The organism is Microvirga sp. RSM25 (assembly GCF_044784385.1).
Lineage (GTDB): Bacteria > Pseudomonadota > Alphaproteobacteria > Rhizobiales > Beijerinckiaceae > Microvirga > Microvirga tunisiensis.
Genome location: NZ_CP173039.1, coordinates 1,830,757 through 1,887,305 on the forward strand (window position 1 = coordinate 1,830,757; position 56,549 = coordinate 1,887,305).

A 56,549-nucleotide genomic window follows, 5' to 3' on the forward strand; every position below is an offset into this window, starting at 1 on the left:
CGGCGAGCTAAAGACCAAGCCGACCCAGCACTCGGTCGCGGAGCTACGCTCCATCGGCATTCAGCCCGACATCCTTCTCTGCCGCACCGATCGGGAGATCCCGAAGGATGAGCGTCGTAAGCTTGCCCTGTTCTGCAACGTGCGCGAGACGGCGGTGATTGAGGCGCGCGATGCGCGCTCGATCTATGACGTCCCACTCGCCTATCACGAGGCGGGACTCGACAGCGAGGTTCTGGCGGCCTTCGGCCTAGACAGCGCGAAGGCTCCCAATCTCAACCGCTGGACCAACATCTCCGGGCGCGTCCACAATCCGGAAGGCGAAGTCACCATTGCCGTGGTCGGCAAGTATACCGGCCTCAAGGATGCCTATAAGTCGCTCATCGAAGCCCTCCATCATGGCGGCATCGCCAATCAGGTGAAGGTGAACCTGGAGTGGATCGAGAGCGAGATCTTCGAGAACGAGGATCCGGCCCCGTTCCTCGAGGGCATTCACGGCATCATGGTTCCCGGCGGCTTCGGCCAGCGTGGCGCCGAAGGCAAGATCCGGGCGGCCCGCTTCGCCCGTGAGCGCAAGGTGCCGTATTTCGGCATCTGCTTCGGCATGCAGATGGCGGTCATCGAGGCGGCCCGGTCCCTCGCAGGCATCAAGGATGCCAGCTCGACCGAGTTCGGCCCGACCTCGGAGCCGGTTGTCGGCCTCATGACCGAGTGGCTGCGCGGGAACGAACTCGAGAAGCGCTCATTGAGCGGCGATCTCGGCGGCACCATGCGCCTTGGCGCCTATCAGGCGTCGCTCAAGCCCGGCAGCAAGGTGGCTGAAATCTATGGCGGCACGGAAATCTCAGAGCGGCACCGGCACCGCTACGAGGTCAACATGACCTACCGCGACCGGCTGGAGGGGAAGGGCCTGCGTTTCTCGGGGGTCTCGCCCGACGGGGTTCTGCCCGAGATCGTGGAATACGAGGACCATCCCTGGTTCATCGGGGTTCAGTATCACCCGGAGTTGAAATCGCGTCCGTTCGAGCCGCATCCGCTCTTCAAGAGCTTCATTCATGCGGCCGTGGAGCAAAGCCGGCTGGTTTGAGCGCCCATACTGCCACGTCATCACCGGCCTTGTGCCGGTGATCTCGATGTACTGAAGCGCGGCGCTCTTCCAATCGAGATGGCCGGGACAGGCCCGGCTATGACGGCAGGCAATGTGCTTTTCGGTTGATGCCCCGGATCGGGCTCACGAGCCAGTCGTTCGCCAAATCCATTCTGGCGCACTAAGTCTATGCTCTCGCTACAGGAAAGAGCCCGATGACCCGCCGGATCGACCATCTCGTTGTTGCCGTCCACGACCTCGATCAGGCCGGAAGCTTCTATCAGCGCCTCGGCTTTCAGGTCGGCGCCCGCAACCGCCACCCCTGGGGCACCGAGAATCGGATCGTCCAGCTTCCCAGTTCCTTCATCGAGCTGATCACCGTGGGCGAGGGGGCTGCGATTGCCCCGCATCGGGCGAGCGCCTTCAGCTTCGGCGCATTCGTCCAGGATTACCTCAGGGATCGCGAAGGCCTCGCGATGCTGGTTCTCGACAGCCAGGACGCCAACGCGGACGCGGCTCTGTTTTCGGAGAGCGGCATTGGCTCGTTCGAACCGTTTCACTTCGAGCGCAGCGGACGCCGTCCGGACGGCAGCGAGACCAAGGTCGCCTTCACCTTGGCCTTCACGTCAGCCGAGAACTCTCCGAAGGCAGGCTTCTTCGTTTGCCAGCAGCACTTTCCGGAAAACTTCTGGAATCCCGAGTTCCAGCGTCATGACAACAAGGCGACGCAAATCTCATCGGTGACCCTGGCTGCGCCCTCTCCAGAGCGGCTTCGCTCTTTCCTGAGAGCCTTCTCGGGCGTGCAGCCGGCCAGTCCGGACGGGGACGATCTGTCTTTCCGCTTAGGCGAGAGCCATATCGATGTCCTCACGCCCGACGATGCCGCCGAGATCTATGGCTCTGTGGAAGCCGAGCTCGATCAGCCATCCTTCGTGGCCTTTGCGGTTCGGGTTGAGGATATCCATCGCCAGGCGCAGTGGTTGGATTCGGCCGGTATTCCTTATCAGCACATCGGCAGCAGGCTCATCGTGCCGGCCAGCGCCGCCTTCGGCGTCGCGATCGCTTTCGAGCCAACGTAATATTAACCATACCCCTGTATCGATTAGCGTATCGTGCGGAAAAGCGCGTGCGGTTTTCCGTACCAAACAACGTGCGAATTAAGGGCTTGAGCATCGAAGGGATTTCAAAAGTGGTGTCCACTTTTAGGTCCGATGGTCAAGAAAAATCAAACGTATGGGGGACTAACCGTGGCTTCATCTCTGGCGGGCTTGCCCGATTTCCTGATCTTCTTCGTGCTCGCGGTCGCCTTGGTCGGCCTTTACCTCGCGATCTACACGCTCGCGACCATGCACAACGAGCTCGCCCTGATCCGTGAGAACGTGATCTCGGCGGCCACCGCTCTCGGTTTCAGCCTCGTCGGCTTCGCCCTTCCTCTTGCCAGCGCCATCGTCCATGCCCAGACAATCGTCGATTGCCTCGTTTGGGGCTTGGTGGCCTTGGCAGTCCAGATCATTGTGTATTGGCTGGTCCGGATCGTGATGCCCAACCTGTCGCAGCGCATCGCCGGTGGTGAAATGGCGGCCGCCTTGTTCCTCGGCGCAGCTTCGCTGGCTGCGGGAATTATCAACGCTGCGGCAATGACGTTCTGAGAACGCGTCCGAGCCTGGGGAAACCGTCCGCGGCTTTGGACTAGACGCTCGCTTCCACCATCCGGGCGAACTGAACGGCCTCTGCGCGCAAGGCCGGGGGCACCAGCATCGGGTTCTTGTGTCGAACGGCGTAGAGCATGGCGATCCGCTCGATCGCCCTGAGATAGAGATCTGGAATCTCGTTCTCGCCCCATTCGAAGGATTGGTAGTCGCGCAGGTTCAATTCGATCTCACGGGCCATTCTGCTTTGCGTGAAGCCGAGCGCCGTTCTGAGAGCCACAAGCTCGTGCATCTTGCTATTGTCGGACATTGGAGCGCCCCCCATGCGCTACTCGGTGAATCGTCGGTCCGATTCAGCAGTGTCTGCAGGTAAAATTTCTTATTTCTTCCATGCAGATAGCATACTGTTTTGGAATTGACCTAAAGTAAATCAGCATTTTGTTGGAGAGGAATGCTCTTCATGCCCCTTGGTTAAAGGGCATTTATCCGTCTCCAGCACTATTCCTGCGACCCGAAGGATTCGGCGGGACACTTGGCCATCACATTCGACGAACAGGCGGCATACACAGAGGCGCTTTGCTTGCTGCCTCAGAAAGGATAGAGACGGCGCATGACTGATATCAAACAGCATCCTGCCGTCGTCGAGGCCGGCTCCGTCCGTTTCGGCAATCATCTGCCGCTCAGCATCATCGCCGGGCCCTGCGCCATGGAAAGCCGTGATCACGCGCTCGAGATGGCTGCCGCGCTCAAGGAGATTGCCGGAAAGGTGGGTCTTGGGCTCGTCTACAAGTCGTCGTTCGACAAGGCGAACCGGACCTCCATCTCCAGCGCGCGCGGCATCGGGCTGGACAAAGCCCTCTCCATTTTCGCCGAGGTGAAGGAGAAATACGGGCTGCCGGTGATCACCGACGTGCACGAGAATGATCAATGCGCCCCTGTCGGAGAGATAGTCGACATCCTCCAGATTCCGGCCTTCCTCTGCCGCCAGACCGACCTTCTGCTTGCCGCTGCCAGGACCGGCCGCGTGGTCAACGTGAAGAAGGGCCAGTTCCTGGCTCCCTGGGACATGGCCAACGTGGCTGCCAAGATCACGGACGCCGGCAATCCCAATGTGATGCTCACTGAGCGCGGCGCCTCCTTCGGCTACAACACGCTCGTCTCCGACATGCGCTCCCTGCCGATCATGGCCGAGACCGGCGCTCCAGTCATCTTCGACGCCACCCATTCCGTGCAGCAGCCAGGCGGCAAGGGCACGACCTCGGGCGGCCAGCGGGAATACGTGCCGGTGCTCGCCCGGGCCGCCGTAGCGGTCGGCGTGGCCGGCGTCTTCATCGAGACGCACCAGGACCCGGACAAGGCACCCTCCGACGGTCCCAACATGGTTCCTTTGAAGGAATTGGAGGGATTGCTCGCGCGGCTGAAGGCTTTTGATGCCTTGGCCAAGGGCGGAGCGGCCTAGGCTGCTTCCATGTCTTTTGAGGAGGGCAGGTCTGCATTCCTGTTCCTCGTGTTGCAATGAGGCCGTGATAAGGAGCGAATGCTCACTTCACGGCCTCAATCGTTAGGATGCCATGTCTTCCCGCAACCTGATCCTGATCCTCGCCACCAGCGGCTTTGCGAGCACTTTCTCCGGCCGCGCGGTCGAACCGATGGTCGGAATCATCGCCCGGGACCTGGGCTCCACCCCGCAGACCATTGCGCTTCTGTCGGCCGCCTTCGCGCTGCCCTATGCCTTCATTCAGCCGGTGCTGGGTCCGATCGGCGATGCGCTCGGCAAGGAGCGCGTCATGAAGGTGGCGCTGGCGCTGCTCTTCCTTGCCTTGGCTTGCTCCATCTTCGCTCCCAATGCCGAAACCCTGTTCACCCTTCGCATCATTGCCGGTGCCGCCGCCGGCGGAGCGGTGCCGCTCTCCATCGCGCTGATCGGCGATCGGGTCGAGATGGCCCGGCGCCAGATCGCCTTGAGCCGCTATCTGGTCGCTGTGATCATCGGACAGCTGGCTGGATCGTCCTTTGCCGGGCTCCTGGCGGAGTTGATCGGCTGGCGGGGCGTGTTCACCCTCTCCACCGTCATGGTGGCCCTTGCTCTGGCAGCCACCGTCATTGGCTTCCGGGGTGCATTGCCGGGTGGCAAGTTCGACCTGCAGAGCGCGCTCCTGCGCTACCGGGATATCCTTTCCAATCCGCGTGCACTGACGCTCTTCAGTCTCGTCTTCGTCGAGGCCATCGCGATCTTCGGCATCTTTCCCTATATCGCCCCGCTGCTCGAGGAGCGCGGTGGGGGCGGAGCGGCTGAGGCCGGTTTCGCCATCGGGGGGTTGCCATTGGCGGCCTGATCTATTCCGCCCTCGTGACCTGGATGCTGAGGCGGCTCGGCATCGGCAAGATCCTCTTGGGTGGAGGCTTCTTTGCCGGAGCCGCACTTGTTGTCCTGGGACTCGGCGGCGACTGGAAGCTCGACGCCGTTGCCCTTCTGCTCATGGGCCTCGGCTTCTACATGCTCCACAACACCTTCCAGGCCCAGGTAACGGAAGTGGCCCCGGGCGCACGCGCCTCGGCGGTCGCTCTTCACGCCTTCTCGTTCTTCTGTGGCCAGGCGCTCGGCGTCGTCCTGATGGGCTTCGGCCTGCGCACTATCGGGCTGACCGGGGCGACGGGCATCGCCGCCCTCATCATCGTTGGTGTCGGCCTGACGGCTTCGTTCGTCCTGACGAAGCCCATCGGTCAGCGGGCGCGGTAGGGCGCCACGCCCTGGTCGGGCAGCCACAGGTTCTTCGGCAACTCGCCCGTCTGCCAGAACACGTCGATGGGGATGCCCCCACGCGGGTACCAATAGCCGCCGATCCGCAGGTAACGGGGCTCCAGCAAGTCGGCGAGGCGCTTGCCGATGGCCACCGTGCAGTCCTCATGGAACGCGCCGTGGTTGCGGAAGCTGTGCATGTAGAGCTTGAGCGACTTGGATTCGACGAGCCATGGACCCGGCACGTAGTCGATCACCAGAATGGCGAAATCCGGCTGGCCCGTGACCGGGCAGAGTGACGTGAATTCCGGCACGGTGAAACGGGCCAGGTAATCGGTATCCTGATGCGGGTTCGGCACCCGATCGAGCTGCGCTTCCTCGGGGGATTGGGGCTGGGCGCTGGCGTGGCCGAGCTGAAGGGTGGTTTCCGTCATGGGGCAGTGACCTTGGATTGGGTGGGGGAAAGCTCTTGCCGTCCTTGCTCACATGGTCATTTCGGTCAATAAGCCAATTCATGACTTGAGGCCGCACCCGTCGCATGGGCGGCATCGGCCGCACTTCAGCCAGCAGGAGCCTGCTCAATGACAGCGATTATCGACGTTTTCGCCCGCCAGATCCTCGACAGCCGGGGCAATCCCACGGTCGAGGTGGATGTGACCCTTGAAGACGGCTCGATGGGCCGCGCCGCCGTGCCCTCCGGCGCCTCCACGGGCGCGCACGAGGCTGTCGAACTGCGCGACGGCGACAAATCGGTCTATCTGGGCAAGGGCGTGCTCAAGGCCGTCGATGCGGTCAATAACGAGATCCTGGATGCCATCGGCGGCATGGATGCGGAAGAGCAGGTCGCCATCGACGAGACCATGATCGAGCTCGACGGCACCCCGAACAAAGCCCGCCTCGGCGCCAACGCCATCCTGGGCGTTTCGCTCGCGGTAGCCAAAGCCGCGGCCGATGCGGCGGCTCTGCCTCTCTACCGCTATGTGGGCGGCACCCAGGCCCGCGTTCTGCCAGTTCCGATGATGAACATCATCAACGGCGGCGCGCATGCGGACAACCCAATCGACTTCCAGGAATTCATGATCCTGCCGGTTGGCGCGCCGACGCTGTCCGAAGCCGTGCGCATGGGCGCCGAGGTGTTCCACACCCTGAAGAAGGCCCTGAAGGACGCCGGCCACAATACCAATGTGGGCGACGAGGGCGGCTTCGCCCCGAACCTGCCCTCCGCGGAGACCGCCCTCGACTTCATCATGAAGTCCATCGAGCAAGCCGGCTACAAGCCAGGCCAGGACATGGTGATCGGCCTCGATTGCGCGGCCACCGAGTTCTTCAAGGACGGCGTCTACCACTACGAAGGAACCGGCCAGAAGCTGAACCCGCAGCAGCAGGCCGAGTATCTGGCAAAACTGGTCTCCGCCTATCCCATCGCGACCATCGAGGACGGCATGTCGGAGGACGATTGGGAGGGCTGGAAGGCCGTGACCGACCTCATCGGCAACAAGTGCCAGCTCGTGGGCGACGACCTCTTCGTCACCAACGTGGAGCGGCTCTCGCAGGGCATTAAGAAGGGCGTCGCCAACTCGCTGCTGGTCAAGGTAAACCAGATCGGCTCGCTCACCGAGACGCTCGCGGCCGTCGACATGGCCCACCGCGCCGGCTACACCGCCGTCATGTCCCACCGCTCGGGCGAGACGGAGGATTCCACCATCGCGGATCTCGCGGTCGCGACGAACTGCGGACAGATCAAGACCGGCTCGCTCGCCCGTTCGGACAGACTGGCCAAATACAACCAGCTCATCCGCATCGAGGAAGAGCTCGGCCCGCAGGCGAGATATGCCGGGCGTGCGGCGCTGAAGGCGCTGGCCTGATCACGATACAGCGCACGCATATATCCTATATCCATCCTCTCGTTATGGCCGGCCCTGTGCCGGCCATCTCGATTCAGAAGCGCGCTGCGCTTCATCCAACTGGGTTTACCGGCACAAGGCCGGTCATGACGTGTGCGTTCTGGTGAACCCAATACTCAATCTCTAACCCCTCCTTAACCATGTCGATGTAAGACTCGACCCTATGGTTATCCGCAGACGCGCACGACGATTTCTGATTCCGCTGGTGCTCTACGGCATCTCGGCGGCTGTCGCCGCTTACTTCGTGCATCACGCCCATAGCGGCGCGCGAGGCATCGAGGCTCAACAAAAGTATGAAGCGCAGGTTGCTGAACTTTCCGCCGAGTTCGAGGGTTTAAGGACCCAGCGCTCCGATTGGGAGCGTCGCATCGCGCTGCTTCGGAGCGATCAGATCGACCGCGATCTGCTCGAGGAGAGAGCGCGCGTAATGTTAGGACGTGTACACAAGAACGACCTTGTGATCATCACGGGACCATAATTAACAATAACTTAAAAGTTCTGCTTAACTCAATTCCAGTTAATTTGAAATAATCTATTTGCTTCAATGATTTGCACATTTCATTGTGCACTGCAAAACGCCTTTTGACCTACTCGATTTCCGATTCCGACTGCGCTACAACTTTCGTCGAGGAAACCCTTCGGAGGACCCGATGGCTGTTGCTGCCCGCAAGGCGGGCCGTGCCGGTACAGGCACGGCTAACAAGACTACTTCCAGCAAAGGCTCCAACCGCGGAGCTGCCCCCAACACCCCACAATTCGACAAGAACCAGGATCTGTCGGCCTATAACGATATGCTTCTGATCCGGCGCTTCGAAGAGAAGTCCGGTCAGATGTACGGCATGGGCCTGATCGGCGGTTTCTGCCACCTTTACATCGGCCAGGAGGCTGTCGTCATCGGCATGCAGCTGGCGACGAAAGAGGGCGACCAAGTGATCACCGGCTATCGCGATCACGGTCACATGCTTGCCTGCGGCATGGACGCAAAGGGGGTCATGGCCGAGTTGACGGGACGCCGCGGCGGCCTGTCGAAGGGCAAGGGCGGCTCCATGCACATGTTCTCCAAGGAGAAACATTTCTATGGGGGCCACGGCATTGTCGGCGCGCAGGTGTCGCTCGGCACCGGCATCGCCTTCGCAAACCATTATCGCGAGAACGGCAACGTCTGCCTGACCTATTTCGGCGACGGCGCCGCCAACCAGGGTCAGGTCTACGAGAGCTTCAACATGGCGGCGCTCTGGAAGCTGCCCGTTGTCTACGTGATCGAGAACAACCGCTATGCCATGGGCACGGCCGTGACGCGCGCGTCGGCGCAGACGGACTTTTCGAAGCGCGGCCTGTCCTTCGGCATTCCGGGCGAGCAGGTGGACGGCATGGACGTCCGAGCGGTCTACGCCGCCGGTCAGCGCGCCATCGAACATGCCCGCTCCGGCAAGGGCCCGTACATCCTCGAAATGCAGACCTACCGCTATCGCGGCCACTCCATGTCCGACCCGGCGAAGTACCGCACGAAGGACGAAGTGACCCGGATGCGCGAGGAGTACGATCCGATCGAGCAGGTGCGTCGTCGTCTGCTGGAGAGCTGGAAGCTGTCGGAAGACGAGCTCAAGGCCATCGACAGCAAGGTGCGCGAGATCGTCAACGAGGCGGCCGAGTTCGCCACGCACGATCCGGAGCCCGATCCGTCCGAGCTCTACACGGATATCCTCCTGTAAGCGGCGCGTTGGCGCCGCCTTTCCCCGAATCTCGCCGCTGCGACAATCGAAACGAGTCTTTTAATGGCGATCGATATTCTCATGCCTGCCCTCTCGCCGACCATGGAGCAGGGCAAACTGGCCAAGTGGCTGAAAAAAGAAGGAGATCAGGTCAAGCCCGGTGACGTGCTGGCCGAGATCGAGACCGACAAGGCGACCATGGAGGTCGAGGCGATCGACGAAGGCGTTCTCGCCAAGATCCTCGTCTCCGACGGTACCGACAATGTCGCTGTGAACACCCCCATCGCGATTCTCGCCGGTGAGGGCGAGGACGTGTCCGCCGCCGCTTCTTCGGCCAAGGCGCCGGCCGCTCCGAAGCCGGAAGCTCAGCCTGCCCCAACGCCCGACATGGAGCGGGAAGGTTTGGCGGATCGGCCTTCGCCCGACTCGATTCCCGGCACGGACGCCGCCCCGGTCGCAGAACCGGCTTCCCCGTACGTGATCCAAACGCGCACCGCACACGATGCCATGGCCGAGATCCCGGAAGGGACCGAGATGGTCTCCATGACCGTTCGCGAGGCGCTTCGCGACGCCATGGCCGAGGAGATGCGCAAGGACGGCAACGTCTTCGTCATGGGTGAGGAAGTCGCCGAGTACCAGGGGGCCTACAAGGTCACTCAAGGACTTCTGCAGGAGTTCGGCGCCAAGCGCGTGATCGACACGCCCATCACCGAGCACGGCTTTGCCGGTGTCGGCGTCGGCGCAGCGTTCACGGGACTGCGCCCCGTCGTCGAGTTCATGACCTTCAACTTCGCCATGCAGGCGATCGACCAGATCATCAACTCGGCGGCGAAGACCCTCTACATGTCCGGTGGACAGCTCGGCGCGCCCATCGTGTTCCGCGGCCCGAACGGCGCTGCGGCCCGCGTGGGCGCGCAGCACAGCCAGGATTTCGCGGCCTGGTACTCGCAGATCCCGGGCCTGAAGGTGGTCTCTCCCTATACGGCATCCGACGCGAAGGGCCTCCTCAAGAGCGCCATCCGCGATCCGAATCCGGTCGTCTTCCTGGAAAACGAGATTCTCTACGGCCAGTCCTTCCCGGTGCCGAAGCTCGATGACTTCGCGGTTCCGATCGGCAAGGCGCGCATTCATCGCCAGGGCAAGGACGTCACCATCGTGTCCTTCTCGATCGGCATGACCTATGCGCTAAAGGCCGCCGAGGAACTTGCGAAGGAAGGCATCGAGGCAGAGGTCATCGATCTGCGCACGATCCGCCCGATGGACACCGACACCATCGTCGCCTCGGTCATGAAGACGGGCCGTTGCGTCACAGTGGAGGAGGGCTACCCGCAATCGGGCGTCGGCGCCGAGATCGCTATGCGCATTATGGAGAACGCGTTCGACTATCTCGACGCACCCGTGGCCCGCGTGACCGGCAAGGATGTGCCCATGCCTTATGCGGCCAACCTCGAGAAGCTCGCGCTCCCGTCCGTGGCCGAAGTCGTGCAGGCGGCGAAGGCCGTTTGCTACAGGTGACGTCATGACTGAACGGAAATTCGAAGCCCTCAACGTTCCGCCGGACGTCCTCGAAAAGGGCGGCGTCGAGATCCTGAGGGCTTCGGTGGTCGACGGGGCGGTGAGCATCGCGCTGCGCCGCGCCTTCGACGATCCGTTCACCTGGGGCGTGCTCCTGGTGGATCTCGCCCGTCACGCCGCGCGCGTCTACGCCATGGAAACCGAGTTCTCCGAGGAGGAGGCTCTCGCCGAGATCACTGCCGGCATTCAGGCCGAGCTGGACGATCCGAGCGATCCCGGCTCGACGCAGGCTCTCAACTAACAATTCAGTCAGGATCGTAAAACGCCATGCCCATCAATATCCTGATGCCCGCCCTGTCTCCCACCATGGAAAAGGGCAACCTTGCCAAGTGGCTGAAGAAGGAAGGCGACACGGTGAAGTCCGGCGACGTCATCGCCGAGATCGAGACCGATAAGGCCACCATGGAAGTGGAAGCCGTCGACGAAGGCATTCTCGCCAAGATCGTCGTTCCCGAGGGAACCGCCGACGTGCCCGTCAACCAGCTCATCGCGCTGATCGCAGGCGAGGGCGAGGACCCGAAGAGCGTGACCGCACCGGCCGCAGGCGGTGCGGCTCCGCCGCCCGCGCCAAAGGCGGAAGCTGCGCCAGCTGCTCCCGCCGCAGCGCCTCAGCCGCAGGCCAACGCCATCCCGGGCGATGCTTCGGCCCATATGGGTTATGCGCGCGTCGATCAGGCTCCCGCTGGTCCCGCGCAAGGAGCAAAGCCCGATGGGGCAGGGCAGGCCGCCGGCAACCGCGTCTTCGCTTCGCCGCTCGCCAAGCGCATCGCAAAGGAAGCCGGCATCGACATCGCGTCGGTCCGGGGCTCCGGCCCGCATGGCCGCGTCGTCGAGAAGGATGTGCGCGCCGCTCTCCAGGGCGGCGGCGCAAAGCCTGCGGCCGCTCCGGCTCCGGCAGCGGCTCCCGCGCCGGCTGGCAAGCCAGCAGCGCCGCAGCTTGCTCAGAGCGCTTCGGCCGATCAGGTCAAGGCCATGTTCGAAGCCGGTTCTTACGAGGAAGTGCCCCTCGACGGCATGCGCAAGACCATCGCCAAGCGCTTGGTCGAGTCGAAGCAGACGGTGCCGCATTTCTACCTGTCGCTGGATTGCGAGCTCGACGCGCTCATGGCATTGCGTGAGCAGATCAACGCGGCCGCCGGCAAGGACAAGGACGGCAAGCCTGCCTACAAGCTCTCGGTCAACGACTTCGTCATCAAGGCGCTCGCCATCGCGCTCCAGCGCGTGCCCGCCGCCAACGCGGTGTGGGCCGAGGACCGCATCCTGAAGATGAAGCATTCGGATGTGGGTGTGGCAGTTGCGATCGAGGGTGGCCTGTTCACGCCGGTCGTGCGCAAGGCCGAGCAGAAGACGCTCACCGCCATCTCGGCAGAGGTGAAGGACATGGCGGGCCGCGCCCGCACACGCCGCCTGAAGCCCGAAGAATACCAGGGCGGTTCCACGGCGGTCTCGAATCTCGGCATGTTCGGCATCAAGAACTTCCAGGCCGTCATCAACCCGCCGCAGGGCACCATCCTCGCGGTCGGCGCCGGCGAGAACCGAGTCGTGGTGAAGAACGGCGCACCCGCCGTCGTGCAGGCCATGACCGTGACGCTCTCCTGCGATCACCGTGTGGTCGACGGCGCGCTCGGCGCGGAACTTCTGGCTGCCTTCAAGCAGCTCATCGAAAACCCGATGGGAATGCTGGTTTGATCGACATCATGGCCGGGCTCGTCCCGGTCATTCACTGTTGGCCGATAGGGAGGCTCCATGCCGCTCATCCGCATCTCGCTCAGACAGGGGAAGTCCTCCGCCTATCGCAAGGCGCTGGCCGACGGGATCTATCTTGCGCTCCGTGAGACCTTCAACGTTCCTGAGGACGACCTCTTCGTCACCATCGGCGAGCACGAGGAGGGCAACTTCTTCTATGGTGCGAATTATCTCGGCATCGAGCGAAGCGACGATCTCGTCATCATCCAGATCACAGTCAGCAACACACGGACCGTCGATCAGAAGAAGGCACTCTTCAAACGGATCGCCGAGAAGCTGGGGGTGGAGCCCGGCCTTCGCCCTGAGGACATGTTCATCAACCTGATCGAAGTCGAAAAGGAAAACTGGTCCTTCGGTCACGGAATCGCGCAGTACGCGCAGGGGAATTAGCACCATGGCAAACCAATACGACATCATCGTCATCGGCGGCGGGCCGGGGGGCTATGTGGCCGCGATCCGCGCGGCGCAGCTCGGGTTCAAGACCGCGGTCGTGGAGCGCGAACACCTCGGCGGTATCTGTCTCAACTGGGGCTGCATCCCCACCAAGGCGCTGCTGCGTTCGGCCGAGATCTACCACTACATGGAGCATGCCAAGGATTACGGCCTGTCGGCGCAGGGCATCGGCTTCGACGCAGCCGCCATCGTCAACCGCTCGCGCGGCGTCTCGGGTCGTCTCAACGGCGGCGTCGGCATGTTGCTCAAGAAGAACAAGGTCGACGTGATCTGGGGCGAGGCCAGCATCGCAAAGCCAGGCGAGGTCGTGGTCACAGCACCGAAAAAGCCCGCCATGCAGCCGCAGAACCCAGTGCCGAAGGGCGTGCTGGAGCCCGGCACCTATCAGGCCAAGAACATTATCGTCGCCACCGGCGCACGCCCACGTGCGCTGCCCGGCATCGAGCCGGACGGCAAGCTGATCTGGACCTATTTCGAGGCCATGGTGCCGCCCAGCATGCCGAAGTCGCTCATCGTCATGGGCTCCGGCGCCATCGGGATCGAGTTCGCCTCGTTCTACCGCACCATGGGCGCGGACGTGACCGTGGTCGAGGTCATGCCGCAGATCCTGCCGGTCGAGGATGCGGAGATTGCGGCTTTAGCCCGCAAGCGCTTCGAGAAACTGGGCATGAAGATCCTTTCGGGCGCCAAGGTCACGAAGGTCGAGAAGGGCGCGAACTCCATCACCGCGACCATCGACGACGGCAAAGGCGGCACGCAGACGATCACCGCCGAGCGGATGATCTCGGCCGTCGGCGTCGTCGGCAACATCGAGAATCTGGGTCTCGAGAAGCTCGGGGTGAAGATCGAGCGCGGTGTTGTCGTCACGGACGGTCTCGGCCGCACCAACGTGCCCGGCATCTTAGCCATCGGCGACGTCGCGGGCCCGCCCATGCTGGCGCACAAGGCGGAGCACGAAGGCGTGATCTGCGTCGAAACCATCAAGGGCCTGCACGTGCATGCCATGGACAAGGCCAAGATCCCGGGCTGCACCTATTGCAATCCTCAGATCGCCTCCGTCGGCCTCACGGAGGCCAAGGCGAAGGAGCAGGGTTACGACGTCCGCGTCGGCCGCTTCCCCTTCATCGGCAACGGCAAGGCGATTGCGCTCGGCGAGCCGGACGGCCTCGTGAAAACGATCTTCGACAAGAAGACCGGACAGCTTCTCGGCGCGCATATGGTCGGCGCGGAAGTGACCGAGCTGATCCAGGGCTTTGTGATCGCCATGAACCTGGAGACCACGGAAGAGGATCTGATCCACGCCGTCTTCCCGCATCCGACGCTGTCCGAGACCATGCACGAGAGCGTCCTGGATGCCTATGACCGCGTGATCCACATCTGAACAGGCGACCTACGAACAAGCTCGTCCAATCAGGCGGTTGCGGACTGACCTTACGCCGGCTGGCCAGCTCACTTCAGGAGCGGCCAGCCGTTCTGTTCAGGCCCCGGCGGAATAAGTTGCCCCGGAGTGCGCCGGCACAAGCCTCCAGGACATGCAGGATGCCATTGGTGGCCAGGTGCGCCAGGAATGTGGGCATCGACCCCATTTAGGGGTGACAGTCCAGACCCAACCCATGAGGCACCTGGACAAGATTATCTCGTAGGACCTGTGAACTACAGCAGATGTGAGGCCTTACTCCGACTGTGGAGCCTCTCCTGGCTGCGAAGGCTGGTCCATTTACCCGCCGTGTAGGCAGCTCGTTTATCACGGAATATTGCGAATTTGCGGTTCGCTACTCTTACGGGTAGGGTGCTTTATCTTGCTCTGCCTGAAATATCTGATGAGTCCTTTTGTTTCAAAGCTTGATGATGAGACCCTCCGGTGCTTGGTGGAAGCGCTCAACGAGAGCGGCCAAGCGGTCTCCATCTATGATGCAGAAGACAACCTTCGATATGCCAACAAGACCTATCAGAGCATTTTCCTGAAGGGGTATGAGGGGCCGTTCACGTTCACGGAAATCCTTCGCTACGGTGCTAAGCACGGGGTCGGGGTGAGGATCGATGACGGTGACGTCGAGGCTCTGATTGCAAGAACCCTGCCCCGTCGCCGAAGCGTGCCACGCAAGTCCTTCGAAACCGATTTCCTGGACGGACGGTGGTTCTGGATGGATCACACGATCCTTCCAAACGGCTGGGTTCTAACAGTTGGTGCTGACATCACAGCCCTCAAGCACAATGAGAAAGCACTGCATCAGGCACACAATGCAGCCATCCGTGCATCGCTGACCGATCTACTCACGGGGCTGCCGAATCGCCGCCATATATTGGAGCTGCTGGAGGACGCCTTGGCTGCAAATGCGGCGTCCGGCTCGAGTCTATGCGTTGCCATGATCGATATCGACCGGTTCAAGGCCATCAACGACACGCATGGCCACGATGCAGGCGATACGGTTCTCCGGCATTTTGCCTCTGCTTCCAGTGAGAAGCTAGGCAGGCAGGACGCTATCGGGCGTATGGGGGGCGAAGAATTCTTGCTCATTCTGCCGAACACAAGCCTCATCGATGCTGCCCGCATCATTGAACAAATCAGGCAGGAATGCGCGGAGGGAAAGCTTCAGAACGGTGAGGTCACTCGATCACATTCCTTCAGTGCTGGCCTTGTCGAAGCCCAACCGCGAGATGACCGGAACTCCATCCTCAGTCGAGCAGACCGCGCCTTGTACACCGCCAAGCGGCAGGGCCGGAACCGCACCAAGCTTGGTTTGCATGCGGGGAACTCCGAGGATCCGACCGTCTGATACCTGAGCGCTGTTCATTTCCCCCAAAGAAGGAGCGAGCCAAGGACGACCCGAAGAGGATGCTCCTGTTCCGCAACTTCGCGTGGACCCAAGGCGAGATCAAGGAATTAACCAGCCAGAACCTGTGATGAGGTCCTGGCCGTGTCGTTTCAGGACGAAGACGGCCGCCCACGCCTTTGGCAAGTAAGGAGGCGGCGATGACAAGCGTCGCAATGAGGGACGAACTCGAAGCTTCGCGGTCTCGCAAGAAACCCTGGTATAAAGTTCTCTATATCCAGGTTCTGATCGCCATCTTCCTCGGCATTCTGGTGGGGTGGCTGTTCCCGGACTTGGCCAAGAACGACTGGATCAAGGCCCTCGGCGACGGTTTCATCAAGCTGATCAAGATGGTCATCGCCCCGATCATCTTCTGCACTGTGGTCTCCGGCATCGCCCATATTCAGGACGCCAAGAAGGTAGGGCGTGTTGGCATCAAGGCCTTGGTCTATTTTGAGGTCGTCTCGACCTTCGCCCTTATCATCGGCCTTCTCGTCGGCAACCTCGTGAAGCCGGGCGCGGGCTTCGCCGGCAACCCGGATCCTGCGGCCGTCGCCGGTTATGCCAAGCAGGCTGCCGAGCAGAAGCCGGTGGACTTCGTGCTGCACATCGTCCCCGACAGCGTCGTCGGGGCTTTCGCACAGGGCGATATCCTTCAGGTGCTGCTGTTCGCGATCCTCTTCGGCTTCGCGCTTCTGGTGCTCGGCGACCGCGGCACAACCGTTCGCAATCTCATCGATGATGTGGCTCATGCCATGTTCGGGGTCATCGCCATCGTCATGAAGGCGGCGCCCATCGGCGCCTTCGGGGCCATGGCCTTTACCATCGGCCGCTATGGCCCCTCGGCCCTGGGCAATCTCTTCGGCCTCATCGCGACCTTCTATGCCACGGCGGCTCTCTTCGTGTTCGTCGTGCTCGGCACCATTGCCCGGATTGCCGGCTTCAGCATCTTCAAGTTCCTCGGCTACATCAAGGACGAGCTTCTGATCGTGCTCGGCACCAGTTCGTCCGAGAGCGCCTTGCCGCAGCTCATGGAAAAGCTCGAACGCCTCGGCTGCTCCAAGTCGGTGGTAGGTCTCGTGGTACCCACCGGCTATTCCTTCAATCTCGACGGCACCAACATCTACATGACGCTCGCGACCCTGTTCATCGCGCAGGCCCTGGGCTACGACCTCACTCTCAGTCAGCAGGTCACAATCCTGCTCGTGGCGCTGCTCACCTCGAAAGGTGCCAGCGGAGTCACAGGCGCCGGCTTCATCACGCTTGCAGCGACCCTGGCCGTGGTGAACCCGGCCCTTGTGCCAGGAATGGCCATCATCCTCGGCATCGACAAGTTCATGAGCGAGGTGCGCGCGCTCACCAATATCATCGGCAACGGTGTTGCTACGGTCGTTGTGGCCTGGTGGGAGGGCGAACTTGATCGCGAGAAGCTCAATGCCGGCCTCAACCGGGAGATCGACCCGTCCGACATCGAGACGGCCGTGACGACGGATTGAGTCGGACGTTCAGGATCGAGGGCTCGCTTCGGCTTTGGCAATGAGCGCGACGCCTTTTCCATCCGATTTGGCGAAATGCTTGGCGCCCGCCACGCAGAGGATTACGCCGACGGTGACGGCGATCATCGGCCAGGCGACGGCTTCCTGCAGAAGCACGGCGGACAAGGTCAGGCCGAAGAAAGGCTGCAACAGCTGCAACTGTCCCACACCCGCGATACCGCCGAGGGCGAGACCGCGATACCAGAACACGAAGCCGATCAGCATTGAGAACAGGGAGACGTAGGCCAGCCCCAGCCATGCAGGCAAGGCGACCACGCTCAATGACGCCGGCCATGTGAGAAGGGGCAGCGGTGCCGTGACCGGCAGGGAGAGGACAAGGGCCCAAGAAATCACCTGCCAGCCGCCGAGCCGTCGCGAAAGCTTTGCGCCTTCCGCATAGCCGAGACCGCACAGAAGGATCGCCCCCAGCATGAGGAGATCTCCGGTCGGGGATGCCGAGTAGCCGTGGCGCAGGGAGAACCCTGCCACCAGGCACCCTCCCAGGCCCGAGAAGATCCAGAAGGCGGGGTGCGGCCGCTCACCGCCACGCATCACGCCGAAGATCGCGGTGGTGAGGGGCAGAAGGCCGATGAAGACGATCGACTGGGCAGATGTGATGTGACGAAGCGCCAGGGCCGTCAGGAGCGGAAAGCCGATGACGACGCCCAGAGAGACGATCCCAAGTGAAGGGAGGTCGGCGCGGTCGGGGCGCTTCTGGCGAAGGATCAGGAGCAAGATCGCTCCCAGCACCCCGGCGATGCAAGCCCGGGCCAGGGTCAGGAACAGCGGATCGAAATCCGCGACAGCTACACGCGTTGCCGGCAGCGATCCGCTAAAGATCAGGACACCCACAAAGCCACTGATCCAGCCTTCCTTCGTCCGGTCCATGTCCGAGCCCCCCGATGGAGTTGTTCTCGACCGGACGGCATGGCTTTTCCAGGTACGGTGCGATACGGTTTGATCGAACTGTCATGGCGAAAGGTACCGTACAGTGGATGATCTTGGACCGCATCACTCGAGCGGAACGCGGGTGGAGCACGTCATGCAGATGATCCGCGCGCAGATCACCAATCGGTCGCTGACGCCGGGCGCGAAGCTGCCTTCGATCCGCTCCGTCGCTGCGAACATGCGGGTGTCGAAATCCACTGTGGTCGAAGCGTACGATCGGCTGGCGGCGGAAGGTGTCATCCGTTCCCGACCGGGTTCCGGCTTCTACAGCGCCGCGCCGCTGGCTCCCCTGTCGCTTGCAGAGCTTGCACCGCGGCTCGACCGTGCCATCGATCCCTTCTGGGTCTCCCGGCAATCTCTGGAGGCGGGGCAGGGGATGTTGAAGCCCGGCTGCGGCTGGCTTCCGGGCGACTGGATGCCCGAGGAGGACATCCGCCGCGCTCTTCGCAATCTTGCGCGAACCACGGAACATCCGAAACTCACGGATTACGGAACGCCGCTCGGGCTCGCGCCGCTGCGCCAATTCCTATCGCGGCGCATGGCCGAGCAGGGATTTCATGTCGGTCCCGATCAGGTCCTGCTGACGGAATCGGGCACGCAGGCGATCGATCTCGTGTGCCGGCTCCTGCTCCAGCCGGGCGATGCGGTGCTGGTCGACGACCCCTGCTACTTCAATTTCCTGGCCCTGCTACGCGCGCATCAGGCGAAGATCGTCGGCATTCCCTATACCCTGGAGGGGCCCGACATCGAGCGCTTTGAACTGGCCCTTACCGAGCACCGACCGCGCCTCTACATCACCAACTCCGGTCTCCACAATCCGACAGGTGCCTCGCTCAAGGCGACGACGGCTCACAAAATCCTGAAGCTTGTCGAAGCCCATGGGGTGATCGTCGTCGAGGATGATATCTTTGCCGATTTCGAGATCGAACCGGCACCGCGCCTGGCGGCTCTCGATGGCCTCGAGCACGTCGTGCGCATCGGGAGCTTCTCCAAAACGCTCTCGGCTTCGTTCCGCTGCGGCTACATCGCCGCAAGACCGGACTGGATCGACAAGCTGACGGATCTGAGGATCGCCACCGGCTTTGCGAGCAGCCCGCTGTCACAGGACCTCGTTGTCAATGTTCTCGGCAGCAGCACCTATCGCAAATACTTGGAAACGCTGCGCGTTCGCCTCGCCAAGGCAAGGGCAGATACCATCCGGCGCTTGCGGGCGCTCGGCATCCAGCCTTGGCTGGAGCCCAACGCGGGAATGTTCGTCTGGTGCCGGCTGCCGGGTCGCCTGGATGCCGCCGACGTGGCTCGCCGCGCCCTGAACGAGGGTGTCGTGCTCGCGCCCGGCAACGTCTTCAGCCCCTCGCAAACGGCCATGGACGCCATGCGTTTCAACGTGGCCCAGTGCACGAATGAGCGCGTGTTCACGGTCCTTGAAAGAGCGATGGCGAATGTGGCCTGAACGTCCCTCGTTTAAGGCCAAGAAGGAAGAGCATCCTCGTTCCGGGAGGCTCGTCCGACCTTCCCGGGAACATTGACGGGAGACGTTTCTTTTTCACGCCAGCGGACGTGGAGGACGATATGAAGCGCCTTTCTTTCATCCTCGCCTATTTTCTGATCTCAACCTTGGCCTATGCCCAGAACGATCCGGTCGCGCCGGCACCGCCGTCGCCATCGACCTCGGGCACCGAAGGCGACAGCTGGCTTTTCCTGCTCGTGATCCCCTTCATCGTGGTAGCTGCCGCAGTCTACTTCTACATCAAACGAAACCGCCCGACGTCCCGGTTCTGATCACGACACCGACCGAGCGCAACCCTCGTCTCCGGCACATTGACGAGCGTCCCCGGTCCGCAGCAGACTTGCCGCGCTGCAGGATAGGGGAGGACATCATGGTGGACCGGGATGGCGCGCATGAGGGGCAGTGCCGGTGCGGGCAGGTGCGGTTTCGCGTCAGAGGAGCACCTATCATCACCATGGCTTGTCACTGTATGGGCTGCCAAAGAATGACTGCGAGCGCTTTCTCGTTAAGCGTTCTGTATCCGAGCCATGACTTCGAGGTGTTGGAGGGCGAACCTACGATTGGCGGCCTTCATGGGGCGACGCGCCATTTCTTCTGTCCGCATTGCATGAGCTGGCTCTTCACCCGGCCCGAAGGCATGGACGAGTTCGTCAATGTACGCACGACCATGCTTGAGGACCCGAGCCGGTTCGTGCCCTTCGTCGAAACCTGGACTGCCGAGGCGCTGCCCTGGGCAAAGACGCCAGCGGTCCACAGCTTCGAAAGACTGCCGCCAATGGAGCGCTATCCGGAATTGGCGGCAGAGTTTGCTCAGAGATTCCTATAGAAGTCTTCGGACTGAAAAAGCCTATACGATGAAGAAATCCTTCTCCGTGATCGAGAGATGCTTCGAGAGCTTTGCGATCGCTTTCTGAGAGGCCGAACCGGTGCCATCGGGATCGTAGTAGAGATACCCGGTGTCCTCGTTGTAAATGACTCGATCGCTCCGGTCGTGCGCAGAATCTCCGGTCCAGAAAGCATCCGATTTCAGGCGCCCTTTGGCGCCAGCCTTGGTGAAGACGTCCTTCTCCAAGTAGATGCTGTCGTACTTCACCGAGAAATCGGTGACCGTGTCCACATTCGACTTGCTTGGAGCAGTCTCAAAAACGAACTTGTCGTTGCCGCGGCCTCCTGAAAGGGTGTCCTTGCCTTGGTCGCCCGAGAGGTAATCATTGCCGGACGAACCGGCGAGCTTGTCGTTTCCACGCCCGCCATACAGCCGATCATTGTCGCTCCCGCCATCGATGCGATCGTTGCCGCCATAGCCCTTGATCCAATCCCGTCCGGACTGACCGAAAATGCGATCGTTGGCTATATTTCCCAGAAGCCAATCATTCCCGGTGCCGCCGTCGATCGTTACCGCAGCGTAGTAAAAACGGGGGGATGTCAGATCGACTACGTCGTTTCCGGATCCGCTGTTGATCTGCGTTACATTGATCAGGCGTGGAGTGTCGACGTTCGATGTATCCAGATAGATCAGATCTCCGTCCGCCGTGCCGTTTACCGTATGAACATCGCTGGCATCACCCCAGGTGTCCACGCTTGCAATGCCTTGCACCTGGAATTCAGTCCCAGGTGTCGCATCGCCAGGAGTCCCGGTATCTACGAATGAATCGACCTTGAACGCTCCGGTCCAACTTAGATGAATCATGACACTAGCCTCAACAGATGAGCTTACCCCCGGCTGCCTTTTCATAGTTATCGTTGTAGACGACGTGGTACTTAATGACCATTTTGTTTGTAGAAGGTGTCACGGAAATAATATTGTCGTATATAAATCAAATGGTCCTACCTCTTAAAGGTTCGGAGTATCCTGCCTATTAGGATGATACCGCTAAACCTAAAAAGTATTTTTGCAAGCAGTTGGGATTAACATAAGTTTATTATTGCGCCGCAATAATACAGCGACGGTCTACGGAGCGCGGGGGCGGCTGCGCAGCATGATTATTACGGTTTTCTACATCACTATTCCTGGTTAGTCCGAACGCGCCACTACAGTCTCACTTTTCTCATTTAGGCTTATTGTCAGCAGAGCGCATGTTGATGGCGACTATCTACGTGGTCGCTCCAACTTTGGCGCAAGGCATGAAGCTGGACAGAGCGAATCTCGAACGAGCGAATAGCGAGACCACCCGTGGTTTCTCCAGCGCTCCTCTCGAGGATGTACAAACGATGACCGTCCGCGATCTTGACGGCTTGCAGCCGCACAGAGAAGCCTGGGACCGTCTGGCTTGGGAGTCACCTCAGGGCTTGGCCACCATGCTGCCGGCCTGGGTCGAGGCCACCTTTCGATACGGCCTATGGCCGCACTGGCGCTGGATGTGCTGCTTTGCCTATGCCGGTGAGCGGCTGATCGGCGTGATGCCGGTCGTGATCACCCCTCATCCGATCCTCGGCCATCGCCGCCCTTTGCTGCGCACCTACGGCAAGCTGACGACCTCGGGCGACATCGCCCTGGCACCCGATTGTGCGGCCGAGGCGCTCAAGGCCCTGCTCAAGGAAGTGGCGCGTCAGGAGCCGCGCCATGTCGGACTGGATCTGCAGGCGGTGCGGCAGAACTCGCCGATCTGGTCGGCGCTGCGGGATGGGGCTGCACAGCATCTCGTGCGCTCCAGTGCGTGCCAAGGCTTCTCCATTCTCGACGTCAGTGGAAGCTTCGAATCTTTTATCGGCAACCTCAAAAGGATGTCGAGTGATCTGGGGCGGTATCATCGCAAGATCGAAAAGCGCGGAAAGGTTCGGATTGAGACCGTAAACGGCCCTCATGCCCGGGCCGATTTTCTGCCTCGGTTCCTGGCACTGGAGGCAGCGGGCTGGAAGGGACGCTGTGGTGGCGCCATTCTCAACAACCCGGACTCGCTCGCTTTCCACACGGCTCTCGTCGAGAACTTTGCCGCCGAGGGGCGGCTGGCGTGGCATCTGATCTGGGTCGACGATACCCTCGTGGGCGCGCAACTGGCATTGAGATGCAATAGATCGCTCATGCTGCCGAAGTACACATTCAACGAGGATTTTGCCGAGTGCCGCGTCGGCACACTCCTGACCGAGGCCGCCTTCCGGGATGGATTTGCCCAGCCTGAACTGCACGAGCTCAACCCGATGAGCAAGGCTCAGGCCCATACCTACTGGCACTTGCCCGAGGAGAAGTATATCGACGTGCACCTTGTGCGCCGGGCGGCCGTGCCGATGCTGTTCCACCTACCGCGCGTTTGGTTGCGCAAGGCCTATTGGACCCATATTCGGCCTCGGGTGCCCGAGGCCGCCAGGAAACTCTATCGTCAATTCAAGCGCCGCGGCGGCCGCAAGCCCAAACGGGCCGCAGAGGTTCAACCCACCGCGAAGGTCAATCGAAAGCATACGGGGCAGGCGGTTGTTCTTGCCCTATTTCTTGCACCGTTCACAGCAGGGGCATGGTCTCTCATGGAATGTGGCGCATCCGAAATGGAGTGTCGGGCACAATCCCATAGCCGGCCCATTGCCAGGGGCATGATCCGTGCCTGACATCCTGGGGAAGTCTCATTCCAGATGAGAGGCTCGGTTAGAAGTCGCCGGCGCCTGCTTCGATCGGGTTCCCTGCCTCAGGTTGAGCTTAGCCATAAGGTCTTTGCCTCGTTTCCATGCCCATTGCAGGTGGCAGGCAAGAGCCGGGGCCTGAAATGAAACGCAGCCCCGCTATCTGAGCATTTGCGAATGTGTGCCGAAGGTTTTAAATCAGCGGCACATCAGGAGGGCAGGGTCCCTTCGCCCCAGGGGTTTTAGCTTCATGGCCGTCGTTCTCGACCTACTGAACAAGGATCAACGCCCTCGCCATCCGGAAAAGGCGCATCGGCCGGATCAGCCCGTTCAGCAGCGCAAGCCCGAATGGATCCGCGTGAAGGCTCCGGGTTCGCCGAAATGGGCCGAGACCAACCGGATCGTGCGCGAGAACAAGCTCGTGACGGTCTGCGAGGAGGCGGGTTGCCCCAATATCGGCGAGTGCTGGGAGAAGAAGCACGCGACCTTCATGATCATGGGCGACACCTGTACCCGGGCCTGCGCCTTCTGCAACGTGAAGACCGGCCTGCCGCAGGCGCTCGATCCGAACGAACCGGAGAGTGTGGCAAAGGCCGTGGAGAAGCTCGGCCTGGAGCACGTGGTCATCACCTCCGTGGACCGTGACGACCTCGCCGATGGCGGCGCACGGCATTTCGCCGACGTGATCCACGCGATCCGCGCCCGGTCGCCGAAAACCACCGTCGAGATCCTGACGCCCGACTTCCTGAGGAAGCCCGGCGCGCTCGAGGTCGTGGTCGCGGCCAAGCCCGACGTGTTCAACCACAATCTCGAAACGGTGCCGTCCAAGTACCTGAAGGTCCGCCCCGGCGCGCGTTATTTCCACTCCATCCGCCTGCTGCAGCAGGTGAAGGAGCTCGACCCGACCATCTTCACCAAGTCCGGCATCATGGTCGGCCTCGGCGAGGAGCGGAACGAGGTGCTCCAGCTCATGGACGATTTGCGCTCTGCGGATGTGGATTTCATGACCATCGGTCAGTACCTCCAGCCGACGAAGAAGCACCATCAGGTGATCCGATTCGTGACGCCGGACGAATTCAAAGCCTATGAAACCACCGCCTATGCCAAGGGTTTCCTCCTGGTCTCCTCGACTCCGCTGACGCGCTCCTCGCATCACGCGGGAGAGGATTTTGCCAAGCTGAAGGCGGCTCGTCTGACGAAGCTCGGCTAGAAACTGACGAGCATTATTCGGACGCGGCATGCAGCGCATTCTGGTCATCGGCACCCCGGGCGCGGGCAAGAGCACCCTGGCAAGTCGCCTCGCCGGGCGCCTGAACCTGCCGCTGATCCATCTCGACAGGGAGTATTTCGGCCCCGGCTGGACCATGCCCTCCAAGGAGCAATGGCGCGAGCGGGTAAAGGCTCTCGCGGCCCGGCCGGCCTGGGTGATGGACGGCAATTACGCCAGCACCTTCGACCTCCGCGTGCCTCGCGCCACCGCCGTCATCTGGCTCGACCTGCCGCGCTGGCAGTGCAGCCTGAGCGTACTCTGGCGCGTAGCGAGGAACTATGGCCAACCGCGGCCCGATCTCGGCACCGCCGGTCCCGAGCGCTTCGACTGGTCCTTCATGCGCTGGATCTGGTCCTATCCCCAAAAGATGCGGCCAAAGACCATTCGCATGCTGGAGCGCCTGCGGCCCGATCAGGGCGTTTACGTGCTGCGTTCCCGCTCCGACATTCCGGCCGTGGAGGCCGCGCTTTCAACCCTTAAAGAGGCCGCCTGAGCATGCCGACCTTTCGCACCACGCGTTCCGTCAAGCATACGCCGGCTCAGATGTTCGCCCTCGTCGCCGATGTGGAGCGCTATCCGGAGTTCTTGCCCCTGTGCGAGGATTTGCGGGTCATGCGCCGCGTTCAGAGCGGGGAAGGGATCGAATCTCTGGTCGCAACCATGTCGGTGGGCTACAAGGCCATCAAGGAAACCTTCACCACCCGGGTGACCCTGGACGATCCGCGACTGAAGATCACGGTCGAATACGTGGACGGCCCTTTCAAATTTCTCGAAAATCGATGGACCTTCCGCGAGGTGCCCGGCGGCTGCGACGTGGAATTCTACATCAACTATGAATTCAGGAGCTTCGCGCTCGGCCTCCTCATGGGCAGCGTCTTCGACAGGGCCTTCCGCAAGTTCACCGAAGCCTTCGAGGAGCGGGCGGACGAGATTTATGGGGCGCCGTCGAAGACTCAAGTCGGGGCGAGAACGGCCTGATCAGCGCACTGCCTGTTCCAGCAGGGCCAACGCATCCTCCACCGCCCGGCGGCGGACAATCTCCCGCCCCAGATCGCCGTAGCGCCGCTCCAGATGGATTGTTCCGGCTCCTTTCTGGGCCAGTCCGAAATGGACGAGGCCCACCGGCTTCGTGGCCGTTCCGCCGGTCGGACCGGCCACGCCGGTGATGCCGACAGCCACATCCGCCCGGGAATGGGCCAGTGCTCCCTCGGCCATGGCCCGGGCAACCGGTTCGCTCACCGCCCCATGGGCTGCGATCAACTCGGCCGGAACCCCGATCAGCTCGATCTTCGCCTCGTTGGAATAGGTCACGAACCCGCGCTCCATCACGGACGAAGAGCCGGAGATCTCCGTCAGCAGGGCAGCGACCAGACCGCCGGTACAGGATTCGGCGGTGGCGATCTTGAGGCCCTTGTCGCGATAGGCGTCCAGGAGCGTCGCAGCGCGGTCCGTCATCTCGGGCCTCATGCACTCACCTCCGGCAGGCGGATCGTCGCGGCCGCCTGAGCGGCGATGCCCTCGCCGCGGCCGGTAAATCCGAGCTTCTCGGTCGTTGTCGCCTTGAGCGACACTTGGTCCAGGCGGAGCCCGGCAATCTCGGCAATCCGCTGCCGCATCGCTTCCCGGTACGGTCCCAACCGCGGCTTCTCACAGAGGAGAGTGGTGTCGAGATGGTCGACGATGCCGCTGCGCCTGCGGACAAGCTCCACCGCATGAGCCAGAAAGCGATCGGAGGAGGCGCCGCGCCATTGCGGATCGCTCGGCGGGAAATGGTTGCCGATGTCTCCATCGGCGAGAGCGCCAAGGATTGCGTCCGTCAGTGCATGCAGGATCACGTCACCATCCGAGTGGGCAATGACGCCTCGGTCATGGGGCACCTTGATCCCCCCGAGCCAGACATGATCACCATTACCGAAGGCATGAACGTCGAAACCGGTGCCGAGACGGGTTACGAAAGTCATCTGTCCGCCTTTCAAACGTCGCTCTGCCTCCTGGAAGTCCGCCGGGTGGGTGAGCTTGATGTTGCCGGGTTCTCCCTCGAAGACATTGACCGGCAGACCGGCCCATTCGGCCAAGGCGCCATCGTCCGTGAAATTGTGCAGGTCCGAAGCGGCCGCTTTGCGGTGCGCGTCGAGAAGGGCAGGGAAACGGAAAGCCTGCGGCGTCTGAATAGCCCTGAGTGTTGCGCGATCCGGCGTGGAGAGTACCTCGGACCGGTCCCCGATCACCTTGATCGTGTCCGTGACGGGTGTTCCCGGGACGGCTGCGCTCCATCGCTCGGCCGCTTCGATGGCCCGGTCGATAAGATCGGAGCCAGCAAAAGGGCGCGCCGCATCGTGAACGAGTACGAGCTCAGGATTCAGTCCTGCTAAGGCTTCGAGTCCATTTCGCACCGAATCCTGTCTCGTCTCGCCACCATGGACGCATGGCAGAATTGACGATGAGGGGGATGGTAAGGTCCGAAGCGCTTCTTCATAAAGGTCACAGTCGTCTGGATGGACCACCACGACGGTTCGACCGATCCCAGGGTGCGAAAGAAACGCCGAAAGCGTTCTTGCCAGAACAGGCTTTCCCTGGAGCCACCGGTACTGCTTCGGGATCCCTTCACCCGCTCTTGATCCACGTCCTGCGGCAACGATGAGGGCGGCAACTGACATTCGGGCGAGCTCTCTCTATCGAACGCTCTCCTAAGCGTGACGTGGGAAGAAGGCAAATCCTGTGGGAGGGGCTTGAACCGAGCGCTGAAATGGCTATTGATTAGGCACAATGAGTTTTGATCAAAAATTAGGCGCAGGCAGCTTCAGCATCGGTCCAGTACGGGTAGAAGCCGCCGCTATTCTCGCACCTTTGTCCGGAGTAACGGATGTCGCCTTCCGACGCATTGCCAAGCGTCTTGGAGCTGGCCTCGTCGTGTCCGAAATGGTGGCGTCGGACGAGCTGGTCGAAGGCTCGGAGGAAGCGCAGCTGAGGTCTGAAGGAGCCGGGATCGAGCCCCACGTCGTTCAGCTGGCCGGATGCGAGCCATACTGGATGTCGGAAGCCGCGCGAGTGGCGGAAGGGGCAGGGGCCGGAATCATCGACATCAATATGGGCTGCCCGGCCAAGCGGGTGATCGGCGGCTATGCCGGGTCGGCCCTCATGCGCGATCTCGATCATGCGGCTCGGCTCATCGAAGCGACCGTACAGGCGGCCAGCATTCCCGTGACCGTCAAGATGCGGCTCGGATGGGATCATGACACGATCAACGCACCTGAACTCGCACGCAGAGCGGAGAGCCTTGGGGTGCAAGCCGTAACGGTCCACGGCCGGACGCGCCAGCAGTTCTACAAAGGTCAGGCTGACTGGAAGGCGATCGCGGCCGTTGTCCGAAACGTCAGCATCCCTGTTATCGCCAATGGCGATATCGGCTCGCTCGAAGATGCGAAACGCTGCCTGTCGGCTTCGGGTGCCGCTGCCGTGATGGTCGGCCGCTCCGCGGTCGGAAGGCCCTGGCTCGTCGGTCAGATCGGTGCCGCGCTGCAAGGCGTGACGCTTACCGATCCGTCACCGGAGGCGAGGACCGAGATCGCCGTCGAGCATTACCAGGGACTCCTTTCCCTCTATGGTGAGAAGGTCGGCATCCGCCATGCCCGCAAGCACCTTGCCGCCTATGCCGATGTGGCCGTGGCTTCAGGCTTCCACATCGCACCGAGCATTCGGACCGCTCTCGTGACCTCCGAGGAACCTCATACGGTGATCGCCTTGCTGCGCTCCCTCTACAGCCGTCAGGATCGGGAGGCGGCATGACGATGGTGGCCATCAACGACCTCATCATGAATGCGCTGCCGATCCCGGTTCTGACCGTCGGACCGGAACACCGGATCGTGCATGCCAATGCGGCAGCCGAATCCTTCTTCGAAATGAGTCTGCGCATGATGCTGCGCCAAAAGCTCAGCGACTTCCTGCCCTTCGGCTCGCCGGTGTTGGCGCTCGTGGAGGATGTTCGCCAACGGGGCTCCAGCGTCAGTGAGCATCGCGTCGATATCGGCAGCCCGCGCCTCGGAGCGGAGCGCATCGTCGACGTCTCGGCAAGTCTCTTGGGTGATGACAGCGACAGCGTGATCGTCATGCTCCAGGAGCGGACGATTGCCGACAAGATGAACCGCCAGCTGACCCATCGCGGGGCGGCCCGGTCCATCACGGCGCTGGGTGCACTATTGGCGCACGAGATCAAGAATCCTTTGTCCGGCATCCGCGGGGCGGCGCAGCTCCTTGAGCAATCCGCGAGCGAGGACGACCGGCTGCTCACTCGGCTCATCTGCGATGAGACGGATCGCATCGTAAAACTCGTGGAACGCATGGAGCTGTTCGGCGAGGAGAGGCCGGTCGAACGCGGGGCGGTGAACATCCACGGCGTGCTCGACCACGTGAAACGCCTCGCGCAATCCGGCTTTGCCCGCCACATCCGTTTCGTCGAGAACTACGATCCCTCGCTTCCGCCGGTTCTCGGCAACCGCGATCAGCTGATCCAGGTCACTCTGAACCTGGTCAAGAATGCGGCTGAAGCGGTCGGCATCGATGCCCCGGACGGCGAAATCGTCCTATCGACGGCCTTCCGGACCGGCGTCCGGCTTCAGGTCCCCGGTTCCCAGGAACGGGTCAGCCTTCCGATCGAGCTGAGCGTCACCGACAACGGCCCCGGCATTCCTCCCGAGCTGATGAGCGATCTTTTCGATCCTTTCGTGACGACCAAGGTCCAAGGCAGCGGCCTGGGGCTTGCTCTCGTTGCAAAGATCGTCGGCGATCATGGCGGCATCGTCGAATGCGAACCGGCACCCAGACGGACCACTTTCCGAATTCTTTTGCCTATGCACCGCGCCGATGACGGCCGCGGCGCCGATTTGTGAGATTAAACGATGCCTAGCGGACAGATTCTTCTCGCTGATGACGATGCGGCCATCCGGACCGTCCTCAACCAGGCCCTGTCTCGGGCCGGATACGAGGTTCGCTCCACCAGCAACGCCGCCACCCTCTGGCGGTGGGTGGCTCAGGGGGAGGGCGATCTGGTCATCACGGATGTGATGATGCCGGACGAGAACGCCTTCGATCTCCTGCCCCGCATCAAGAAGATACGCCCGGAGCTGCCGATCATCGTCATGAGCGCGCAGAACACGTTCATGACGGCCATCAAGGCTTCCGAGCGCGGAGCCTACGAATATTTGCCGAAGCCCTTCGATCTGAAGGAGCTCGTCGCCGTCGTCGGCCGGGCCCTGTCTCGGCCCCGGAACGTTCCCACCGGAGCCAACCCGTCGCCGGAGAACGAGGAGATCCCGCTCGTCGGCCGCTCCCACGCCATGCAGGAGATCTATCGGGCTCTCGCCCGTCTGATGCCCACCGACCTGACCGTGATGATCACAGGCGAGTCCGGAACCGGCAAGGAACTCGTGGCAAAGGCACTGCACGATTACGGCAAGCGCCGGCAGGGTCCGTTCGTGGCCGTGAACATGGCGGCGATCCCGCGAGAACTGATCGAATCCGAACTCTTCGGGCACGAGAAGGGCGCCTTCACCGGCGCGACCGCTCGCAGCACGGGGCGTTTCGAACAGGCGGAAGGCGGCACGCTCTTCCTCGATGAGATCGGCGACATGCCCATGGAGGCCCAGACCCGCCTCCTGCGCGTCCTACAGCAGGGCGAATACACGACCGTCGGCGGCCGCGTGCCGATCAAGACCAACGTGCGCATCGTGGCGGCGACGAACAAGGACCTGCGCGTGCTGATCCAGCAGGGCCTCTTCCGCGAAGACCTCTATTTTCGGCTCAACGTCGTGCCCTTGCGCCTTCCGCCGTTGCGCGAGCGTGTCGAAGATATCCCGGATCTGGCCCGCCACTTCTTCGTGCTGGTAGAAAAGGAGGGCCTTGCGCGCAAGCAGCTCGACGTGGACGCCATGGACCGGTTGAAGCGGTACCGCTGGCCGGGCAATGTCCGTGAGCTGGAAAACCTAGTGCGGCGTTTGGCAGCCCTTTATCCCCAGGACACCATCACAGGGGCCATCATCGATGCTGAACTCGATTCCCAGCCTCTGCTTCCACCTCAGCCAGCAGGAAGGGCCTCTCAGCCGTCTCAGCAGAACTCGGAGGGACTGTCCGATGCCGTCGAGCGGCATCTGAACGAGTATTTCTCCGGCTTCAGGGACACGCTCCCGCCTCCCGGCCTCTATCACCGCGTGCTGCGCGAGATCGAGGGCCCCCTGATCGGCGCGGCCCTTGCAGCCACCCGCGGCAACCAGATTCGGGCGGCCGAGCTCCTCGGGGTCAACCGCAACACCCTTCGCAAGAAGGTGCGGGATCTCGAGCTCATGGTGGTCCGATCCAATCGCACCTGAAGTTTGGCCGCTGTAATAATTTGACCACAGTGTTGTGTTGGTGCATCACCCACTGACAGGGTGCTGAACCGAGGGCACCCGATTGGCGGGGCTTCAGTCTTGATCGAGCAGGACACCATTGCACAACGGCAGACGGCGGAACCGTCCCAGAGCGGCCTCGGCTGGCTGGGCTACGGCGCCGTGCTGTCGGCTCTGGCCTCGGCCCTTGCCACATTCCTGATTCTCGCCGGCGCGACCCCGCTGCTGCCGACTCACAATGTCGTGGTGTGGGTTTTCCTGCTGAACGGCTTGCTGATCGCCCTGCTTCTTGGGATCGTCGCCTGGCAGGCCCGGAAACTCGTGCGTGAGCGCAAGGCAGGGGCGGCGGCTGCCGGTCTCCATGTGAGGATCGTCGGGCTGTTCAGCCTAGTGGCGGTCCTGCCCGCCATCCTGGTCGCGGCCGTCGCGACGGTCACCCTTGAGCGCGGCCTCGACCCCTGGTTTACAGGCGCGCTGAAAGACCTGATGACCAACACGGTCTCCATCGCCCGATCCTATCGCGAAATGCAGTGCCGGACGCTCGCCCGAGAAACCCAGCTGATGGCTGCCGACCTCAACCGTGCCAAGGTTCTCTACGACGCAGACCGCAACCTCTTCCGGGAGTTCATGAATTCCCGTTCCGTCTTCCTCGGCTTTCCGCTCGCCATGATCGTGGACCCGGATGGCTCGGTAGTCGAGCGGATCGAGGTCAAGAAGCTTGAAAACGTTCCGCAGCCGACGCAGATCGATCTGCAGGAGGCCAGCAATCGGGAGGCTCTCTGCCTCTTCCCGAAATCCGGCAACATCTTTCGCTCCGCCTTGAAGCTGGAAGCCCATGGCGGACGCATCCTTTACGTCGCCAGGGAGGTCGATCCGCGGGCGCTGGAGTTCCCTCAGGTTGCCGAAGCAGGTGTGGCCTTCTATGAGGCCCTCGACCAGAAAAAGGCGGGCATTCAGATCGCCTTCGCTTCCATGTTCACGCTGATTGCGCTGATCGTGCTGCTCTCGGCCGTCTGGTTCGGGTTGAACTTCGCCAACCGTCTTGTCGCCCCCATCCGGCGCCTCATCCATGCAACGGACCAGGTTGCGACCGGCAATTTCTATGTCCAGGTGCCTGTGCGCCGGGGTGAGGGCGATCTCGGACATCTGGGCGAAACCTTCAACAAGATGACCTCGGAGCTGCGTCGCCAGCACGATGGGTTGACCACCGCCAGCGACCTCATGGATCGGCGGCGGCGGTTCACCGAAGCGGTTCTGGCGGGCGTTTCGGCTGGCGTCATCGGTGTCAATGCGCGAGGGCTGATCACCATCGTCAATCCGTCGACGGAGGCCCTGCTCGGCACCTCCCACAAAGAGTTGCTCGGTCAACCGATTACCATGATTTTGCCGGAGGTCGCGCCCCTCGTTGAGGAGATGAGCCAGGGACGTCAGCGCCTGATGCAGCAGCAGATCCATATTTCCCGGAAGGGCAAGGAGCGCACCATCAATGTTCGTGTGACCAGCGAGCAGGCGCGCGGGGGCCAGAGAGATCTCGTCATCACCCTCGACGACATCACGGATCTCGTGCTGGCGCAGCGGACTTCCGCCTGGGCGGATGTGGCACGGCGCATCGCGCACGAGATCAAGAATCCCCTGACACCGATCCAGTTGTCGGCCGAACGCATCCGCCGGAAATACGGCAAGGTGATCACCACGGACCGGGAAGTGTTCGATCAATGCACGGATACCATCGTGCGGCAGGTCGATGACATCAAGCGGATGGTCGACGAGTTCTCGTCCTTCGCCCGCATGCCGAAACCGACCATCGGCAACGAGGATCTCGCTGAGACGATCCGCCAAGTGATGTTCATGATGAAGATCGCTCATCCCGAGATCGAATTCGTCGATCGAGTTCCGGCAGGCTCCCTCATTGCACCTTTCGACCGCCGGCTCGTCTCTCAGGCCGTGACGAACATCGTCAAGAATGCAACCGAAGCGATTGCGGCTGTGCCGGAGGATGAGAGAGGTCAGGCGCAGATTTCGGTGCAGCTCGACGATACCCATCCGGATTATCTGATCCTGGCCGTGAGCGACAACGGCAAGGGGTTTCCAGTCGAAGGGCGGCAGCGTCTTCTGGAGCCCTACATGACAACGCGCGAGGGTGGAACCGGACTGGGTCTGCCGATCGTTGCAAAGATCTTGGAAGATCATGGAGGTGGCATGGAACTGGCCGACAATCCAACTGGCAGGGGTGGGCAGGTTCGCATGTGGATTCCGAAGACAAAGCATGTTGCATCGGAAGAGACATCGGCCGCTTCCAGCCGAAATGACTCTCGCAGGGCAAGCCTATGAGCGCTGATATTCTCGTCGTCGACGATGAAGTCGATATTCGTGAGCTGGTGGCCGGCATTCTTGAGGATGAAGGGCACCGCACCCGCACAGCCGGCACATCCGATGAAGCTTTGGCCACCATCGAAACGCGGCGTCCTCACCTCGTGTTCCTCGACATCTGGCTGCAGGGAAGCCGGCTTGACGGGCTTCAGGTTTTGGAGATCATCAAGGCCCAGCATCCTGATCTGCCGGTTGTGATGATCTCCGGCCACGGCAACATCGAGACGGCAGTCTCGGCCATCAAGACGGGCGCCTACGACTTCATCGAGAAGCCCTTCAAAGCGGACCGGCTCGTCCTTGTCGCCGAGCGTGCCCTCGAGGCATCGCGCCTGAAGCGCGAGGTCCGCGACCTGCGCTCTCGTTCCGTTCAGGCCAGCCGCATTGCGGGCAGGTCGATCGTCATCAACCAGCTGCGGCAGGCGGTGGAACGTGCGGCGCCGACCAATGCCCGGATCCTGATCACGGGTGCGCCCGGTTCGGGCAAGGAGCTGACAGCCCGGACCGTTCACAGCCTCTCCACGCGCGCCAACGGCCCGTTCGTCGTCCTCTCGGCCGCAACGATCACGCCCGACACCATGGAGGCGGAGCTCTTCGGCACCGAAGCCAGCGAAGGCGGGGGGCGTCGTGTCGGCGCTCTCGAGGAGGCCCATGGCGGCACCCTCTATATCGACGAAATCGCCGATATGCCGCGGGAGACACAGAACCGAATCCTGCGCGTGCTGGTCGATCAGAACTTTCAGCGCGTCGGCGGAACGACACGGGTCCATGTGGACGTACGCATTGTTTCATCCTCCGGCCGCGACCTGCCCGCTGCCATTGCGGCAGGGCAGCTCCGGGAAGACCTGTTCCATCGGCTCGGCGTGATTCCGATCCGAGTGCCGTCTCTCGCCGAACGGCGCGAGGATGTACCGGAGCTGATCGAGTTCTTCATGGAGCAGATTTCGTCCACGACAGGCCTCCCGAAGCGACGCATTGCGGAAGACGCCATGGCGGTCCTGCAATCGCACGACTGGCCAGGCAATGTGCGGCAGCTTCGCAACAACGTCGAACGGCTGATGATTCTCACCTCCGGCGATGCCGATGCGGAGATCACCGCCGACATGTTGCCTTCCGAAATCGGCGCGCTCGTTCCGAGCACTCCAGGCGGGGCAGGGGGTGAGAAGCTCATGAGCCTCCCTCTTCGTGAGGCCCGTGAGATCTTTGAGCGTGAGTACCTCCTGGCGCAGATCGCACGCTTCAGCGGCAACATCTCCAGAACGGCTGAGTTCATCGGCATGGAGCGCTCGGCGCTGCACCGGAAGCTGAAATCTCTCGGGATAGGCGGGTAAAGACGCTTCACCGTTACAGGACACCGTCAGTTCTTTTCGGGCTGAAAGAACGAAAACCTACAATCCACGGGAAAATATGCTCCGAGGGGGTAGAACCGTTGCGCCCCCCTTGCCGAACGGCGCTGTTCGCACTGTAATAGACATGCCGGTCACCGACCGCACGAAAGCGGACAACCATATTCAGGCGGCCCCATAGCCAAGACCGGCGGCGATGGGCTGGCGAGGCAACTTCAATGGCGGGCGATCGCGCGCAGAATCTTCAGGACACCTTTCTGAACTACGTCCGGAAGCAAAAAATCCCCCTGACGATCTTTCTCGTGAACGGGGTGAAGCTTCAGGGCGTCGTCACCTGGTTCGACAACTTCTGCGTCCTTCTGCGCAGGGATGGTCATTCCCAGCTGGTTTACAAACACGCCATTTCCACCATCATGCCTGGACAGCCCGTCCAATTGTTCGACCAGATCGACGAGGCTGGCGAGAAGGCTTGAGGTGACGGAACCACGCAGTCCGGGGGAAGAACGTCTCGCTCAGCTTGCCGAACCTGAGAAAGAGGTTGCGGCCGGAACGAGGACGCTTGTTATCGGTCCGTATCTTACCCGCAGGCGGCGTGGTTCAGGTGAAACAGACGGGGAGGGCGCCAATCCGCGCCCTTCGGAAGCACGCCTCGATGAAATCACCGGCCTCGCGCTCGCGATCGATCTGACCATTACGCAATCCCTGATAGCGCCCCTATCCTCGCCTCGACCTGCCACTTTCATCGGCAGCGGCAAAGTCGACGAGCTGGCCGGACTGATCCGGGCTGAGGAGATCGGCCTCGTGGTCATGGATTGCGCGCTCAGCCCTGTGCAGCAACGCAATCTTGAGAAGGCCTGGGGGCAAAGGTCATCGACCGCACCGGCCTGATTCTTGAAATCTTCGGGCGGCGGGCGCGGACGAAGGAAGGCACCCTCCAGGTCGAACTGGCCCATTTATCCTACCAGAAGGGCCGGCTGGTCCGCTCCTGGACGCACCTCGAGCGCCAGCGCGGCGGCTTCGGCTTCCTCGGCGGCCCCGGCGAGACGCAGATCGAAGCCGACCGGCGCCTGATCCAGGAGCGCATGAACCGGATCGAGCGGGACCTGGAGAGCGTCGTGAAGACACGCTCCCTGCACCGCACGAGCCGCAGGCGGGTGCCTTACCCCATCATCGCCCTTGTCGGCTACACCAATGCCGGCAAGTCGACCCTGTTCAATCGCATGACCCAGGCCGACGTTCTGGCCGAGAACATGCTGTTTGCGACCCTCGATCCGACATCCCGAGCCATCGATCTGCCGCACGGCGAGAAGGCCATTTTGTCGGACACGGTCGGCTTCATCTCCGATCTTCCGACCATGCTGGTAGCGGCCTTCCGCGCAACCCTGGAGGACGTGGTCGAAGCCGATGTCCTGCTGCACGTTCGCGATGTTTCCCATGGAGAAACCGACGCTCAGGCCGGCGATGTCGCCATCGTCCTGCGCGAACTCGGCATCGATCCGGACGATACGAGACGCATCATCGAGGTCTGGAACAAGGCGGATTTGCTTTCGCCCCAGGATCGTGAGCGGCTTGCCACCGCGTCGCACCGAACGGGCGAGGAGAGGCGGCCCATCCTCATCTCGGCACTGACCGGAGACGGCATTCCCGAACTTCTTGCCACCATTGAGCAGCACCTGGCCATGGGACGGCTGACCTATGAGGTCGATGTTGCGCCGGAAGACGGGCAGGGGCTCGCTTGGCTGCATGAGAACACGGAAATCCTGGCCCGCGAGACGAAGGAGAATGGGCATACGATCCTCCAGATTCGTCTCGTGTCCGGCAAGGAACCCCGCTTCCTCAACCGGTTTCCCGAAGCCCGCGTTCTATGAGGAAGGGCCGGGCTCGCGCTCGGTCAGCTTCGCCGCGACCCATAGCTCTTCCATCTCCTCGAGCGATGCTTCATCGAGGCTCCTGTCCTGCTCTCCGAGAGCCAGCTCGATCGCCTTGAACCGCCGCTCGAACTTGGCGTTCGTTCGCCGCAAGGCTCGCTCGGAATCGATGCCGAAATGCCGCGCGAGATTGGTGACGGAGAACAGAAGGTCCCCGATCTCGTCCTCGATCCTGTCTCGCGCGCCGGATGAAGAGGCTTCCTTAACCTCCTCCAGCTCTTCATGAATTTTGTCGATGACTTGAGCGGCCTCCGGCCAGTCGAAGCCGACCTTGGCAGCTTTCGCCGTCAGCTTCTGGGCACGTGTCAAAGCGGGCAGGGCCGCTGGAATTCCGCCAAGGAATCCGGCCTCGTGAGCCTCGGGCAATTGTCCCAACTTCTCGCGGGCCGCACGCCGCTCGGCCTTCTCTTCGCTCTTGATCGAGTCCCAAAGGTTCTTCACCTCCTCGGGCGATAGATCTTCGGTGTTCCCGAAGACGTGGGGATGGCGCCTGATGAGCTTTCGCGTGATGGCTTCGACCACATCGGGGAAGGCGAACGCACCCTGCTCTTCCGCCATACGGGCGTGAAAAACCACCTGAAGCAGCAAATCCCCGAGTTCGTCCCGCAAATCCGCCAGATCGCCGCGCTCGATGGCGTCGACGACCTCATAGGCTTCCTCGAGCGTGTAGGGCGCAATTGACGCGAAATCCTGCTCCAGATCCCAGGGGCAGCCGGTTCCGGGCGTGCGCAGGGCCGCCATGATCTCGATGAGCCGCGTGATGTCCGTGGAAGGCTTCATGATCAATTTCCTGGTCGCTTCGCCGATGTCATAGCCTGAGGACAAAACGCGGGGCTAGCTGGATTTGCGCTATGTCCCTGCTTTAGCGGTATAAGGATGAGTGAGATGCTTCGGGCGTATTGAGGGCAGAACCATATGAGAGCGCGGGTCAAACTGGTCGATGGCATGATGTTCGTGGGCGAATCCGGCAGCGGCCACGCCATCGTCATGGACGGAGCTCCGGAATATGGTGGCCGCAATATCGGCATCCGTCCCATGGAGATGCTCCTCATCGGTTTGGGCGGATGCACGGCCTTCGATGTGGTTCAGATCCTCAGAAAAGGCCGTGAGAAGGTCACGGACTGCGATGTCGAGGTCACGGCCGAGCGGGCCGAAACCGATCCCAAGGTCTTCACCGCGATCCATATCGATTATCGCGTCAAGGGCAGGGGTCTAGCACCCGCCAAGGTGGAGAGGGCAATCGAGCTTTCCAAGGAAAAATACTGCTCCGCCTCCATCATGCTGGGCGCCATGGCCAAGATCACCCATTCCTGGACCGCGATCGACGAGGCCGAGGAGGCGGAGGTCGCCTCCTCCTGATCTGTCAACATCCGGGACCGCGATCATGAAGATGTTCTTCTCGGAAGCTCAACTGGCCCACCAGCCCAAGCAATATATGGTGCATGGGCGGATTGTGGATCCTTTTGAAAAGCCGGACAGGGCCACGACGCTGGTCGACGCCTTGGAAACGCAAGGATTGGTCAAGACGGATCCGGGCGATTTCGGCCGGGATGCCATCTTGGCGGTCCATGCCGAGCATTACGTGGATTTTCTTGAAGACGCCTACGATCGGTTTCTAAAACTCCCCAATCACGGCCCCGAGGTGCTGCCGAACGTCCATCCGTATCGGGGGGCCGGGATTGATCTGGAAGAGCGCGGCAGGCCGCGTACGACAGGGATTCTCGGCCAAGCGGGCTGGTATATGGGTGATATGTCCTGCGCGGTCATGGCGGGCACCTTCCAGGCCGCATACGCCTCGGCGCAGACGGCGATTGCGGGTGCGGAGGCGGTGCTGGCGGGAGAGCGAGCCTCTTTCGCCCTTTGCCGGCCACCCGGCCACCACGCCTATGCCGACCGGGCCTCGGGCTTCTGCTTCTTCAACAATGCTGCCATCGCGGCCGCGGTACTGCGCAGCCATTTTCCTAAGGTGGCCATTGTCGATTTCGATACGCATCACGGGGACGGCACCCAGGCGATCTTCTATACGCGCCAGGACGTCTTCTACGGCTCGGTGCACACCGATCCGTCGTCCTATTATCCGCATTACGCCGGATACGCGGATGAAACCGGGGCAGGGCCGGGTGAGGGAGCCAACCATAATCTGCCGCTGTCTCCCGGTGCGGACGACGAAGCCTTCATCGACGCCAACCAGCGCCTCGCGCTGGCGGTCCAGGCCCATGGAGCCGAGGCGCTAGTGCTGTCCGCCGGTTGGGACGCGCATCGGAACGATCCGCTGTCGAAGCTCAATGTCACGTCGGAGGCCTTCGCCCGCATCGGAGAAATCTGGGGCAAGATCGACCTGCCGACCCTGATCGTCCAGGAAGGCGGATATTCGCTAGCGGCCGTCGCCGAAGCCGCTCCGGCTTTCATCACCGCATTCCGGGCGAACGCGGCGGAATAAGCCTTGTGACTGAACCGACGCGAGCTCCGTTTCGAGACAGATCGGTGAGCCTTTGAACCGCACGATCCCGGAGGTGGGCTCGGAAGGGCGTCGCAATACTCCTTTAATGATGCGGCAGGATTAAGCGACGCTACAAAGAAATTGGCTCCCAGAGAGGGCCTCGAACCCCCATGCCTTTCGGCGGCGCGTCAACAGCACGCTGCGTCTTCCAGTTTCGCCATCTGGGAATATACTCGTGACATTTTAGTGATAAACCGACGCAGACTGAAACATTTACTGTGTATTGTCAGTTTCGTTGTCGAACATCTTGAAAACAATCTATTGTCTATTGCCTGTTAACCACAAGCTTCGGGCTTTAACTATTGTGAACTACCCCAAGGCATGTTCGCCAGGATAAGTACTTGCTGGAGCTTACTCTCTTGAATTAACGCCTAAGAGGCAACATGGCGGGGCAGCCGTTGTCCGGCAGAACCTGCAGGCGTCCAGCGATCTGTTCGGGCGACGAGCGCCTTCAGGCAATTGACCACATAGGATGCCAATGGTTCGCTGCGCATGAGCTTGGGATACCGGCTCCGGTGCGTACCAGCCAGATTGTTCGCAGCCAGATGGAAAATATGCGCGGTAAAGCGGCTCCTCGTCGTCAGCCAGTTCCGTTTGATCTCATGGTAGCGGGGTAGCGGTGCAGATATGGGTACCGGGCAATGGCCCGCATGGGTCTTAGCGGAGCGCAACCGAAACAGTCTGCCGCGCTCTCCAGACTCGGGTAAGTGTAGGGCGGCTTCATCCAAACTCGTCGCGCAGATCCTTGCCTTGCAGGGCAGGTCGCACGCCAGCTTGGAATCCACCTTTCTACAAACCATGTCAGAACTCATTAGACAAGTCACTGATTGTCCTTATTTGAGATGTCACCTCTGGGAGTGACTGCTGAGAGCTCAGCCCACCTTGAACAGGCTCTTGGCCTGCCCTCGCCGGCGAGGTGCTTTGCGGCTGCGGCTCATGTCGAGCTCCTTCTGCCGCTCGGCGATATAGGCTAGAACCGGCCCCAGCCGCTTGTTCTCGACAACTGCCGCCTGCTCCACCTGCTGGCGGCGGTCAAAGGTTCTGTACGGCAGCTCCAGGCCCTTGTGCTTGATGGCAAAGCGCCCATCCAGATAGTCGTAGACGGTCACTCGCTGGCGGGCGAGGGACAGCGTGATCGCGCTCGGCTCGAGAATGAACAGCACCTGGTCGTACTGCAGGGTCAGACTGCGCGAGACCGTCCGCTCCTCCCGCCAGGCGAACACGTCATCCAGCTCATCGTCTTCGCTGAGCGGGCGATGCAGGTCCTTGTCGCTGTAGGGCGCTTTGGCAAAGCGGCGGTTGAAGTCCGCCATGAACGCCGGCAGGAAGGCATTGCCCGCCTCAAGGGTTGAGATCCCAGCCAGACGCAGCTCCTTGACCAGCCGGTCCTGCAAGGTGCCATTCGCGCGCTCCACGCGGCCTTTGGCCTGCGGAGCATTGGCGCAGATGATGTCGATGTTGAGCTGATGCAGCGCCCGGCCGAACTGGGTCATGCCGTCACCTCCCACGGCTCCTCTGCCGTTGACCCGGAAGACGGCGTGCTTGTCGGAGTAGAACGCCACCGGCTTGCCGTAGGCCTCCAGGTACTCCCGGGTCGATCGGAAATAGTCGAAGGTCGACTCGGTCTCGACGAACTTCAGATGCATCAGCCGGCTGGTGGCATCGTCAATGTAGACCAGCAGCGTGCAGGGCGGACCACGATCCTCAAACCAGTAATGCTCGGAGCCATCGATCTGGACGAGTTCGCCGACGCAATCACGCCGGTAGCGCGGCTGGTGCACGCGCTTGAGCCGCTGTTTGCGGTCCTGCCACAGGCCCGCCGCGAGCATCCAGCGCCGGATCGTCTCGACGCCCAGATCGATGCCGTGCCGCTCGGCGAGCTTCTCGCAGGCAAGGGTTGGACCGAAATCGGCATAGTTGGCCGTGATGAGCGCCAGCACCTCGGCGCGCAGCGCCGCCGGGTAGGAGCGGTTGCTGAGCCTGCCGCGCCGGCGCGACACCAAGGCCGCGGGACCGCCGGTCTGATAGGCCTTGAGCAATCGGAACACCTGACGCCGTGTGATCCGCAGCAACTGGGCAGCTTCATTGACCGTGATGTGCTCTGCCATCACGTCGCGCAGAACATGCATCCGGTCGATCTCGGGACGGCTCATGGCAAGGACCACCATAGAAACGAAGCTCTCTGCTGCAAATGACACCGGGAGGAGGTGACATTTGTAACGAGGAGAGCGGTGACATCTCTATCGAGGACCTACAAACCAAATTCGCATAAGATATATTATGGAACTTAAATTGATCTGTCTTCGGGGAGAGCGATACGCTTGTGGCCGTTTCGACCGCGCTTTTCCGGTTCCCTCATGACGTTCAGCGTCAGCGCGTTTCGAACTGTAACCCATCATAAGCCGGTTCGATATGCTGCGGCAGCTCTCGCCGCAATGTCTCGTAATCCAGGTCCGTGTGCAGGTTCGTCAGGATGGCGCGTTTCGGCCTGACCTTCTCGATCAGCTCCAAAGCTTCCGACAGCGAGAAATGCGACGGATGCGGTGTGTAGCGCAAGGCATCCAGGATCAGGATCTCCAAGCCTTCCAGGGTCGGCAGGCTCTCCTCGGGTATGTGGCTCACGTCCGGTGCGTAAGCGATACTGCCGAAACGAAAGCCAAACGCATCGATATCCCCGTGGACCATCCGGAACGGCAAGGCCTCGATGGCGCCGCCTGGTCCGGGAACCGCGGTCGTCACGCCAGACTGTAGATGGCGCATCTTCAGGATCGGCGGATAGCTGCTGCCGGCCGGTGTATCGAAGCAGTAGCCGAACCGCATCTGGAGCAGCTCGCTCGTCATTCGGTCGGCATAGATCGGGATCCGCTGATGCTGGACGATGGCGAGCGGACGCAGATCGTCGATCCCATGGATATGGTCCGCATGCTCATGGGTGATGAGAACGGCGTCGAGGCGCCGGACATCGGCTCCAAGAAGCTGCTCCCGCAGATCGGGAGTGGTATCGACAAGAACGGCCGTGGTCAAACCGCCAGGCCCCGTTTTCTCGACCAGAATCGAGCAGCGCCGGCGGCGGTTCCTGGGGTTGGACGGATCGCAGGCGCCCCAACCCACGCCGACGCGCGGGACGCCGGCTGAGGATCCGCAACCGAGGATCGTCACTCTCAAGGTCATGATGCGAGCGCCTGTCCCGATGCGGCATCGGCAGCGGCTGCCTTGGAAAACAGACGATAGAAATTCGCCGTCGTTAAAGTGGCAACGTCCTGGTCTGACATTCCGATGACGTCCGCGAGTACATGGGCGGTGTGAGCCACGAAGGCCGGCTCATTGGTCTTTCCGCGATTCGGGACAGGGGCCAGATAGGGCGCGTCCGTCTCGACGAGCAGACGCTCATGGGGAACTGACGCCGCGATCCGGCGGATCTCCTCCGAGTTCCTGAAGGTTAGGATACCGGAGAAGGAGACGTAGAGGCCGAGCTCAACGCCGACCCGAGCCAGCTTTTCGCCGGACGAGAAGCAGTGGAGAACTGCATCGAAACGCCCTCGCCTCATCTCCTCGGACAAGATTCGGATCATGTCCTCGTCGGCGTTGCGGGCATGAATGACCAAGGGCAATCCGGTTTCCCGCGCCGCCTCGATATGCGTACGGAAGACCCGCTGCTGCACGTCGTGCGGGCTCTTGTCGTAGTGATAATCGAGGCCAGCTTCGCCAATGGCGACGCAGCGCGGATGCACAGAGAGCTCAATCAGCCGCCCGGTCGGCACATCCGGTTCAACGGCCGCATTGTGAGGGTGCGTTCCGACAGTGCAGAAGATGCTGTCATACGCCTCGGCCAAGGCATGGTAGGTCTCGAAGCGCGACACATGGGTTGAGATCGTTACCATGCGCCCCACGCCGGCAGCAGAGGCCGCGGCCAGAACCTCGGGGAGGCGACTTTGAAAGTCCGGGAAATCCAGGTGGCAATGGCTGTCAACCAACATGGGTGAAGGCGCCCTCCTCTGCGGCGGCTAGCTGCATAAATCGGATCAGCTCATCCGTCTACCGACGTACGCCGTGCGCCGTTGCCACCGGCTCGTCGTCTTCCTTGGACTCCTTACGCAGCATCTTGCGCAGTCGCTCCTGATGCCTGCGGACCGGAGCCTCGTCCTGGTCCTGAGGCCGGACGACGGGCACAGCCAGGCACACGCTCTGGGCCGGAAGCACATCGCACCAGTCATGGATCAGGTGCTTGTAGCAGCGTCCCACCGGACGGATGTTGCGATCGAGATCATAGAGACCCACGGGCGTGACCCGGTTGTTCTCCTCCCGAAGCGCGGTATCCCAATCCATTTGATCGGTGAGCGAGTACCAAGTGAACCCGACGATCGGCACGCCAGTATTGCGCACCCTCAGCACATTCGCCCATTGCTTCCAGAGCCAATTGACCGCCTCGTCGCCGTTTGGGCCTTCGACGAGGTTCGTCTCGGTATGCATCACCGGCAGCCGGTAGCGTTCATAATATTGCCGGGTGATCTCGTCGTACCCGAACACATCGCCGGCCGCCCTTGTGTTGCCATCCGCCTGAACCCTGTGCTCGTTGGTGACGTAGTAGTCGTTCCCCATGATGCAGTGATGGCGCAGGGACGAGCGGCTGAGGAAGAAATGGTACTCGTCCCGCGTCATGCCGCTGTCCATCAGGAACTCATACATTTCGGAGTCGAGTCGCCGGCCGTAATTCAGGTCGAGTGACAGGAAACGCCGGGCATTCATGATCTCGGCCGGCTTAATGGCCGCCGGATTATCCGCGTGGAAATACTCGGACGACTCGCTCTGGATGAACAACGCATCCGGGCGAACCTTCAGGATCCGCTCCATGGCCAGCACATTCGCCATCACGATGTGCTTGAGAGCCATCACGAAAGCTTGGTCGCTGCTCAACTGTTCGTTCCACCAACCATAGGCAGCCGAGAACTGGGCGCAGATGAACATCTCGTTGATGGGCGTGTAGAGCTGAACCCAGGGAAAGCGCCGCGCGAAGTCTTCGGCGTAAGTGGCGAAAAGATTAGGGAAATCTGGATTTTGAAAGTTGCCGATCCAATCTGGAACGCCGAAGTGGCAGAGATCGACGATGGGGATGATATTGCGGCGCAGGATCTCGGCGAAGGTCATGTCCGCGAAGGACCAGTCGTAACGGCCCGGACCGATGAAGGTCTTGTGGAGCGGTGGACCGTAGCGCAGGACCTGGATGTCGAGCTCTTCCAGAAGCTCGAAATCCGTCCGCCAATGGGTGTAGTGGCCGCATTTCTCCATCTGATCGATGCGCGTGCGGCCATTATTGATGGTCGGGATGCTGTTCTCGATCCCGGTCGCAAACATGAAGGTGGTGAACATCGTGCGCTTCCGCTGAGGGCCCCTTAAAGGCCAATCAAAGCGGACGCGTCAGGACGCCTCCGCCTCGATATAACGCGGGAAAATCGGTGCAGGTTGCGGAAGGGCCGTCCCAGCCACCAGGCGATGCTCCGGCCCGACGGCCACAAGCACCCTGCCCTCCGGCGGAATCGCCAGCAGGTCGAGAAGCTTGGCAGCTGCCGTCGGCACGAACGGCTGGGCCAGAATGCCGACTGCCCGCAACACCTCGGCCGTCACATAAAGGACCGTGTTCATCCGCGCCGGGTCACTCTTGCGCAGCACCCAGGGCTCCTGGGAGGCGAAATAGCGATTGGCCTCCGCCACCACGGCCCAGATCTCGGCAAGCGTGGAGTGGACGGCAAAATCCTTCATGGCCGCCCTCGTCTTCCCCGGCAAGGCATCCGCCAGCCAGAGAATGTCCTGATCGGCCTGGGTGAACTCGCCGGGCTGCGGCACGGCGGAATCGCAGTTCTTTGCGATCATGGACAGGGAGCGCTGGGCGAGGTTGCCGAGATCGTTCGCCAGATCCGCATTGATGCGGTTGACGATGGCCTCGTGTGAGTAGTTTCCGTCCTGGCCGAAGGGCACCTCACGCATAAAGAAGTAGCGGATCTGGTCGACGCCATAGATGTCGGCGAGGTCGAACGGATCGACCACATTCCCGACCGACTTCGACATCTTCTCGCCCTTGTTGAGCAGGAACCCGTGCCCGAAAACGCGCTTCGGCAGCGGCAACTCGGCCGACATGAGGAAGGCCGGCCAATAGACCGTGTGGAAGCGCACGATATCCTTGCCGATGATATGCACGTCAGCTGGCCAATAGTGCCAGCGCGGGTCGCTTTCGTTCGGGAAGCCGCAGCCGGTCACGTAGTTGTTGAGGGCGTCGATCCACACATACATCACGTGCTTCGGATCACCCGGCACCGGCAAGCCCCAATTGAAGGTCGTGCGGCTGATCGAGAGATCCTGCAGGCCGGAGCGGACGAAACTCGTGATCTCGTTGCGGCGGGTCTCCGGACTGATGAAGTCCGGATTGGCCTCATAATGGGCGAGGAGCCGGTCCTGATAGGCGGACAGGCGGAAGAAATAGCTCTCCTCTTCGATCCACTCGACCGGCGTACCCGTCGGCGCGCGCCAGCTGCCGTCAGGCTGCTTCGTCAGCTCACTCTCGTCGAAATAGGCCTCGTCCCGGACCGAGTACCAGCCGGAATACTTCGAGAGATAGATATCGCCCTTCTCCTGCATCCGGCGCCAGAGTTCCTGGGTCGAGGGCAGGTGATCGGCATCCGTGGTGCGGATGAACCGGTCATAGGAGCAGTCGAGCCGGTCGGCCATAGCCTTGAACTTGGCGGCCATCTCATCGACGAAGGCCTTGGGCGTCGTGCCGCTCTTATCGGCCGTCTGCTGAATTTTCAGGCCGTGCTCGTCCGTGCCTGTCATGAAGAACACATCGTAGCCGTCGATGCGCTTGAAGCGCGCGATCGCATCGGATGCGACGACCTCGTAGGCATGACCGATATGGGGGGCCCCATTCGGGTACGAGATAGCCGTGGTGATGTAGAACTTCTGCTTGTCGGCCATGTCGAATCCTAAGTCCTGAAATCAAAAACCCTTCGGACGGGGCTTCAAGCCGCTCGCCGAACCGCGTCGGCGAGATCGTCGAACATCGTCAGGATGAAGGGCCGACGGTCGAGGTTGAACACGTCGATCTCGCGCGCCGAACGGTCGATCTTCTCACATACCTCTACCAAAGGCGCAAGGCGGGACGCGCCGAGCCCTGCCCTCTCGTGAAGCCTCTCCGATACCCAGCGCTGCACCGTTTCCAGGGTCAGCTCATAGCTGTCGTCCGCATCCCGCCTGGCGAGAGCTTCCGCAAGTGCGAGGACCTGCTTGGTGTCGGTTTTCGGCAAACCGTTCAGAAGCCGGGTGACCTGATCGATGAAGGCAACCTTGTCGGCGTCGAGCAGTTCCAGGGTGCGCCGAACAGAACCTTCCCCATAGCGCAACGCCTGATCCACCACATCCTGCGGGATATCGGTCCAGGGGGAGCCGAGGGAAGCGATGGCCCCTCTGATGTCCCTTTCCTCGAGGGGGCGGAGCAGAAGGCGCCGACAGCGCGAACGGATAGTGGGGAGAATCCTTTGGGGAGCATGGCTGACGATCAGAAATAGCGAGCGCGGCGGCGGCTCCTCGATCACCTTGAGCAGCGCATTGGCGCTTGAGATCGTCAGGTCCTCGGCGCTGTCGACGACACAGACCCGGTAGCCGCCATCGGCCGCCGTGGAGCCGAACATGCCAAGCGCCCGGCGGACCGCATCGACGGGAATGGTCGCCGACGGCCCCTTCTTGTCCGTAGCCGGAGCCCTCCGCAGAACCGAAAGGTTAGGATGCGAGAGAGCCACCACCTGGCGCGCCACATGCGAGTCGGCAGGCACATCCAGGCTTGAAATGGCTCGATCATTGCTCTTTCGGGGATCAAGAACCGTTCGCGCGACGCGATAAGCCAGGGTTGCCTTGCCGATTCCCTGCGCGCCGCCAATCAACCAGGCATGGTGAAGACGACCGCTGCGAAGGCCTTCCAGGAAGGCTTCCTCACCCTCCCGATGGCCGAAGAGGGCGAATTGCTCCCGGGGATGCGGCGCACCCTCGAACTGATCCGGTTCGGCCACGTCCTGATCGTCACGCGGCATCGGGGGACCTCACCGCCTGTTCGGTCATTTGAGGAAGGCGCTCTTGCAAGGCCGCCCAGATCGCGGTTTCGACCTCATTGGGATCCTGGTCCGCATTGATCACCACGCACCGTTTCGGTTCGGATCGGGCAATGGACAGATAGGCCTGACGAAGGGATTGGTGGAAGGAGATATCCTCTTCCTCAAACCGATCCGCCCCCTCGCCTTTCCCTGCCTGCCGCGCTCCGGCCCGAGCAAGTCCGGTTTCGGCAGGAAGATCGAGGATGAAGGTCAGGTTGGGCTTCACACCCTGCAGGGTCACCTTCTCGAGCTGGTCGATCAAACCCTTGTCGATATTGCCCAAGGAGCCCTGATAGGCTCGGGTCGAATCCGCGAAACGGTCGCACAGAACGTGGATCCCGCCCTTCAGCGCCGGCCCAATGGTCTTGTCGAGGTGGTCGATCCGGGCTGCGGCAAACAGCAGGGCCTCTGCGAAGGGTCCGAGTTGCTTGGCATGTCCCCCTAAGATGAAAGCGCGCAGTTCCTCGGCATACGGAGAGCCGCCGGGCTCGCGAGTCACGAGAACAGGCTGGGCGAGGTGTTGCAGCCGGCTTTTAAGCCTCTCGATCTGGGTTGACTTGCCCGCGCCCTCCCCGCCCTCGAACGTGATGAAGCAGCCTGCCATCAAATGCCTTCGATCACGCTCGTGAAAGCGCGGCGGACCCAGCCCGTGCTGAATTCCAGCAGGCCGTCCAGGGCCCGCTGACTCAGCGTCCCTTCCTGGATGTCCTCATTGGCGTAAAGCGGCATCTCGAGAGCCTGCATGTCACCGCGATTGACCTGGAGCCGGGCCACTTCGGTTCCCTTCTGGACAGGGGCCTTCAGAGGACCGGTATAGACGATGCGAGCGGTGACCCGTTCGCCTTCTCCACGAGGCACAAGTACACGAATTGGCTTCTTGGACACAAGCGGGAGCGATCGCCTGTTCCCACCGAAAACCTGAGCTTCGCCGACAACCTGCCCCTCGGCGAAGAGCTGCTGGGTTTCGAAGGCCCTGAAACCCCAATCCAGGAGTTTTCGGGATTCAGCCGCACGATCCTTCGCCGTCTTGAGACCATTCACGACCACGATCAGGCGCTGATCGTTCTGGACGGCTGATCCGATCAGGCCGTAGCCCGATTCATCGATATTGCCGGTCTTCAGCCCGTCTGCCCCAATATCGAGGAACACCAACGGATTGCGGTTCTGCTGGCGGATCTTGTTCCAGGTAAACTCACGCTCGCCGAAGATCTTGTAGAGGTCCGGATATGTCTCGATGATGTGAAGGGCGAGCTTCGACAGGTCCCGTACGGTGGTCTTCTGCTCCGGATGCCCGTAGCCGGTCGCGTTGCGGAAAGTCGACTTCGTGAGACCGATCTGCTTGGCCCGCTCGTTCATCATGCGGGCAAAATTGTCTTCCGTACCGGCAACACCCTCGGCAATGGCGATGGCCGCGTCGTTGCCCGATTGAATGATGAGGCCGCGCAGCAGATCCTCGAGCCGGATGGGTGTATTGACCTTGGCGAACATGGACGAGCCGCCCGAGCCCCCTCCGCCTTTCCGCCAAGCGTTCTCCGAGATCGTGAACTCGCTGTCGAAACTCAGGCGACCGTTCTTGATCTCGTTGAAAACCACCTCGGCCGTCATGGTCTTGGCCATGCTGGCAGGTGCGGTCAGTTCATCGGCATTCTTCTCGAAAAGGACCGCGTGGCTTCCTGCGTCCATAAGGATGGCGGTGGGCGCGCTGGTCTGAAAATTCTGCGCCTGCGCCTGCGCCACTTGCGGCCAAGCGGACACAAGGGAGATGGCACTCCACACAAAACCAAACACCGCCAGGCATCGGGCGACCTTAACGTGACGCATCGTCAAATTCTCCAGGATATTCCCCTAGGAGACCCCGAATCTGTAGCGCGTCAACAACAAATCAACGCCCGGCCACGCTAGCCTGTGCGAGATGTTACATAGATCGGGTCGAGTTGAATTCTACGAGCTACCGAAGCACGAACTTCGAAGGATTGGCAGCCGAATATGCGCCGCTTCTCTGGAAGCCGGACGGCGCGTTGCTGGCGGGTGCCTCGTAGAGACTGGCGACCATCGGGCGCGACGCGGGAGCTGTCCCGGGAGCCGCTGAGCTGATCCGCGCGATCGGGCTTGCCGCACCCGGGATCGTTCCAAGGTCGAACGGACGCTCAGGCGGAAGCGGCACATTGCTGGCAACGGCGCCGGATCCGGCGGACTGGGGAGTACGAGCCGGTACCGAATAGGCCTCATCGTCAGGCTCGTAGGTACGAAGGGCGATGGCCTGGCGAGGAGCGTTCGGCCGTGGCGTCGCCTGGGCCACCATCGTCGGAGCCGAGCCGGTCAGGGTTGCCGGTTGCCCATCCGTCCGGAGGCTCGCCAAGAGAATTCGGTCATCGCTGCCGTTGGTGGAGGCGCGACCGACATACTCGACCCGCACTCGCGCAGTCCCCGACTGCCGGAAGCCAAGTGCCGCGGCAGCCCGTTCGGATACGTCAATCACGCGGTTGCCATGAAACGGACCGCGATCATTCACGCGGACGATCATGGAATTGCCGTTCTGGAGATTCGTCACGCGGGCATAGCTTGGCAGCGGCATGGTCGTGTGGGCGGCCGCTATCGAATCGCGATCGAAGACCTCGCCATTGGCTGTCATGCGGCCGTGGAAATTAGATCCATACCAGGAGGCTAGACCCTCGCTGGCCCGCGGCGTTTCATTCGGAACGTAGGTGCGGCCGGCAACCGTATATGGCTTGCCTACCATGTCGCGGCCGCCGCCCTTCGGAATAGGCTGGCCATCGGCGACAACCTTAGGGCTCGGAGCCACGCCATACTTGGGATCGATGCCCCCTCTGACATTCGAGGAGCAGTTAGCTGCAGTCAGTGCGATCGCGGTCACGCCTGCAATGCGGAGGAGAGTCCATTGATTGAAGGAAGAGACACTTCCCTTCAGTCCGGTTTTCGCTTCAGCGCGATCACAAAGCATATCGTCTCGCATCCTATCGTCTGTACGGTGCACGGCGTTGCCCCATTGCCCGGACATCAAGTCAAAGTGGTTTGCGGGTCCTTAAAAAGAGGTTAAACGGCCGCGCTTGTCAATGGCTCAGCTCTAGAAATAAAACATTGTATCAATGGGTAGATTTAGCCTGTGAATCAATAAGATCCAGCAGAACCTGTCAGCAAGACTTTAACGGAGACTGGCCTGAAAACTGCGGAAAGTGGCAAGGCAACGGAATTCGACAACGAAGCTCCCATCGCAGCAGCTAGAATAGAGTTCCTTTTTAAATCAGGCTCTTAGCACGCATTGATCATCCGAGAGCCGTCAGGAGGTTTTCGCAAATGTCTATTGACCGCTTGACTCGGGCTCCTGGTCCGATTCACGAACTCATTTTGCGATGACTTGGTTAACGAAACGATCGCACCTGCCCGAAAGCCAAGCACTGAAGCCAAGCACTGACGGATCTGGAGAATGGCGGAGGGGGTGGGACCCTCCGATATGGACCCGCTAAGTCGTTGGTTTCTTATATTTCAAGGGGTTGACGAACCATACCTGTGTGGAGAAACTGGGTGGAATACCTGTATGGAGCCCTCCCATGTACCTCGTTAAGCGTCACCGCAAATGGTACGCAATCCACGACATCCCACCTAAGTTGAAGCCTGTCATGGGATTCGGAAGGTTCTCCAGGTGCCTCGAAACAGAGGATGAGAAGGCCGCCAAGAGAAGGGCGGACATGCTCTGGCTCCACGATTGGTCCAAGCAGATCGAAGAGGCCAAGCGAGGCGCACCCCACAAGGAGGAAAGCGATGCGGCTTTCTATCGTAGTCTCCTGGCGACAGCAGGGACGGAGGAGGAGAGGAAGCTCATCCTCGGCCAGATTGAGGATGAGGCAAGGGACCGATATCACAGGGCCTTGGAGAAAGCTGGTTATATCGATGAACGGGAGATCCCTCCTGATGAGGTCCCTCCTGGCTGGGAGGAATCTCAATGCTTCCTCAGTCTGGCAACCGGTAAGCTGGTTCCAACCTTGGAGCATCTCAATGAGTGGCTCCAAGCCCTGAATAACGAAGCCAAGACCAAGGACATGAAGAAGTCCACAGTCATCAGATTCGCTGAGGCATTCCCGTACCTTCAGGATGTGAACCGTAAGGACGTCCAACGGTGGCTGAACAAGAGGGTCACGGAGGAAGGACTTACGACCAAGACCCTGAACAGATACCTCTCAGAGCTACGCAGCTACTGGACGTTTCTCCGGTCTCTTGAGTTGGTCCCTGAGGAAGGGAGCCCCTTTGAGAAGTTGACCCTCAACGGCAAGAGATTCGAGGCAAGGAGGGACTTCTCCCCTGCCGATGTGGTCACCCTACTCCGTGCTGCGGAGGCCAAGAACGATAAGCACCTTAGCGATGTCATCACTCTTGCCATGTGGACAGGAGCGAGGATTGAGAGCCTGTGTAAGCTCAAGGTGGAGGACGTGAAGAAAGACCACGTTCGTATCGAGGACGATAAGACAGAGGCAGGGACACGCGATGTCCCCATCCATTCCAAACTAAAGCCCACCCTGAAGCGCCTCCTTGAGGAGAGCAAAGACGGCTTCGTTCTGTCTGGCCTGTCCGCCAACAAGTACGGTGACCGAAGTGACGCTGTTGGGAAGCGGTTCGGGAGGCTCAAGACCGATCTTGGCTTCGGGGATGCTCATGTGTTCCACTCAATCCGTAAGACCGTCACCACCATCCTTGAGAACGCTGGAGTCCCTGAGAACGTGGCGGCTGACGTCGTTGGTCACGAGAAGCCCCGTATCACCTACGGGCTTTACTCAGGAGGAAACAGTTTGGAGGTAAAGAGGAAGGCCATCGAGAAGTTGTCCTATCCTTTCTGAGGCTCTCCAATCCGGAACCCTAACGCGATACCTAAACCCGCTGGCACGCTGCTGCCCCTGAGGCTAAGGTAGGTCATCGACTATATGAGGCAGACGACGAAGTGTTGGAGCGTACTCGAATCTAACCACGGCTGGCGTCATACGTTCAAGATGAAGGCCCTCGCAATGGGAATACCTGAACGCATTAGCGATGCCATTACGGGGCACAGCACCACCTCTGTGGCGAGGAGCTATGAGACACCCACTATAGGCATGAAGGCAGAGGCTCTCAGCAGATTTCCGCGATATAAAATGTGAGGCGGTCTAAGCCCAAGCGCTCCCCAAAAAGACAGCGACCAGCATCCCAAGAGCGGTCAATACAACGGCTGCCAGTAACGGGACCACGAAGGATCTGATGTGATTGTTGGTCATGGATGCCCCCATCTACAACCCCTTAGATCAGATGAGAATAGGACCACAGTTTGAGGAGGGGGTTCGGTCAGTCTGAATTGAAATGGCAGTTATTTATATCCAAGTACGAGTTTATCCCAATCTGGATAACGACCCATCTGCACTACTACACGAAACAGTTGAGAGCTTATCTGGTCGGCATCCTCAAGGATGCTCATATTCTTTTGTGAGATGACGCCGCTGTGGACAGCTTGGGATCTTGCATCATAGGCACTTCTGAGCAGACGGAACACATGCTCGCGCTCCTCTGGTGTGCGCCCAAGCAGCCATGCACCACGCAGTCCTACCTTGTTCCTAAGTTCGCCCTTTGCTCCAGGACCGCTCTCGCCGTGCAGTAATAAGGATTCAATGGCGATGCCAAGATCGATAGCTCGATCAGCAGGTGACGCATGACCACGGGAGCGAGCTAAACGCCCAATACTGAGACTAAGGGAAGCCTGCTCTTTAGGCCCAAGTTTAGAGATCGCTTCATAGATCTCTGCAAGGATAGTAGGGTCGATTGCTCCTGATTGGATTGGTGGCGCAGCTAAAGTTCCACCCACGCCGCTTGATCCAAGTCCGTGATAAGCTAATGCAGGATGAACTGCGGTTGAGTAGCTCCATGAGGGGACAGGTGCGCATACTCCACTCAGGGCCATTGCCACCAACACTCGATCCTGCACTACGCTTTGACGTCGCATGAGGTCAGAAACTTCGCTTGGCGAGTTCCCGCCTCGAATTATGTTGAAGTCCGAACTTTCGATCAGGATAGCAGCACTCGGTATGCGCCAACGTTGTTGAGTAATACTGAAATCAAAGATTGGCTGTCCGTCCCGTCCAATGCGGAATATTGCCTCTCGCTCCCTAGTTGCGGGGAGCTGCTCCGGAGGGATCACCTGCACTCCCGGTCCAAGTATGATGGCTGATGAAACCGTTACGCCTGATACACAGCATACGAACGCCGTCAACCCCTTGCGACTGGACAGTAAATCTATCCAATCATCAATGATTTTGGTTTCCGGTACGCCAAGCACGAGGCGTTCAATCATTGAATTTGCTATGTGGAAGAACTCGATCTTGGACGAACCACTGCCGGTGACAAGGAAGTCGTCGTCTCCGAGTTGAAGGAAGGACTTTAGAGAAGCCTCCAGTGGATCTGCCCACTGTCGCGGGAAAAACAAAATGCCATGAGTTTTAAATCTCTCGAAGATATGATCCGGATCAGGGCCATAGACATTCTGATTTAGGTGTTCCCTCAACGCACGAAGATGATTGATAGCGGCTTGGCGTGACAATGCTCGTCCCCCATGAAATCGTCAGTCATGTGCTCCGCTCTGGCCTAGCGGTAGTTTTTCTACTCTGTACCAATTACATGGCCCAGTGCCATCAGTTGTCCTAAACTCTTTTCAGCCTTAGGTCGTAGTTGCGGCTTACGGATCCAGTTCACACAGCAACCGGCTGACCACCTCTTTCCCCTTAGGGGTCAACCAAGCGATCATCCTCCTGGGCTCTCTTGGGTCCCAATCCTTAGCCACCAGCCCGAGCCCTGGCTTCCGGTTCCTATGCACATCCCCAAGCGCATCCAAGTTCCTTGAAATGCTCGACAGGGCCACATCCGTAGCGTCCGCCAGTTCCTTCATGGTCGATAGAGTCTTCTGGGCGATCTCCAGCAGGATCTGAACCTGATGTGCTTCTATCTGCGGGTGGATCTCACGGATCGCGGACAGAAGCTTATTGATAGCAACGATCTTTGAGCGTGGGTCCATCAGTCACCTCAGAAGCTTGAGCATACGTTAAGTCCTTCTTAGATCATCACTCAGCAACTTTCAAGTTTATCCTCAGTTATAATCAACAATCCATCCGTGGTTTTAAATCCACTAGTGAGTATTAGACCGCGAATACCCAGGTTAGAAAAAGCAATACGTAGTCTGATAAGCATTTATCCTTATTCAAGAGCCAAGCTTATTGTGGCACAACCGTGTCAGCGCATGAGCGATAAGCATATGACTTCTTTAGGGGCTGACACCATGTCTATTGAGATCCGCACTAAGTCCAAGTTCTTCACTCTGGATGGCCTTGGGCTCCACTTCGGGACTAACAAGTGGGAAGCTTATTGGAACCCTAAGCAGGGTTGGATCTGGAGCCGAGTGCCAGAGCGAAAGATAGCCGCAACAGAGATGGAAGCGGCCTGACTGATTTATCCCTGTACGAACTAAACCAGGGGGGCTGCCATGTGCGGCCCCTTCCTGCTTCAGGATAGCTCTTTCCTGTCGCTCCCCTTCGTCACCAGCGGCAATCCTGAGGCTGGAGGCCCGAACCCTCAGGCGACACGAAACGCCTGTCAGTGACAGTCACCTCCCCAAGCCTGTGGTCTATTGAGGTGATTAGCTCCTGCCCTAGCTGCCCAAGGTGAGTGACCTCAGGAGGGCAGATAGATGCGTATTCTAGCAGTCGCCACCGTCTTCGGATTGCTTGTGTTCTCCCCCTCCGCAGTCGCACAAGACAGGAAGCCTCAAACGGGCAGTCCAGAAGCATCATCCTCTCAGACCTCCACCGGCCAAGAGAGCGCGTCACTAGCGGCGGAGCGAAAGAAAGCCGAAGACATTGAAAAGGCTCGTCAGCGCAGAATGGACAGGCTGGGTCGAAGCATCTGTACCGGCTGCTGAAGAGTGAGGGAGACCCTGTTGCTGGATTTCGTCCACCTTGGCTCGATGGATTCCGAAGGGCCCCTGGCAAAAAGAAAGCGCCCCACCGTCTCAAGGGGACGCTCTAAGGTCCGGCCCGTGGGGGCAGATAAGAAGGCCGGTACTCCACACTTGCACAGCCAGTCCTACACTGTCTGTCGGGTATCTGACGGTTCAGGAACAGAGCTGCTGACTACCGCAAAATACCCTTAAGCCTGCCTCGACGCAGCCCGCCTCATCCTGGCCTTGCTTTCGATGAAACTGGCTAGGTCAACGTGAAGATAAAAAGGGGCGAGCAGAATGGATCACAACGATCTTATTGAATTGGTGGCTCGCGACCTGACCCAGAGCGTCTCACAGATGCTCGTTGAGATGGGCTCAGAGGATGGCCAGAGGTTCGCCAGGAGAGCCCTGGTCAAATTCGCCACACAGGCGCTTAGCGGCGCTCCTCGGGTTGGTGGCATGAACATCTCAACCTTCTCGGACGGCGAGAGACACGCACTGGCTCAAGCCTCTGCAATCGTTCTCGCGACCATTCAAGCGGACACCTCAAGGCCCCAATAAGGGGCTGGGGGCTCACCCCTATAGTTTATACCCCACTCCATGGGCCATCGCGTAAAGCTCCTTCACGTTGATCATGACCTTGATCCTTCGACCTCCGCATTTCGAGCAGCGGAGATGAAGCGCGATGTCAGGAATAGCTGTGTCACCTGACCAGCCATCGAGTGAGACGACTGCATCATGATGGCATCCGAGCGCCTCACAGAAGGCAGCCACAGTGTTCAGCCCTCGCGCCCGACTTGAAGCGAATGTTGCCGGTGGAATTTCCTTCCCGTTCTCATCGTAGGCTCTGCGAGGATTCCTGGGTGGCCTACCCATAGGGGAACGGTCGCTCGCCAAGCGCCCTCTTGGGTGGCATCGGCAACTCCTTGAAGGTCATCCCAAGGACCGCGTTCTTGATGGACTCTCGGCTCACCCCGTAGTCCCGCGAGAGCTTGCCCCACTCGCGTTCACCAGCCGCATACCTCAGGCGGGCCTCTAAAACCTGCTCCTCGCTCAGTTTGCGCTTACGGATCGGCACAACGAATCTCCATGAGAACAAAAACGGAACGTCTCACGAGACCTGATGGTTCGTCGATGGGGTGAAGGGGTGCCTGTGGAGAATGTGAACGACGATAGGCTCGATGCTCTAGCCCAAGCCTGTAGCTACTGGGTCGAGCATATGGCCAGAGACGTGAACAAGGCCCATGAGGAACACCTGGAGAAGCTCCGAGAGGCTGACCTTAAGCAGTTCATGGAGGGGATCTTAGGGTCGAATGGAGGGGGAGATAAGTGGATGAAAGTGTGAGGGTTTTAATTTCCCTTGTACTAGGAAGAGAACAAAACCCCTCCCCCCTGTTTGATATATAGATTATAACTATAAGAGTAACTATAGGATA

Annotated in this window: 53 protein-coding genes, 1 tRNA gene and 1 pseudogene (1 of these 55 running past the window's edge); 35 read left to right on the top strand and 20 right to left on the bottom strand. The window is 60.8% G+C overall.

From position 1 onward, the window contains the following. The 3 genes from ACD578_RS08645 to ACD578_RS08655 all read left to right on the top strand — a co-directional run. Positions 1–1,084, top strand: partial view of a CTP synthase gene (locus ACD578_RS08645; protein ID WP_152714801.1) — the 3' portion only. It extends 545 nt beyond the left edge of the window; only the last 1,084 of its 1,629 coding nucleotides appear in the window; the start codon falls outside the window, past its left edge; the stop codon is at positions 1,082–1,084. Between the two features lie 215 nt (positions 1,085–1,299). Beyond that, positions 1,300–2,163 (top strand): VOC family protein, encoded by an 864-nt coding sequence (locus tag ACD578_RS08650; RefSeq protein WP_404292320.1) that lies wholly within the window; start codon positions 1,300–1,302, stop codon positions 2,161–2,163. 132 nt (positions 2,164–2,295) lie between these two features. After that, the gene (locus ACD578_RS08655) at positions 2,296–2,733 is read left to right on the top strand and encodes a DUF350 domain-containing protein (protein ID WP_404292321.1); all 438 of its coding nucleotides are present in this window, start codon (positions 2,296–2,298) and stop codon (positions 2,731–2,733) included. 40 nt (positions 2,734–2,773) lie between these two features. Here ACD578_RS08655 and ACD578_RS08660 read toward each other — a convergent pair whose 3' ends face one another. Continuing rightward, positions 2,774–3,043: a transcriptional regulator gene (locus tag ACD578_RS08660; RefSeq protein WP_404292322.1), complete on the bottom strand. Its 270-nt coding sequence runs from the start codon at positions 3,041–3,043 to the stop codon at positions 2,774–2,776. A 300-nt stretch (positions 3,044–3,343) separates the two neighbouring features. Here ACD578_RS08660 and kdsA point away from each other — a divergent pair, with 300 nt between their 5' ends. From kdsA to ACD578_RS08675, 3 genes are all read left to right on the top strand, one after another. Further along, the gene (kdsA, locus tag ACD578_RS08665) at positions 3,344–4,192 is read left to right on the top strand and encodes a 3-deoxy-8-phosphooctulonate synthase (protein ID WP_404292323.1); all 849 of its coding nucleotides are present in this window, start codon (positions 3,344–3,346) and stop codon (positions 4,190–4,192) included. Between the two features lie 112 nt (positions 4,193–4,304). Further along, a complete protein-coding gene (locus ACD578_RS08670) occupies positions 4,305–5,069 on the top strand; it encodes an MFS transporter (RefSeq protein WP_404292325.1) in 765 nt (254 codons plus the stop codon). Positions 5,070–5,092: 23 nt separating this feature from the next. Beyond that, complete coding sequence (locus tag ACD578_RS08675) at positions 5,093–5,473, top strand: hypothetical protein (RefSeq protein WP_404292326.1); 381 nt, start codon at positions 5,093–5,095, stop codon at positions 5,471–5,473. Here ACD578_RS08675 and queF read toward each other — a convergent pair. Further along, positions 5,458–5,907, bottom strand: a complete 450-nt coding sequence (gene queF, locus ACD578_RS08680) for a preQ(1) synthase (protein ID WP_404292327.1) — start codon at positions 5,905–5,907, stop codon at positions 5,458–5,460. The two genes, ACD578_RS08675 and queF, sit on opposite strands and share 16 nt — an antisense overlap. 147 nt (positions 5,908–6,054) lie before the next feature. On the opposite strand from queF, the gene eno reads away from it, so the two are divergent. The 10 genes from eno (at position 6,055) to ACD578_RS08730 (ending at position 17,172) form a co-directional block, all read left to right on the top strand. Then, complete coding sequence (gene eno, locus ACD578_RS08685; RefSeq protein WP_404292328.1) at positions 6,055–7,338, top strand: phosphopyruvate hydratase; 1,284 nt, start codon at positions 6,055–6,057, stop codon at positions 7,336–7,338. Between the two features lie 202 nt (positions 7,339–7,540). Further along, the gene (locus ACD578_RS08690; protein WP_404292330.1) at positions 7,541–7,855 is read left to right on the top strand and encodes a septum formation initiator family protein; all 315 of its coding nucleotides are present in this window, start codon (positions 7,541–7,543) and stop codon (positions 7,853–7,855) included. Between the two features lie 172 nt (positions 7,856–8,027). Beyond that, positions 8,028–9,089, top strand: coding sequence for a pyruvate dehydrogenase (acetyl-transferring) E1 component subunit alpha (gene pdhA / locus ACD578_RS08695; RefSeq protein WP_404292332.1), 1,062 nt, complete (start codon positions 8,028–8,030; stop codon positions 9,087–9,089). A 63-nt stretch (positions 9,090–9,152) separates the two neighbouring features. Next, positions 9,153–10,604, top strand: a complete 1,452-nt coding sequence (locus tag ACD578_RS08700) for a pyruvate dehydrogenase complex E1 component subunit beta (protein WP_404292333.1) — start codon at positions 9,153–9,155, stop codon at positions 10,602–10,604. Positions 10,605–10,608: 4 nt separating this feature from the next. Then, on the top strand, positions 10,609–10,905 hold the full coding sequence (locus ACD578_RS08705; protein WP_152714821.1) for a DUF5076 domain-containing protein: 297 nt from the start codon (positions 10,609–10,611) through the stop codon (positions 10,903–10,905). A 26-nt stretch (positions 10,906–10,931) separates the two neighbouring features. Next, on the top strand, positions 10,932–12,353 hold the full coding sequence (locus ACD578_RS08710; protein ID WP_404292335.1) for a pyruvate dehydrogenase complex dihydrolipoamide acetyltransferase: 1,422 nt from the start codon (positions 10,932–10,934) through the stop codon (positions 12,351–12,353). Positions 12,354–12,410: 57 nt separating this feature from the next. Then, on the top strand, positions 12,411–12,800 hold the full coding sequence (locus ACD578_RS08715) for a tautomerase family protein (protein WP_404292336.1): 390 nt from the start codon (positions 12,411–12,413) through the stop codon (positions 12,798–12,800). A 4-nt stretch (positions 12,801–12,804) separates the two neighbouring features. Beyond that, complete coding sequence (gene lpdA / locus ACD578_RS08720) at positions 12,805–14,244, top strand: dihydrolipoyl dehydrogenase (RefSeq protein ID WP_404292338.1); 1,440 nt, start codon at positions 12,805–12,807, stop codon at positions 14,242–14,244. Between the two features lie 418 nt (positions 14,245–14,662). Next, positions 14,663–15,640 carry a diguanylate cyclase gene (locus ACD578_RS08725; RefSeq protein WP_404292340.1) on the top strand — a complete coding sequence of 326 codons (978 nt, stop codon included), beginning with the start codon at positions 14,663–14,665 and terminating at the stop codon, positions 15,638–15,640. Between the two features lie 197 nt (positions 15,641–15,837). Next, positions 15,838–17,172, top strand: coding sequence for a dicarboxylate/amino acid:cation symporter (locus ACD578_RS08730; RefSeq protein WP_404292342.1), 1,335 nt, complete (start codon positions 15,838–15,840; stop codon positions 17,170–17,172). 9 nt (positions 17,173–17,181) lie between these two features. Here ACD578_RS08730 and ACD578_RS08735 read toward each other — a convergent pair whose 3' ends face one another. Next, positions 17,182–18,099 carry a DMT family transporter gene (locus ACD578_RS08735; RefSeq protein ID WP_404292344.1) on the bottom strand — a complete coding sequence of 306 codons (918 nt, stop codon included), beginning with the start codon at positions 18,097–18,099 and terminating at the stop codon, positions 17,182–17,184. 154 nt (positions 18,100–18,253) lie between these two features. Between ACD578_RS08735 and ACD578_RS08740 the strand changes: the two genes are divergently transcribed. The 3 genes from ACD578_RS08740 to ACD578_RS08750 all read left to right on the top strand — a co-directional run bounded on the left by ACD578_RS08740 (position 18,254) and on the right by ACD578_RS08750 (position 20,495). Continuing rightward, positions 18,254–19,612, top strand: a complete 1,359-nt coding sequence (locus ACD578_RS08740) for a PLP-dependent aminotransferase family protein (RefSeq protein ID WP_404292346.1) — start codon at positions 18,254–18,256, stop codon at positions 19,610–19,612. A gap of 119 nt (positions 19,613–19,731) precedes the next feature. Continuing rightward, positions 19,732–19,941, top strand: a complete 210-nt coding sequence (locus ACD578_RS08745; RefSeq protein WP_404292348.1) for a hypothetical protein — start codon at positions 19,732–19,734, stop codon at positions 19,939–19,941. 98 nt (positions 19,942–20,039) lie between these two features. Then, complete coding sequence (locus ACD578_RS08750; RefSeq protein ID WP_404292350.1) at positions 20,040–20,495, top strand: GFA family protein; 456 nt, start codon at positions 20,040–20,042, stop codon at positions 20,493–20,495. 21 nt (positions 20,496–20,516) lie between these two features. Here ACD578_RS08750 and ACD578_RS08755 read toward each other — a convergent pair whose 3' ends face one another. Beyond that, positions 20,517–21,404 (bottom strand): calcium-binding protein, encoded by an 888-nt coding sequence (locus ACD578_RS08755; protein WP_404292352.1) that lies wholly within the window; start codon positions 21,402–21,404, stop codon positions 20,517–20,519. A gap of 476 nt (positions 21,405–21,880) precedes the next feature. Here ACD578_RS08755 and ACD578_RS08760 point away from each other — a divergent pair, with 476 nt between their 5' ends. The 4 genes from ACD578_RS08760 to ACD578_RS08775 all read left to right on the top strand — a co-directional run bounded on the left by ACD578_RS08760 (position 21,881) and on the right by ACD578_RS08775 (position 25,469). Next, a complete protein-coding gene (locus ACD578_RS08760) occupies positions 21,881–23,209 on the top strand; it encodes a GNAT family N-acetyltransferase (protein ID WP_404292354.1) in 1,329 nt (442 codons plus the stop codon). A gap of 262 nt (positions 23,210–23,471) precedes the next feature. Further along, positions 23,472–24,431, top strand: a complete 960-nt coding sequence (gene lipA, locus ACD578_RS08765; RefSeq protein ID WP_152714200.1) for a lipoyl synthase — start codon at positions 23,472–23,474, stop codon at positions 24,429–24,431. A gap of 28 nt (positions 24,432–24,459) precedes the next feature. Beyond that, the gene (locus ACD578_RS08770) at positions 24,460–24,984 is read left to right on the top strand and encodes an AAA family ATPase (RefSeq protein ID WP_404292356.1); all 525 of its coding nucleotides are present in this window, start codon (positions 24,460–24,462) and stop codon (positions 24,982–24,984) included. Positions 24,985–24,986: 2 nt separating this feature from the next. Next, complete coding sequence (locus tag ACD578_RS08775; protein ID WP_152714198.1) at positions 24,987–25,469, top strand: type II toxin-antitoxin system RatA family toxin; 483 nt, start codon at positions 24,987–24,989, stop codon at positions 25,467–25,469. Here the strand turns inward: ACD578_RS08775 and ACD578_RS08780 are convergent, their stop codons facing one another. Both ACD578_RS08780 and ACD578_RS08785 read right to left on the bottom strand, forming a co-directional pair. Beyond that, positions 25,470–25,946: a CinA family protein gene (locus ACD578_RS08780; protein WP_404292358.1), complete on the bottom strand. Its 477-nt coding sequence runs from the start codon at positions 25,944–25,946 to the stop codon at positions 25,470–25,472. Between the two features lie 8 nt (positions 25,947–25,954). Continuing rightward, a complete protein-coding gene (locus ACD578_RS08785; RefSeq protein ID WP_404292360.1) occupies positions 25,955–27,148 on the bottom strand; it encodes a bifunctional 2-C-methyl-D-erythritol 4-phosphate cytidylyltransferase/2-C-methyl-D-erythritol 2,4-cyclodiphosphate synthase in 1,194 nt (397 codons plus the stop codon). A 109-nt stretch (positions 27,149–27,257) separates the two neighbouring features. Here ACD578_RS08785 and dusB point away from each other — a divergent pair, with 109 nt between their 5' ends. The 7 genes and pseudogenes from dusB (at position 27,258) to hflX (ending at position 36,452) form a co-directional block, all read left to right on the top strand. After that, on the top strand, positions 27,258–28,277 hold the full coding sequence (gene dusB / locus ACD578_RS08790; protein ID WP_404292362.1) for a tRNA dihydrouridine synthase DusB: 1,020 nt from the start codon (positions 27,258–27,260) through the stop codon (positions 28,275–28,277). A gap of 2 nt (positions 28,278–28,279) precedes the next feature. Continuing rightward, on the top strand, positions 28,280–29,377 hold the full coding sequence (locus ACD578_RS08795) for a nitrogen regulation protein NR(II) (protein ID WP_404293758.1): 1,098 nt from the start codon (positions 28,280–28,282) through the stop codon (positions 29,375–29,377). Between the two features lie 9 nt (positions 29,378–29,386). Continuing rightward, positions 29,387–30,853, top strand: coding sequence for a nitrogen regulation protein NR(I) (gene ntrC / locus ACD578_RS08800; RefSeq protein ID WP_404292364.1), 1,467 nt, complete (start codon positions 29,387–29,389; stop codon positions 30,851–30,853). Between the two features lie 99 nt (positions 30,854–30,952). Next, positions 30,953–33,202, top strand: a complete 2,250-nt coding sequence (locus ACD578_RS08805) for an ATP-binding protein (protein WP_404292366.1) — start codon at positions 30,953–30,955, stop codon at positions 33,200–33,202. Then, positions 33,199–34,569 carry a sigma-54-dependent transcriptional regulator gene (locus ACD578_RS08810; protein WP_404292368.1) on the top strand — a complete coding sequence of 457 codons (1,371 nt, stop codon included), beginning with the start codon at positions 33,199–33,201 and terminating at the stop codon, positions 34,567–34,569. The genes ACD578_RS08805 and ACD578_RS08810 overlap by 4 nt, the downstream gene beginning before the upstream one ends. Before the next feature lie 233 nt (positions 34,570–34,802). Continuing rightward, positions 34,803–35,057, top strand: coding sequence for an RNA chaperone Hfq (hfq, locus tag ACD578_RS08815; RefSeq protein ID WP_009491222.1), 255 nt, complete (start codon positions 34,803–34,805; stop codon positions 35,055–35,057). A gap of 1 nt (position 35,058) precedes the next feature. Continuing rightward, positions 35,059–36,452, top strand: a pseudogene (gene hflX / locus ACD578_RS08820) (GTPase HflX). Here hflX and mazG read toward each other — a convergent pair. Continuing rightward, positions 36,447–37,292 carry a nucleoside triphosphate pyrophosphohydrolase gene (mazG, locus tag ACD578_RS08825; RefSeq protein ID WP_404292371.1) on the bottom strand — a complete coding sequence of 282 codons (846 nt, stop codon included), beginning with the start codon at positions 37,290–37,292 and terminating at the stop codon, positions 36,447–36,449. The pseudogene hflX and the gene mazG overlap by 6 nt on opposite strands. Positions 37,293–37,427: 135 nt before the next feature. On the opposite strand from mazG, the gene ACD578_RS08830 reads away from it, so the two are divergent. Further along, positions 37,428–37,871 (top strand): OsmC family protein, encoded by a 444-nt coding sequence (locus ACD578_RS08830; RefSeq protein WP_404292373.1) that lies wholly within the window; start codon positions 37,428–37,430, stop codon positions 37,869–37,871. 25 nt (positions 37,872–37,896) lie between these two features. Next, positions 37,897–38,952, top strand: coding sequence for a histone deacetylase family protein (locus tag ACD578_RS08835; RefSeq protein ID WP_404292375.1), 1,056 nt, complete (start codon positions 37,897–37,899; stop codon positions 38,950–38,952). A gap of 142 nt (positions 38,953–39,094) precedes the next feature. Here ACD578_RS08835 and ACD578_RS08840 read toward each other — a convergent pair. The 10 genes from ACD578_RS08840 to ACD578_RS08885 all read right to left on the bottom strand — a co-directional run bounded on the left by ACD578_RS08840 (position 39,095) and on the right by ACD578_RS08885 (position 50,022). Beyond that, positions 39,095–39,179, bottom strand: a tRNA-Asn gene (locus ACD578_RS08840). A 705-nt stretch (positions 39,180–39,884) separates the two neighbouring features. Further along, entirely contained in the window at positions 39,885–41,180 is a 1,296-nt protein-coding gene (locus ACD578_RS08845) for an ISNCY family transposase (protein ID WP_404292186.1), read from the bottom strand. A gap of 202 nt (positions 41,181–41,382) precedes the next feature. Then, positions 41,383–42,183: an MBL fold metallo-hydrolase gene (locus ACD578_RS08850; protein WP_404292377.1), complete on the bottom strand. Its 801-nt coding sequence runs from the start codon at positions 42,181–42,183 to the stop codon at positions 41,383–41,385. Continuing rightward, complete coding sequence (locus ACD578_RS08855) at positions 42,180–42,989, bottom strand: TatD family hydrolase (protein WP_404292379.1); 810 nt, start codon at positions 42,987–42,989, stop codon at positions 42,180–42,182. The genes ACD578_RS08850 and ACD578_RS08855 overlap by 4 nt, the downstream gene beginning before the upstream one ends. Positions 42,990–43,047: 58 nt before the next feature. Beyond that, on the bottom strand, positions 43,048–44,379 hold the full coding sequence (locus ACD578_RS08860; RefSeq protein WP_404292381.1) for a family 1 glycosylhydrolase: 1,332 nt from the start codon (positions 44,377–44,379) through the stop codon (positions 43,048–43,050). Between the two features lie 48 nt (positions 44,380–44,427). Beyond that, the gene (metG, locus tag ACD578_RS08865) at positions 44,428–45,978 is read right to left on the bottom strand and encodes a methionine--tRNA ligase (protein WP_404292383.1); all 1,551 of its coding nucleotides are present in this window, start codon (positions 45,976–45,978) and stop codon (positions 44,428–44,430) included. Positions 45,979–46,022: 44 nt separating this feature from the next. After that, positions 46,023–47,087 carry a DNA polymerase III subunit delta' gene (locus tag ACD578_RS08870; RefSeq protein WP_404292385.1) on the bottom strand — a complete coding sequence of 355 codons (1,065 nt, stop codon included), beginning with the start codon at positions 47,085–47,087 and terminating at the stop codon, positions 46,023–46,025. Continuing rightward, positions 47,077–47,751 carry a dTMP kinase gene (gene tmk, locus ACD578_RS08875; protein ID WP_404292387.1) on the bottom strand — a complete coding sequence of 225 codons (675 nt, stop codon included), beginning with the start codon at positions 47,749–47,751 and terminating at the stop codon, positions 47,077–47,079. The genes ACD578_RS08870 and tmk overlap by 11 nt, the downstream gene beginning before the upstream one ends. Further along, positions 47,751–48,968, bottom strand: a complete 1,218-nt coding sequence (locus ACD578_RS08880; RefSeq protein ID WP_404292389.1) for a D-alanyl-D-alanine carboxypeptidase family protein — start codon at positions 48,966–48,968, stop codon at positions 47,751–47,753. Before ACD578_RS08880 ends, tmk begins: the two co-directional genes overlap by 1 nt. A 127-nt stretch (positions 48,969–49,095) precedes the next feature. Then, the gene (locus tag ACD578_RS08885) at positions 49,096–50,022 is read right to left on the bottom strand and encodes a septal ring lytic transglycosylase RlpA family protein (RefSeq protein WP_338105296.1); all 927 of its coding nucleotides are present in this window, start codon (positions 50,020–50,022) and stop codon (positions 49,096–49,098) included. Between the two features lie 694 nt (positions 50,023–50,716). Here ACD578_RS08885 and ACD578_RS08890 point away from each other — a divergent pair. Continuing rightward, the gene (locus ACD578_RS08890) at positions 50,717–51,997 is read left to right on the top strand and encodes a tyrosine-type recombinase/integrase (RefSeq protein ID WP_404292391.1); all 1,281 of its coding nucleotides are present in this window, start codon (positions 50,717–50,719) and stop codon (positions 51,995–51,997) included. A 500-nt stretch (positions 51,998–52,497) separates the two neighbouring features. Here the strand turns inward: ACD578_RS08890 and ACD578_RS08895 are convergent, their stop codons facing one another. After that, positions 52,498–53,721: a hypothetical protein gene (locus tag ACD578_RS08895; protein WP_404292393.1), complete on the bottom strand. Its 1,224-nt coding sequence runs from the start codon at positions 53,719–53,721 to the stop codon at positions 52,498–52,500. Positions 53,722–53,856: 135 nt separating this feature from the next. After that, positions 53,857–54,192, bottom strand: a complete 336-nt coding sequence (locus ACD578_RS08900) for a hypothetical protein (protein ID WP_404292395.1) — start codon at positions 54,190–54,192, stop codon at positions 53,857–53,859. A 1,218-nt stretch (positions 54,193–55,410) separates the two neighbouring features. On the opposite strand from ACD578_RS08900, the gene ACD578_RS08905 reads away from it, so the two are divergent. Beyond that, positions 55,411–55,674 (top strand): hypothetical protein, encoded by a 264-nt coding sequence (locus ACD578_RS08905; RefSeq protein WP_404292397.1) that lies wholly within the window; start codon positions 55,411–55,413, stop codon positions 55,672–55,674. A gap of 307 nt (positions 55,675–55,981) precedes the next feature. Here ACD578_RS08905 and ACD578_RS08910 read toward each other — a convergent pair whose 3' ends face one another. Then, positions 55,982–56,191: a hypothetical protein gene (locus ACD578_RS08910; RefSeq protein WP_404292399.1), complete on the bottom strand. Its 210-nt coding sequence runs from the start codon at positions 56,189–56,191 to the stop codon at positions 55,982–55,984. A 45-nt stretch (positions 56,192–56,236) separates the two neighbouring features. Between ACD578_RS08910 and ACD578_RS08915 the strand changes: the two genes are divergently transcribed. Beyond that, the gene (locus ACD578_RS08915) at positions 56,237–56,458 is read left to right on the top strand and encodes a hypothetical protein (protein WP_404292401.1); all 222 of its coding nucleotides are present in this window, start codon (positions 56,237–56,239) and stop codon (positions 56,456–56,458) included. Positions 56,459–56,549: the final 91 nt, after the last annotated feature.

Excerpts from the sequence above, each read along its gene's own strand:
- mazG (WP_404292371.1), bottom strand. The coding sequence starts at position 37,292 with ATGAAGCCTTCCACGGACATCACGCGGCTCATCGAGATCATGGCGGCC.
- hfq (WP_009491222.1), top strand. The coding sequence starts at position 34,803 with ATGGCGGGCGATCGCGCGCAGAATCTTCAGGACACCTTTCTGAACTAC.
- ACD578_RS08750 (WP_404292350.1), top strand. The coding sequence starts at position 20,040 with ATGGTGGACCGGGATGGCGCGCATGAGGGGCAGTGCCGGTGCGGGCAG.
- ACD578_RS08835 (WP_404292375.1), top strand. The coding sequence starts at position 37,897 with ATGAAGATGTTCTTCTCGGAAGCTCAACTGGCCCACCAGCCCAAGCAA.
- ACD578_RS08795 (WP_404293758.1), top strand. The coding sequence starts at position 28,280 with ATGGTGGCCATCAACGACCTCATCATGAATGCGCTGCCGATCCCGGTT.
- ACD578_RS08740 (WP_404292346.1), top strand. The coding sequence starts at position 18,254 with ATGCAGATGATCCGCGCGCAGATCACCAATCGGTCGCTGACGCCGGGC.
- tmk (WP_404292387.1), bottom strand. The coding sequence starts at position 47,751 with ATGGCAGGCTGCTTCATCACGTTCGAGGGCGGGGAGGGCGCGGGCAAG.
- ACD578_RS08770 (WP_404292356.1), top strand. The coding sequence starts at position 24,460 with ATGCAGCGCATTCTGGTCATCGGCACCCCGGGCGCGGGCAAGAGCACC.
- kdsA (WP_404292323.1), top strand. The coding sequence starts at position 3,344 with ATGACTGATATCAAACAGCATCCTGCCGTCGTCGAGGCCGGCTCCGTC.
- ACD578_RS08860 (WP_404292381.1), bottom strand. The coding sequence starts at position 44,379 with ATGTTCACCACCTTCATGTTTGCGACCGGGATCGAGAACAGCATCCCG.
- ACD578_RS08700 (WP_404292333.1), top strand. The coding sequence starts at position 9,153 with ATGGCGATCGATATTCTCATGCCTGCCCTCTCGCCGACCATGGAGCAG.
- ACD578_RS08655 (WP_404292321.1), top strand. The coding sequence starts at position 2,296 with ATGGTCAAGAAAAATCAAACGTATGGGGGACTAACCGTGGCTTCATCT.
- ACD578_RS08780 (WP_404292358.1), bottom strand. The coding sequence starts at position 25,946 with ATGACGGACCGCGCTGCGACGCTCCTGGACGCCTATCGCGACAAGGGC.
- ACD578_RS08650 (WP_404292320.1), top strand. The coding sequence starts at position 1,300 with ATGACCCGCCGGATCGACCATCTCGTTGTTGCCGTCCACGACCTCGAT.
- ACD578_RS08905 (WP_404292397.1), top strand. The coding sequence starts at position 55,411 with ATGGATCACAACGATCTTATTGAATTGGTGGCTCGCGACCTGACCCAG.
- ACD578_RS08775 (WP_152714198.1), top strand. The coding sequence starts at position 24,987 with ATGCCGACCTTTCGCACCACGCGTTCCGTCAAGCATACGCCGGCTCAG.
- ACD578_RS08830 (WP_404292373.1), top strand. The coding sequence starts at position 37,428 with ATGAGAGCGCGGGTCAAACTGGTCGATGGCATGATGTTCGTGGGCGAA.
- metG (WP_404292383.1), bottom strand. The coding sequence starts at position 45,978 with ATGGCCGACAAGCAGAAGTTCTACATCACCACGGCTATCTCGTACCCG.
- ACD578_RS08915 (WP_404292401.1), top strand. The coding sequence starts at position 56,237 with ATGGTTCGTCGATGGGGTGAAGGGGTGCCTGTGGAGAATGTGAACGAC.
- ACD578_RS08690 (WP_404292330.1), top strand. The coding sequence starts at position 7,541 with ATGGTTATCCGCAGACGCGCACGACGATTTCTGATTCCGCTGGTGCTC.
- ACD578_RS08760 (WP_404292354.1), top strand. The coding sequence starts at position 21,881 with ATGACCGTCCGCGATCTTGACGGCTTGCAGCCGCACAGAGAAGCCTGG.
- ACD578_RS08785 (WP_404292360.1), bottom strand. The coding sequence starts at position 27,148 with ATGTCAGTTGCCGCCCTCATCGTTGCCGCAGGACGTGGATCAAGAGCG.
- lipA (WP_152714200.1), top strand. The coding sequence starts at position 23,472 with ATGGCCGTCGTTCTCGACCTACTGAACAAGGATCAACGCCCTCGCCAT.
- ACD578_RS08675 (WP_404292326.1), top strand. The coding sequence starts at position 5,093 with ATGCTGAGGCGGCTCGGCATCGGCAAGATCCTCTTGGGTGGAGGCTTC.
- ACD578_RS08660 (WP_404292322.1), bottom strand. The coding sequence starts at position 3,043 with ATGTCCGACAATAGCAAGATGCACGAGCTTGTGGCTCTCAGAACGGCG.
- ACD578_RS08755 (WP_404292352.1), bottom strand. The coding sequence starts at position 21,404 with ATGAAAAGGCAGCCGGGGGTAAGCTCATCTGTTGAGGCTAGTGTCATG.
- ACD578_RS08710 (WP_404292335.1), top strand. The coding sequence starts at position 10,932 with ATGCCCATCAATATCCTGATGCCCGCCCTGTCTCCCACCATGGAAAAG.
- queF (WP_404292327.1), bottom strand. The coding sequence starts at position 5,907 with ATGACGGAAACCACCCTTCAGCTCGGCCACGCCAGCGCCCAGCCCCAA.
- ACD578_RS08745 (WP_404292348.1), top strand. The coding sequence starts at position 19,732 with ATGAAGCGCCTTTCTTTCATCCTCGCCTATTTTCTGATCTCAACCTTG.
- ntrC (WP_404292364.1), top strand. The coding sequence starts at position 29,387 with ATGCCTAGCGGACAGATTCTTCTCGCTGATGACGATGCGGCCATCCGG.
- ACD578_RS08705 (WP_152714821.1), top strand. The coding sequence starts at position 10,609 with ATGACTGAACGGAAATTCGAAGCCCTCAACGTTCCGCCGGACGTCCTC.
- ACD578_RS08900 (WP_404292395.1), bottom strand. The coding sequence starts at position 54,192 with ATGGACCCACGCTCAAAGATCGTTGCTATCAATAAGCTTCTGTCCGCG.
- ACD578_RS08855 (WP_404292379.1), bottom strand. The coding sequence starts at position 42,989 with ATGTTGGTTGACAGCCATTGCCACCTGGATTTCCCGGACTTTCAAAGT.
- ACD578_RS08735 (WP_404292344.1), bottom strand. The coding sequence starts at position 18,099 with ATGGACCGGACGAAGGAAGGCTGGATCAGTGGCTTTGTGGGTGTCCTG.
- ACD578_RS08890 (WP_404292391.1), top strand. The coding sequence starts at position 50,717 with ATGTACCTCGTTAAGCGTCACCGCAAATGGTACGCAATCCACGACATC.
- pdhA (WP_404292332.1), top strand. The coding sequence starts at position 8,028 with ATGGCTGTTGCTGCCCGCAAGGCGGGCCGTGCCGGTACAGGCACGGCT.
- ACD578_RS08670 (WP_404292325.1), top strand. The coding sequence starts at position 4,305 with ATGTCTTCCCGCAACCTGATCCTGATCCTCGCCACCAGCGGCTTTGCG.
- ACD578_RS08715 (WP_404292336.1), top strand. The coding sequence starts at position 12,411 with ATGCCGCTCATCCGCATCTCGCTCAGACAGGGGAAGTCCTCCGCCTAT.
- ACD578_RS08870 (WP_404292385.1), bottom strand. The coding sequence starts at position 47,087 with ATGCCGCGTGACGATCAGGACGTGGCCGAACCGGATCAGTTCGAGGGT.
- ACD578_RS08810 (WP_404292368.1), top strand. The coding sequence starts at position 33,199 with ATGAGCGCTGATATTCTCGTCGTCGACGATGAAGTCGATATTCGTGAG.
- ACD578_RS08880 (WP_404292389.1), bottom strand. The coding sequence starts at position 48,968 with ATGCGTCACGTTAAGGTCGCCCGATGCCTGGCGGTGTTTGGTTTTGTG.
- dusB (WP_404292362.1), top strand. The coding sequence starts at position 27,258 with ATGAGTTTTGATCAAAAATTAGGCGCAGGCAGCTTCAGCATCGGTCCA.
- lpdA (WP_404292338.1), top strand. The coding sequence starts at position 12,805 with ATGGCAAACCAATACGACATCATCGTCATCGGCGGCGGGCCGGGGGGC.
- ACD578_RS08730 (WP_404292342.1), top strand. The coding sequence starts at position 15,838 with ATGACAAGCGTCGCAATGAGGGACGAACTCGAAGCTTCGCGGTCTCGC.
- ACD578_RS08845 (WP_404292186.1), bottom strand. The coding sequence starts at position 41,180 with ATGGTGGTCCTTGCCATGAGCCGTCCCGAGATCGACCGGATGCATGTT.
- eno (WP_404292328.1), top strand. The coding sequence starts at position 6,055 with ATGACAGCGATTATCGACGTTTTCGCCCGCCAGATCCTCGACAGCCGG.
- ACD578_RS08850 (WP_404292377.1), bottom strand. The coding sequence starts at position 42,183 with ATGACCTTGAGAGTGACGATCCTCGGTTGCGGATCCTCAGCCGGCGTC.